The sequence below is a fragment of the Aeromonas aquatica genome (assembly GCF_000764655.1).
Classification (GTDB): Bacteria; Pseudomonadota; Gammaproteobacteria; order Enterobacterales; family Aeromonadaceae; genus Aeromonas; species Aeromonas aquatica.
The window spans coordinates 1-57671 of the sequence record NZ_JRGL01000130.1 but is presented as its reverse complement, the minus strand read 5'-3'; the positions used below and the strand labels follow the sequence as shown (position 1 = coordinate 57671).

Sequence of the window (57671 nt, the reverse complement as noted above, 5' to 3'; positions counted from 1 at the left end):
CTTGATCTTCTCGCCGAGCTGCAGCTTCTTGATGGTGATGTCGTTGTCCCCCTCCAGCCGCTTGCCCTGCAACCTGTAGTTGAGCTTCATGGAGAGCTGGCCCTTGTCGATGGCGTAGCCTGCGTAGGTGCTGGAGTAGGGGGTGAAGGTGGTGAGCTCCAGGTTGGTGAAGGCCACGGCGACATCGAGCACGGGATCGTCGATCAGCAGGTTGGCGCCGCCCCGGATGGTGACGGGGGCATATCTGTCCACCTTGCCGCTGAAGCTGAGCTCCGAGTGCTGGCCGGGGTTGTTGCTGATGTGGCGGTTCTGGCCATTGAGGGAGGCGATGTCGACCACGAACTCCGGGCTCAGGCTGCGATCGGCGAAGCGCAGGTTGCCCTGCTCGGTGCGCACCTGATCGATGAAGATGCGCGGGGCGGGATCGTGGCTGGCCTTGTTGCCCGGCCGGGGCAGCAGCAACTGCTGGACGTTGGTGATCCCCTCCTCACTGATCTCGATACGGGCGTAGGGTTTGCGCAGCAGGATGTCGTCGATCTTCAGCTGCTGGCGTATGCCGTCATAGTGCAGCCCACTCAGCTCCAGCCGTTCAATCTGCAGCAGGCGCTGGTTGTCGGCGCGGTCCAGCACGTGCAACTTGTCGACATCGAAGCTGCCCGTCACCTCCAGCTGGCTCAGCGCCCCGGTCGCGTCGGTGGCGATGGCCAGCTTGGTGCGGCTGCTGAGCAGGCCGTCCTGCACCTTGACCCGCAGCAAATCCTGCAGATAGGGCTGGGCCCAGCCGAGCGGCAGCCCCTGCTGCCTGATCTCGCCGCGCAGGGCGAAGGGGGTGGGGATGATGGTGCCATCAAAGTTGAGCTGGCTCTGGCCGTCCAGTGTGCCACGCAAGCTCAGCGGGCTGGCCTGAGCGGTGGCGTTGCTCAAGGCGCCCAGGGTGAGCTCCAGTCCTGAGAGCGTCCGTGGCAGCGCCTTGCCGCTGCTGGACTCGGTCAGCTTGAACTCACCCCCGCTGATGCGGGTCTGCTTGAGCTGCCAGCGCCAGGGTTTGGCGGCCGTCTGCCTGGCCTTTTTCGGCGGCTTGCCCGCCGGCTCGGCGGAGGTCTGCGGGACCAGCAGATCGCTCAGATCCAGCTGCTGTTTGTCATCGAGGGTGGCCGTGATGGCCGGGGCCTTGAGCACGATGGTATCGACGCTGAGGGACTGCTTGCTGCCATCAAGCATGATGCCGGTCAGGGCGAGCCGGTTGAAGCGGGCAAACTCGGCGCCCTTGAGGCGCTTGAGCTGCCCGTTATTCAAGACCAGTTTGCCCTTTGACAGCTGCCAGTCGAGCCCCTGTTTGCCCAGCGAAAGCCTATAGGCCAGCTCGGCGCTGGCCTCTCCCCTGGTCAGATTGACCCTCAAATAGGGTGCCCAGAGTGGGGCCAGGGGGGCGAGTGCCAATTTGCCCAGGCTGACTTGCCCCTTGCCGGTTCCGGTCATGACGTCGAGTTCCCCCTCGGCCTTGAGGGGGCTCTGCTGATTGAGGGTGGCACTCAGCCGATAGGGGCTGCTATGGGCCTTTGCGGTGGAAAAGCCCGGCAATTGCAGGGCGAGATCCCCGAGGGTGAGGGGCGCAACCCAGCCCGGGCTGCCCCGCTTACGGCTGTCCAGGTACTGGAGTCGGCCCTGCTCCACCGCCAGCTTGTCTATCTGCACCAGCAGCGGCGCTGTCAGGGGCTGCGCGGGATCTGGCGCCGGCACGCTTGCCAGCAGGGGGGCCAGCGCCTCGGTCAGGTTGAAACGCACCTCGCCCTTGTGCGCCTTGTCTTTGCTCTCCTCGAGACGGGTCAGGTTCAGCACCGGTTTTATCAGGGTAGCCTCCTCGAACAGGAGGGCCCTCTGGTGCCAGCTCTCTTTAACCCTGGGGATGAGCCTCAACCCCTCGAACGCCACCATGGGCTGCTGCTGGTCGTCGAGCAGGGCGCTGGGGCCGAGGGTGAGGGCAGGGGAGCGCAGATTGACCGCTATCTCCCCCAGGGTCAGGTGCAGACCATAGTGCTTGGCCAGCCAGCCGGGCAGATGCCGCTGGATGAGGCCGGGGGCTTGCCACAGCAGGATAGTGAGAGAGACGAGCAGGGCGGCGCAGAGATACAGGACGTAGCGCAACAGGCGAACGGACAGAGGCTTGGGCATGACGGTCTCCATTTGATGCGCCCATGGTAGCAATTAATCGAAGAGTAATCATGAGGTGACGGCAGGGATTGCGCCGGACTCTGACCGGGATAGGTCAGGGAGCCGGCGGAAGATGGACATAGACGCACGCGATAGTTGCCCGACATGGCGACTGCCCTCTCGGACGCGGGGAGGCCGGATCCTTGACGCCGACCGCCGTGCACCATGAGTGCCTGCCATCAATACCGCCTCACCCTCACCAGAGTCCTGTCTGATGGGGCGCCCTATTGCCAGCGTCGGTCACTCCGCGCCGGTTTTCAACAGGTTGAGGGAGTTGACGCAGCGCTGTTCGGCTACCTCCAGTTCGGCCATCACCATCTGGATATCTTCCAGCTGCTGGCGCAGGGAGTGGCGCCTCGCCTCGATGATCTGGATCATGGAGTGCAGCTGGGTCCGGCTGGTCTTGTCGGTGTCATAGAGGTCAAACAGCTCGCGGATCTCCGCCAGGCTGAAGCCGAGCCGCTTGCCACGCAGGGTCAACTTCAGGCGGATCTTGTCCTTGTGGCTGTAGATCCGGGTCTGCCCCTCCCGGGTCGGGGTGATCAGCCCCTCATCCTCGTAGTAGCGAATGGTGCGCGGGGTGACGTCAAACTCCTGGGCCAGCTCGGAGATGCTGTAGGTCACCTCCTTGCCACAGAAGGGGGCGGCTTTCATGGTGTGCTCCTGTGGGGGACAAAGGCCTGGACCGGCACCGAATGACTGTCGATGATCGCCTTGCCGGCGACGCTGTCAGGGACCATGGCTCTCTCCTTGTGCTATCTCAGCTGTCGTTGTCCGCAAGTGCAGGGCCCTGGCATGCAGTGCCTGACCGACCCGGGAGCCGTTGGCGCGCCCCAGCTGCTCGCTCACCCACTGGCCGGTGGCGGCCAGCTTGTCCAGATCCACCCCAGTGCTCATGCCAAGGCCATGCAGCAGGTAGACCACCTCCTCGGAGGCGACGTTGCCGGAGGCCCCTGGCGCATAGGGGCAGCCGCCGAGCCCGGCCACCGAGCAGTCGATGGTACGGATGCCGCGCTCCAGCGCCGGCAGCAGGTTGGCGAGCCCCTGGCCATAGGTATCGTGAAAGTGCACCGCGAGCCGCCCTGCCGGCACCTCGTGCAAGACGGCATCCAGCATGGGGGCGACGGTGCCCGGGGTGCCGACCCCTATGGTGTCGCCGAGAGAGATCTCGTGGCAGCCGAGATCCAGCAGTCGCTCGGCCAGGGCGGCGACCCTTTTCGGCCGGGTGGGGCCGTCATAGGGGCAGGCGATGACGGTGGAGAGGTAGCCGCGGACCTTGATGCCGAGCCGGCGCGCCTCCGCCACCAATGGGGCGAAGCGCACCAGGGACTCTTCCACGCTGATGCCGATGTTGGCGCGGGTGAAGCCGTCCGAACAGGCGGTGAAGAGCCCAATCTCGTCGACCCGGGCGGCAATGGCGGCCTGCAAGCCTTGGCTGTTGGGCACCAGGGCGCCGTAGCGAGTGGGCCCCTTGCGAGGCAGCAGCTCAAACAGGGCGCCGGAGTCCGCCATCTGCGGCACCCGCTTCGGCGAGACGAAGGCGCCCACCTCGATCCGCTGCAGGCCGCTGTCCGCGAGGCGGGATATCAGTGCGAGCCGTTGCTCCAGGGTCAGAATACGGGTCTCGTTTTGCAAGCCGTCCCGCGGCCCCATCTCCACCAGGCTTACCCGATCGACGGGCCTCGTTGCTTCTCTGCTCATGATGCGTTCGCCTCCTTGTGCTCGCCGGTGCCGGAGGTCGGGTCGGCGAAGTGCACCAGCACGCTGCCCTGGCTCACCTGCTCTCCCACTTTGCAGCAGAGGCGTTCGACTATGCCGTCCCGCTCGGCCTTGAGGCTGTGCTCCATCTTCATCGCCTCCAGCACCAGCAGGGGCTGACCCTTGCGGACACGCTGGCCGACCTCGACCAGCAGCGCCACTACGATGCCATGCATAGGCGCAAGGGCGCCCTGCAGGGAGGCCATAGCGCCACCGCTATGGTCGTGATCATGGGGGGAGTGATGTGGCTGATCGTCTGCGCCGAAGCGCACGAGCCGGTCGTCCACGCGCAGGATGAAAGCGCCGGTCCCGCCATTTTGTACGGGATAGCGCTGCCAGCGCCCCTCTTGCAGCAGGCGGATATGATCCGCGTCCAGCTCATAGGGAATGAATTCCCCTTGCCAGCCAATCCTGCCCTCGTGCTCCAGGAGGCTCAGGGTGCGGGACTCTTCCGCGATGCGCACCGCCGCCGTCCAGCGCCTGGTATGTCCCAGACGAAAGCCCGGGGCTTGCTGCCAGGGAGAGGGCCCTGTACCACGACTGGCGAGCCAGAGGGTCGCCAGTGGCCAGGCGAGGGCCGGCGTGGTCAGCGGCTCGGTGGGGATGGGCCACTGGGTGTGATGGCCCATGGCCAGCACCTCGGGCTCCTGACACAGGCGCAGCAACAGCGGGCCGTTGTGAACGAGAGGGCCAATCTCCAACGCAGCCAGCCCATCGGCGAGGCGGGAGAAGGCCTCGGCGCGGCTCTGACCGTGGGCGATGAGTTTGGCGATCATGGGGTCGTAATAGGGACTGACGTCATCGCCGGCGGTGACGCCGGTGTCGATACGCAACCCCGCAGGCCAGTGCAGCCAGTCGATGGGGCCGCTGGCGGGCAGGAATCCTGCCCCTACGTCCTCGGCGTAGAGGCGCGCCTCCACCGCGTGGCCGCTCTGTACCACCTCTTCTTGCGTCAGGGGCAGGGGCTTGCCTTGCGCGACGGCGAGCTGCCAGGCCACCAGATCCTGGCCGGTGACGCACTCGGTGACCGGGTGCTCCACCTGCAGCCGGGTGTTCATCTCCATGAAGAAGAAGGCTCCCTCGCACAGCAGAAACTCTATGGTGCCGGCCCCCACATAGCCGACGGCCCTGGCGGCGGCCACGGCCGCTTCGCCCATGGCGCGGCGCAGGGGGGCTGGGATATCGGGGGCGGGGGCCTCTTCGATCACCTTCTGGTGGCGGCGCTGCAATGAGCAGTCGCGGTCGCCGAGATAGATGGCGTTGCCCAGGCTGTCGGCGAAGATCTGCACCTCCACGTGGCGGGCCCTGGTCAGATAGCGTTCCAGCAGCACACTGTCGTCGTTGAAGGCGGCCAGCGCCTCCCGTTTCACCGCCGCCAGCGCCTCATCGAAATCCTCCAGACGGTCGACCCGGCGCATGCCCTTGCCACCGCCACCGCAGGTGGCCTTGATCAGCAGCGGGAAGCCGGCCTGACTGGCCTGCTCATTGAGCACGGCATGATGCTGATCCGTGCCATGGTAGCCGGGCAGCACGGGCACCCCGGCCGCCAGCATCAACGCCTTGGCACCGGACTTGTCCCCCATGGCGAGAATGGCGGCACCGCTCGGGCCGATGAAGCGCACCCCATGCTGCTCGCAGGCGATGGCAAAATCGCCGTTCTCCGACAGGAAGCCGTAGCCGGGGTGGATGGCATCGGCGCGGGACTCCTGGGCGATGCGCAGCACCTTGCCGGCATCGAGGTAGCTCTCCCGCGCGGGGGACGGCCCGAGATGCCAGGCCTCGTCGGCTTCGCGCACATGCATGGCGCAGGCGTCGGCATCGGAGTAGAGGGCGATGGTGTGGATGCCGAGGCGGCGCGCCGTCTTGATGATCCGTACGGCGATTTCGCCTCTATTGGCAATCAGCAGACGCTTGATGGGAGCCTGATGCGTCATTTTTGCTCCTCATTGATACAGGTACACGAGAGCGGAGCGCATTGATCCGGACTCTGGTCATACTCGCCACGGTTGGCGATCAGCAAGCGTTTGATGGGCGTGTGAATAGTCATGCTTCATCCTTGAAACGGGGGCGCCAGCCGGGGGGGCGTTTGTCGAAGAAGGCCTGCATGCCCTCCTGGGCCTCGAGGCCGACCCGCACCCGGGCTATGGTCTCGACGGTTTTCTCTTCACATTGGTGGACGGGCTGGCCCTCGATGGCGGCCAGCAACCTTTTGGTCTCTTTCATCGCGGCGGGGCCGTTGCGACACAGGCGCAGGGCCAGCAGGCGCCCCTCGGTCAGCAGCTGGGCCGCCGGCATCAGCTGGTGTGCCACATTGAGCCGACAGGCGGTGATGGCATCGAAGGGCTCGGCGCTCAGCATGTAGCGGCGCGCCTGGCGCATGCCCATGGTGCGCAGCACATAGGGGCTGATCACCGCGGGCACCAACCCCAGGCTCACCTCGGAGAGGCAGAAACGGGCGTTGTCGGCGGCGAGCACTATGTCGCAGGCGCAGATTAGGCCGAGCGCCCCGCCGTAGGCGGCCCCCTGCACCAGTGCCAGGGTGGGGAAGGGCAGCTCATCCAGGGTCTGCATCAGCTTGGCCAGCACCCGGGCGTCTTCCCGGTTTTTCTCAAAAGAGCTGGGATCAAAATCCGCGTGGGCCTGGCTGCGCATCCAGTTGAGATCGGCGCCGGCGCAAAAGTGCTTGCCCTCCGCCCGCAGCAGCAGGGCATGGGGACGACCGGCGCCTGTCTGGCCCTGAACCAGCTCATCCAGGCCATCGAGCAGCCCCTGCATGAGGTCGGCATCCAGCGCGTTGTGGCGCTCCGGGCGCGCCAGGATGAGTTCCGCCAGGGGGCCGTGGCGCTCCAGCCGAAAACCGGCCTGGGGCGCGTTGTCAAAGAGGGGATCGGACATGCTGAACTCCTTACATCCGGAAGATGCCGTATTGTTCTGGGCCAAGTTCGGCGCCCCGGCAGGCCGCCAGCGCCAGGGCCAGCACGGTACGGCTCTGGGCGGGATCGATGACGCCGTCGTCCCACAGCCTGGCACTGGCGTAGTAGGGGTGACCCTGCTGTTCATACTGGGCGATCACCGGTGCGCGGATGGCCTCGGCCTCCTGCTCGCTCACGCTTTTGCCCTCGGCCGCCAGCTTGTCCCGGCGCACCTGCACCAGCACCCCGGCCGCCTGTTCGCCTCCCATCACCGAGATGCGGCTGTTGGGCCAGCTGAACAGGAAGTCGGGCTCATAGGCGCGACCGCACATGCCGTAGTTGCCGGCGCCGAAGCTGCCACCGACGAGCAACGTGATCTTGGGCACCCTACTGCAGGCGACGGCGGTGACCAGCTTGGCGCCGTGCTTGGCGATGCCCTCTTTCTCTGCCGCACTGCCCACCATGAAGCCGGTGATGTTCTGCAGGAACAGCAGGGGAATGGCACGCTTGTTACAGAGTTGGATGAAGTGGGCTCCCTTCTGGGCGCTGTCGCTGTGCAGTACCCCGTTGTTGGCGAGGATCCCCACGGGCATGCCCGCGATCCGGGCAAAGCCGGTGACCAGCGTGGTACCGAACAGCACCTTGAATTCGTCAAACTCGGAGCCATCCACCAGGCGGGCGATGAGCTCCCTGGCGTCATAGGGGCGCTTGAGGCTGGTGCCCACCAGGCCATACAGCTCCGTTATGGGGTAGAGTGGCTCGTCATAGGTTTGGGAGAGGGGAGAGGAACCCAACGCCGGAATATTTTTTTCACCCAGATGGCTGTCCCCTAAGTTGCTGACCAGGGTGCGGGCGATGGCCAGTGCATGGGCATCGTCCAGCGCCATATGATCCGCCACCCCGGAGTGGGCGCAGTGCACCTCGGCGCCACCGAGGGCCTCGGCACTGATGGTCTCCCCGGTAGCGGCTTTGACCAGGGGCGGGCCCGCCAGGAAGATGGTGGCTTGGCTCTTGACCATGATGGATTCGTCGGCCATGGCGGGCACATAGGCGCCGCCGGCGGTGCAGAGCCCCATCACCACGGCGAGCTGGGGGATGTTTTGGGCGGACATGCGCGCCTGGTTGTAGAAGATGCGGCCGAAGTGCTCGCGGTCGGGAAACACCTCGTCCTGCATGGGCAGGAAGGCGCCGCCGGAATCCACCAGATAGAGGCAGGGCAGCCGCAGCCGCTCGGCGATGGCCTGGGCCCGCAGGTGCTTCTTCACCGTGAGGGGGTAATAGGTGCCCCCCTTGACGGTGGCATCGTTCACCACCAGCAGGCAGAGGCGGCCTGCGATCTGGCCCAGCCCGGTGATGATGCCGGCCGCGGGTACCGGGTCGTCATAGACCTGCCAGGCCGCCAGGGTCGAGAGTTCGAGGAAGGGGGAGCCTGGGTCCAGCAACCTGTCGATGCGCTCGCGGGGCAACAGCTTGCCACGGGCCTGATGGCGGGCGTTGTTGGCCGCGCCGCCACCCTGGGCAATCTCGTCGAGGCGGGCATTGAGATCGCTGACCAATGCCTGCATGGCGGCCTTGTTGGCCACAAACTCCGGGCTGGCGGTGTCGAGGTGAGATTGAATACGAGCGTGTATTTGACTCATACGCTAACCCTCGCCGGTTCCTTGTTGTCGACATCAGGGGATCTCGGGAGGCGGCTCATGCATCTTCCCCCATCAACTCGCGACCGATGAGCCAGCGGCGGATCTCCGAGGTGCCAGCCCCTATCTCGTAGAGCTTGGCGTCCCGCAACAGACGGCCGGTGGGGTAGTCGTTGATATAGCCATTTCCCCCCAGCAGCTGGATGGCATCCAGCGCCATCTGGGTGGCGTTCTCGGCGGCAAACAGGATGGCGGCGGCGCAATCCTTGCGGCTGGTGTGGCCCTTGTCACAGGCGCTCGCCACCGAATAGACCAGGGCGCGACTGCTGGCGAGGCGGGTGTACATGTCCGCGAGCTTGCCCTGCACCAGCTGAAACTCGCCGATGGCCTGGCCGAACTGCTTGCGCTCGCGCACATAGGGCAGCACCACGTCCATGCAGGCCTGCATGATGCCGAGCGGCCCCGCCGCCAGCACCACTCGCTCGTAGTCCAGCCCGCTCATCAACACCTTGACCCCGCCGTGCAGGGGGCCGAGGAGGTTCTCTTTGGGCACCTTGCAATCGTCGAACACCAGCTCGCAGGTGCTGGAGCCTCGCATGCCGAGCTTGTCCAGCTTCTGAGCCGTGGTGAACCCCGGGGTGCCCGCCTCGACGACAAAGGCGGAGATGCCCTTTGCTCCCGCCTTGGCATCGGTCTTGGCATAGATGACGAAGGTGTCCGCATCCGGGCCGTTGGTGATCCACATCTTGTTGCCATTGAGCAGGAAGTGATCGCCTCTGTCTTCCGCCGTCAGCCGCATGGCGACCACGTCGGAGCCGGCCCCTGGCTCGCTCATGGCCAGCGCCCCCACGTGCTTGCCGCTGACGAGATCAGGCAGATAGCACGCTTTCTGATCAGGGGTGCCGTGGCGGTGGATCTGATTGATGCAGAGGTTGGAGTGGGCGCCGTAGGAGAGGCCGACCGAGGCGCTGGCGCGGCTCACCTGCTCCATCACCAGCACATGGGCGAGGTAACCGAGGCCGACCCCGTCATACTCCTCCGCCACCGTGATGCCGTGCAAGCCGAGCTCACCCATCAAGGGCCAGAGGTCGCGGGGGAAGGCGTTGCTCCTGTCTATCTCCTCGGCGCGCGGCGCTATCACTTGTCGGCAGAAGGCTTCGACCTGTTCGGTCAGGGCCTGGAGGGTTTCGTCCATCAGGGTATGCATCCTTGCTCTCCTTTTATAGGGTTGTGCTCAGAGGGCCGACTGTCCCGCGCAAGGGAGAAGGGGTCAGTCCACTCACGAATCAAGTTTACGTTAGCGTAAACGTAAATGAATTGTTAGTCTAAGGTAAATGCGTTGAGGGGTGACTGCAAGGGGCATCTCGGCGTGGTCGAACTCAGGGCGCGGGCAAGATGATCAGCAACGGCAACCGCTATGGCGGCCCGCAGCCAGGGCTCAGGGACGACGCCGACGTTACCGGGATGGGCACAGAGACAAGAGCAAAGGGGAGAACAGCATGAGTCAGCACCACACCCAGTACGGGGATCTGCCGCTCCATATCGGCGGCGAGGCGTATCCGTCTGCGAGCGAGCAGTGGATCGAGGTGACCAACCCGGCGGATCAGAGCCTGCTGGCGCGGGTGCCAAAGGCTACCCAGACCGAGATCGAACTCGCAGTACGCACGGCCCACGATGCCTATCTGCTGTGGCGGGAGGTGCCGGCCCCGGAGCGGGCCAGGGTGATGTTCAACTACCAGCACCTGCTGAAGGTGCATCACGACGAGCTGGCGACCCTGCTGGCCCAGGAGACCGGCAAGAACCTGGCGGATGCCAAGGGGGATGTGTGGCGCGGCATCGAGGTGGTGGAGCAGGCCTGCGCCATCGCGAGCCAGACCCTGGGGGAGACCATGGGCAACGTGGCGCGCCGGGTCGATGGCCACTCCTGGGTGCAGCCGCTGGGAGTCTGCGTCGGCATCACGCCGTTCAACTTCCCGGCCATGATCCCGCTCTGGATGTTCCCGCTGGCGGTGGCCTGCGGCAACGGCTTCGTGCTCAAGCCTTCAGAGCAGGATCCCCTCACCCCCATGCGGCTGGCGGAGCTGTTCACCGAGGCGGGGGCGCCCAAGGGCATCCTCTCGGTGGTGCACGGCGGCGCCGAGCAGGTGGATACGCTGCTCACCCATCCTGAGGTCAAAGCGGTCAGCTTCGTGGGCTCGGCCCGGGTCGGTGCCCACGTCTATCGCACCGCCACCGATCACCTCAAGCGGGCCCAGTGTTTCGTCGGCGCCAAGAACCACATGGTGATCATGCCGGACGCCAACAAGAGCCAGGTGCTGAGCAACCTGGTGGGGGCCGGCGTCGGCGCCGCCGGTCAGCGCTGCATGGCCATCAGCGTGGCGGTATTTGTGGGCAGCGCCCGCGACTGGATCCCGGCGCTCGCCACCGAGTTTGCCAGGGTGACACCGGGTGTCTGGCACGATCCGCAAGCCGCCTATGGCCCCCTCATCAGCCCGGAAGCCAAGGTACGAGTCGAGGGGCTGATCGAGGCGGGCATAAAAGAAGGGGCCGAGTGTCTGCTGGACGGCCGCTTCTGCGACGTCCCCGGCTACCCGGTGGGCAACTGGGTGGGGCCCACCCTGTTTCGCGGCGTGACGCCCGAGATGCGCATCTATCGGGAGGAAATCTTCGGCCCTGTGCTCGCCTGTCTCGAGGTGGAGAACCTGGATGAGGCGCTGACCCTCATCAACAACAACCCCTATGGCAACGGCACCTCCATCTTTACCGGCTGTGGCGCCGCGGCCCGCAAGTTCCGCCACGAGGTGGCGGTGGGCCAGGTGGGGATCAATGTGCCCATCCCGGTACCGCTGCCGTTCTTCTCCTTCACCGGCTGGCGCGGCTCCTTCTACGGGGACTTGCACGCCTACGGCAAGCAGGCGGTGCGCTTCTACACCGAGACCAAGACGGTGACCGAACGCTGGTTCGACGAGGACATCCCGACCGGCCCCAATATGACCATACACCTGCGTTGACTGAGGGGCCTGGGTCATTCCCTCTGGCGTTAACCATGATCATCAGCAGCGATAAGCAATCGAGATAACGAGGAAGCGAACAAGATGGATTTTACTTTGACCTTGGATCAACTGGCCTATGTCGAGGCCGCCAGCGCCTTCGCCGACGAGGCACTCAAACCCCATGCCGCCCGCTGGGACAGGGAGCACGAGTTCCCCATCCCCACCATCAAGCAGGCGGCGGCGCTCGGCTTCTGCGGTCTCTATACCCCTGAGCAGTACGGTGGTCTGGCCCTGCCGAGGCTCGATGCCAGCCTGATCTTCGAGCGCCTGTCCATGGGCTGCACCTCCACTACGGCTTATCTGACTATCCACAACATGGTGAGCTGGATGCTGGGCGCCTGGTTGCCCAGCAACGTGGCCGAGGAGTGGGTGCCACGGCTCGCCAGCGGCGAGCTGCTGGGCTCTTATTGCCTCACCGAGCCGGGGGCCGGGTCGGACGCGGCGGCCCTCAAGACCCGTGCCGTACGGGAGGGTGAGACTTACCTCATCGACGGTAGCAAGGTGTTTATCTCGGGGGCGGGCAGCACCCAGGTGCTGGTGGTGATGGCCCGCACCGGCGGCGAGGGAGCCAAGGGGATATCTGCCTTCATGGTGCCCGCCGAGACGCCGGGAGTGAGTTATGGCAAGGCCGAGGAGAAGATGGGCTGGAACAGTCAGCCGACCCGGGAGGTGAACTTCAGCGGGGTGCGCATCCCCGCCCGCTACCGGCTGGGGGAGGAGGGAGAGGGCTTCAAATTTGCCATGCAGGCCCTGGATGGCGGGCGCATCAACATCGCCAGCTGCTCGGTGGGCACGGCTCAGCAGGCGCTGAACGATGCCCTGGCTCACGTGCAGCAGCGCCAGCAATTTGGTCGCCCGATCAGCGAATTCCAGAGCGTGCAGTTCAAGCTGGCGGATATGGCTACCGAGCTTGCCGCCGCCCGGCTGCTGGTGCGCCAGGCCGCTGACAAGCTGGACAGGGGCAGCCCGGACAAGAGCGCCTGGTGCGCCATGGCCAAGCGGCTCGCCACCGACGTGGGGTATCGCGTCTGCGATGAGGCCCTGCAACTCTTTGGTGGCTATGGTTATATCCGCGAGTACCCGCTCGAGCGCTACCTGCGCGACACTCGGGTACACCGCATCCTGGAAGGCACCAACGAAGTGATGCGGCTGATCATCGCCCGCCGCCTGCTGGCGGAGCCCGGCCTTTCGTTGGAGTAACTCGAACCCGGATCAGGCTTTGTGAGCCAGCCGAAAGTCGGCTCCATTCAACCCTGTCATCATGGGGCAGGTTTATTCACAAGGACGATGCAATGACAAGGATCAGGCTCGAATACCACGGCCACGTGGCCTACATCACCCTCGACCACCCGCCAGCCAACACCTGGACCCTCGCCAGCCTGCAAGCCTTCTTGCAGATGATGGTGGAGCTCGATGGCCGCCCGGACGTGGTGGCCCTGGTGATCCGCGGGGCGGGGGACAAGTTCTTCTGCGCCGGCGCCGATCTCAAGATGTTTGCCGATGGCGATTTGGATCACGCCCGCGCGGTGGCCGAGGCTTTCGGCTGCGCCTTCGAGGCGCTTGCGCGCTTCCACGGCGTCAGCATCGCCGCCATCAATGGCTATGCCATGGGGGGCGGGCTGGAGGTGGCGCTGGCCTGCGACATCCGCATCGCCGAGCAGCAGGCCAAGCTGGGGCTGCCTGAAGCGTCGGTGGGCTTGTTGCCCTGCGCCGGTGGTACCCAGCGCCTCACCGAGCTGGTGGGGCCGGGTTGGGCCAAGCGCATGATCCTGTGCGGCGAGAAGGTGAGTGCCACCCTGGCCTACGAGATGGGGCTGGTGGAGGAGGTGGTCACCGAAGGCCACGCCTGGGCGGCGGCGCAGCAGATGGCGCAGCTGGTGGAGCGCCAGAGCCCGAGCGCCTTGCGTGCCTGCAAGCAGTTGATTAACCAGGGCCGCAGCGGCCATCGAGATGACGCCCTGCCGCAGGAGCGCAGCCTCTTTCTCGGCCTGTTTGCGGACGCCAACCAGCGCGAGGGGGTTGCCGCCTTCCTGGAGAAGCGGCCGCCGCGCTGGCACTACGGCGCGTCGCCCAAGCAAGATGGAGGGGCCCATGAGTGAAAGGCTACGGGCATCTTCACTATCCCACGATGATGAACATCGGAATACAAGGTGGTGCAGATCATGAGTGAAGCTGTACGGATGGCCCTCTATCCCACGGGGGATGGCCATCGGATCGGCGTGCTGACCCTCGACAGTCCCGCCTCCCTCAACGCCCTGAGCCTTGAGATGATCCAGCGCCTGCAGGAGGTGCTCACGGCCTGGGAGCGGGATCCCGTCGTGGTCTGCGTCTTGCTGCAAGGGGCCGGTGAGAAGGCGTTCTGCGCCGGCGGCGACATCCGCTCCTTCTATTACCAGAAGGAGGCCAGCGAGCATGAGCAGTTCGTCTTTGCCCGCGACTTCTTCGAGCAGGAATACAGGCTCGATCACCATATCCACCGCTATGCCAAGCCGCTCATCTGCGTGGCGGACGGTATCTGCATGGGGGGGGGTATCGGCCTCTTCGCCGGTGCCGATTTCAGGATAGTGACCGAGAAGAGCCTGTTCGCCATGCCGGAGGTGACCATAGGCCTCTATCCGGACGTGGGGGCCAGCTGGTTCCTGAGCCGGATGCCGGGTCGGCTCGGGCTCTGGCTCGGTCTCACCGGGGCGCGCTTCAACGGTGCCGATGCCATCGGCCTCGGCCTTGCGGATCACGCCATGGCCAGTTCGGAGCGCGCCGAGCTGCTGCCCCGCCTGGCCGCCCTCGACTGGTCGGGAAACGAGCCTCGCGAGCAGCTGGATCGACTGCTCAGGGGCCTGAAGACAGAGGTTATTGCTGATTTCCCGGCACCCATACTCTTGCCTCATCAGGTCAGGATCGATGGGCTGATGGCCGGCCGTACCCTGCAAGGGGTGCTCGACCGGCTGTTTGAGGCCGGCTTCGACGATACCGAGGAGCGCCTGGCCCAGGCCCGGGAGACTTGCCTCAGCGGCAGCCCCATCAGCCGCGCCATCCTCTGGCGCCAGTATTGGCAGGCCCGCCGCCAGTCCCTGGCGGAAGTGTTCGCCGACGAGTTGGCGCTGTCGGTCAACTGCGTGCTCAGGGGGGACTTCGTGGAGGGGGTGAGGGCGCTGCTCATCGACAAGGACAAGTCGCCCCGCTGGCTGGCGCCGCAGCCCGGCACTGACTGGCTGGATGAGTATTATGTGTGGCCCCAAGGGATCAACCCCCTGCAGGCTGGCACCCGGTAGCGCAACGCAAGCACAGCGAACAAGAGAGCAAGGAGCAAACAATGACAAGGATTGGATTCATCGGGCTCGGCAACATGGGGGGCCCCATGGCCGCCAACCTGGCCAAGGCGGGACATGCGGTACAGGTGTTTGATCTGGTGCCCGACAGCCTGACCCGGGCGATCGCGGCCGGTTGCGTCGCCGCCGGCGATGCCCGCGAGGCTGTGAGCGGCTGTGAGCTGGTCATCAGCATGCTGCCGGCAGGCGAGCACGTGCGCGGGCTCTGGCTTGGCGAGAGTGCGGGAGAGAGAGGCGGGCAGGATCTGCTGGGAGCCTTGCCGGCGGGGGCCCTGGTCATCGACAGCTCCACCATAGACGTGGCCTCGGCCCGCCAGGTGGGGGAGGCGGCGCGAGCCCGAGGTATCCGCTTCCTCGACGCTCCCGTCTCGGGAGGAGTGGCGGGCGCGGCGGCGGGGACGCTGACCTTTATCGTCGGCGGCGAGCAAGCGGATTTTGAGGCGGCCAGACCCATCTTGGCCCTGATGGGGCAGAACCTGTTCCACGCCGGGGCCCTGGGGGCGGGCCAGATCGCCAAGATGTGCAACAACATGCTGCTCGCCATTCACATGGCGGGCACCGCCGAGGCGCTGGCGCTCGGGGTGAAGGAGGGGCTGGATCCGAGCGTCCTCTCCACCATCATGGGCAAGAGCTCGGGCAACAACTGGAGCCTGGAGCGTTACAACCCCTGGCCCGGGGTGATGGAGAACGTGCCCGCCTCGCGCGGCTATCAGGGGGGCTTCATGACCCGGTTGATGGTGAAAGACTTGGGGTTGGCCATGGCGCTGGCCGAGCACGCCCACAGCGCCGTACCGCTCGGAGCGCTTGCCCGTAACCTGTTTAACCTGCATGCGAGCCAGGGGCAGGGATCCAAGGATTTCTCCAGCATTCTCGAGCTCTATCTGGACAAATCACAGCCGGGTTAGGTGGTGGCGAGCCGCCCATCATCCCATTTATCGAACGTCTTGACCGTACTGAGGCCAGCGGCCAGCCCAATAACCAGGAGCATTCATGGACATTCATAACAGAGTCATTGCCATCACAGGGGCGGGACGGGGGCTTGGCCGCGCCATCGCCCTCAGTCTGGCCAGTCAGGGGGCCGTGCTGGCCCTTATCGACGTCAATCGCGCCGATCTGGAGGTGACCGAGGCGGAGCTGCGCAGCCGTGACGGGCGCTGCACCCTGTTCGTCTGCAACGTGGCCGACGAGGCCGAGGTGGAGGCGACCTTCGCCGCCATCAAGGAGCAATGTGGCGCTTTGCACGGCCTGATCAACTGCGCCGGGATCCTGCGGGACGGCATGCTGATCAAGGTGAAGGAGGGGGAGCTGGTGGAGAAGATGAGCCTGGCCCAGTGGCAGGCCGTCATCGACGTCAACCTCACCGGCACCTTCCTGTGCGGTCGCGAGGGGGCGGCGCTGATGGCAAAGGAAGGGCAGGGCGGTGTCATCATTAATATTTCGTCGATTGCCCGCGCCGGCAACATAGGTCAGAGCAACTACGCCGCCAGCAAGGCGGGGGTGGCCTCCCTGGTGGTGACCTGGGCACGGGAGCTGGCGCGCCATAAGATTCGGGTGATGGGCATAGCGCCCGGGGTCTTTGCCACCGACATGACGGCGGCGATGAAGCCCGAGGCCATGGCGCGCATGCAGCAGGCCATCCCGGTCGGCACCCTGGGGCAGGGGGCGCAACTGGCCCAGACGGTGCAGTTCATCCTCGCCAACGACTACCTGTCCGGGCGGATCATCGATCTCGATGGCGGGTTGCGGCTCTGACCCCGCCTGCGATGCCACGACGCCCCTTGCCACCAGGGGCGTTTTTATTGGTGGGCGGGCTGGCAGGCCGAAACGGGTGGGGTGTTGCCAAGATGAATACCCATGCAGGTCTTGTTTAAAAAGGGGCGCCAGGTCATTGAAAAATGTGAAATATCAACGGGTCTCTCTTAATTTGAACCAGCTCACAGGCCATCAGAGTCAGTGCTGTAGAATTGCGCGCGGTCAAGACGGTGCATGATCGGCGCTATGAGGGATTGCGGTCGGAATAGTCATGCAATATAGTTGCCGCCTTTTTCACGGGGCACGGATTTTTCGCCCCTCCCATGTCGCGCGCAGCATGAATACGGATGCTCTGTAGCCGCCTAATAAAACAGGATTGAGATGGACAAGAAACTAGGGCTAGGCGCCCTCATTTCGCTGGTGATCGGCTCCATGGTCGGTGCCGGGGTCTTCAGTCTGCCACAGAACATCGCGGCTCATGCCAGCGCCGGGGCCGTCGCGCTGGGATGGGCCATCACCGGGATCGGCATGATCTGCCTCGCCCTGGTGTACCAGAACCTCTCCATGCGCCGCCCGGATCTCGATGGCGGTATCTTCAGTTACGCCAAGGCCGGTTTCGGTGATTTCGTCGGCTTCAACGCGGCCTGGGGCTACTGGCTTTGCCAGCTGCTGGCCAACGTCTCCTACGCCATCGTCGTGTTCAGCGCCCTGAGCTACTTCTTCGACACGCCGGACAACGTCATCTTCGGCGATGGCAACACCCCGGTCGCCATCACGCTCGCCTCTGTGCTCATCTGGTCGGTGCATGCCCTGGTGCTGCGCGGGATCCAGGTCGCCGCCCTGGTGAACATAGTCACCACCATCGCCAAAATGGTGCCGCTCATCGTGTTCTGCGTCGCCGTCCTGCTCGCCTTCAATATGGACACCTTCACCCTGGATATCTGGGGACAGGGCAACATGGAGCTGGGATCCGTGATGGATCAGGTCAAGTCCACCATGAAGGTGACCCTCTGGGTCTTCATCGGCATCGAGGGGGCCGTGGTGGTCTCCGCCCGTGCCCGTCATCGCAAGGACGTGGGCCGTGCCACCGTGCTGGCGCTGCTCGGCGCCCTGGCGCTCTATGTGATGGTGACCCTGTTCTCCCTTGGCGTGATGAGCCAGCCGCAACTGGCGGCCCTCAAGAATCCGTCCACCGCCATGATCCTGGAGGCCGTGGTCGGCCCCTGGGGCGCCTGGCTCATCAACATCGGCCTGGTGATCTCGGTGATCGGCGCCCTGCTAAGCTGGACTGTGCTGGCGGCGGAAGTGCCCTACATCGCTGGCAAGACCGGGGTCTTCCCGGCCTGGTTTGCCAAGGAGAACAAGAACGGCTCGCCCAAGGTGTCGCTCTGGTGCTCCACCTGTCTGGTGCAGGTCTTCCTCATCATCATCTACTTCCAGAACAGTACCTACCTAGCGCTGGTCAACATCGCCACCTCGGCGGCCCTGGTGCCCTATGTCTTCTCCGGCGCCTATGGCCTCAAGCTGGCGATGCAGGGAACGACCTACGAGAACCAACCCCACCAGCGCAAGCGTGACCTGCTGCTGGCACTGGTGGCCACCGTCTATGGCTGCTGGCTGGTCTATGCCGCCGGGGTGGAATACCTGCTGCTGGTGGCGCTGCTCTACAGCCCGGGCATCTTCATCTACTGGAAGGCGCGTCAGCACCACGGCCTGCGCAGCCTCAACCGGCTGGAGCAGGGGATGACGGCGGCCCTGCTCGGTTGCGCCGTGCTGGCGTTCTACAAGGTGATGGACGGTACCATTCCCCTGCATTAATCGGCACAATAAAGAGATGGCCTGGTGCCATCTCTTTTTTTATGCGCGGATCTGGTCAATATGACCACCACATTGCTAGGGAAGGAATTTTTATGCTGTTTTTGGGGTATCTGGTGTTGGGGGCCTTCGCGGGTCTGTTGGCCGGGCTGTTCGGCATAGGGGGAGGGCTCATCATAGTGCCGGTGCTGGTCTTGAGCTTCCACGCTCAGGGAGTCTCCCCCGAGATCATCACCCACCTCGCCCTCGGCACCTCGCTGCCCACCATGATCTTCACCGGCTTCAGTTCGCTGCGGGCACACCAGGAGGCCGGCGCGGTCGACTGGGTGATGATCCGCCGGCTGGGGGTGGGCATGCTGATCGGCGCCTGGCTCGGCGGCATGACCGCCAGCCAGCTCAGCGCCAGCACCCTCAACATCATCATCGGTTGCTTCGCCTGGACCATGGCGGTGCAGATGGGGCTGAGCCTCAAACCCAAGGCGGAGCGCCGTCTGCCAGGCCCCATCGGCACCGGCATCGCGGGCACCTTCATCGGCTGGCTCTCGGCGCTGTTTGGCATAGGGGGCGGCTCCATGACGGTGCCATACCTGAGCTGGAACTCGGTGCCGATGCGCAACGCCGTGGCGGCCTCTGCCGCCTGCAGCATCCCCATCGCGGTGGCGGGCAGCCTGAGCTACCTCTACGCCGGCTGGGGCCGCACCGACTTGCCCGAGTGGAGCGTTGGCTTCATCTATCTGCCGGCGCTGCTCGGCATCATCCTCACCAGCACCCAGTTTGCCCGCATCGGCGCGCGGCTGGCACACCGCCTCTCTCCCCAGCGGCTCAAGCAGGCCTTCGCCCTGCTGATGCTGGTTGTGGGGGCAAAATTCATGTTATTTAGCTGATTTATTGGCAGATTGCCGAAAAAGCAGGCGAACGGTTCGGCTCGGGGCAGAAAGCCGTTGCATTGACCGGCCAGTTTGCCTATTCTCCTCGCCGGTGGTCCTATTGGTCCTCTCGCATTGATAACCCGTCGACCTGGTCAGGACCGGAAGGTAGCAGCCAAGGTGGGGGACTCGAGTGCCGGGATGTGGCTGGTAGGGCCACCACTTGTTTCTGCAGATCAATAAGTTACAACCTCTAATCCCCTTCAGACCTCTTGGTAATTCACTTTGTGTGGATGACTGATCGCATCTGCAATGCGTTTCTGGCTCAGTTCCCGATACATCAGTCCCTAAGACATTTGCTACCTTCGGAAGATCGGCACGCCTGCTGTCGTTGCCGACGGACATCCATAAATTGCTCAGCATGCGGGATAGGCTGGCAGTCCATAGCAAGCTCGCCCTGTTGCTTGTCTGCGCTTGTTCTCGCGTACAACCCAGCCGTCATCTCTGCCATGGTTCCAGTCTCCGTACCCTATCTATGATGTGAGCGTACTGATTGCTGTGAGCAATCGGCCGATCCTCTCTGGTATCTGCCGGTTCGGTGACATGTGTATCCCAGCCCAAGCGACTATGCAGGAGTAACAAGGGCGAACGAGCGTTTTTGAGCACCAGTGGTCAGTTCAGCAACAGCAGAAAGCAGGCTTGCTCAGATGACAGCCCGCCGCGCGTACTCGATGAATGCCTTCAACTTGGACGGTTGATCATGCCGGCTGGGGTAGTACAGAGAGAAGCCTGGAAAGGTCGGCGAGAACGGTGCAAGGACTCGCGTCAGGCGCTTTGCCTTGATGTGTGGCAGGGCCAACTGCTCAAAGGTGTAGGCGATCCCGACGCCTTCCAGTGCCGCCTCCGTACTGAACAGGGTGTCCGTAATGGTCAGGTTGCCCTTGACCTCGTACTCGACGATTTCCTCATTCACCTTGAACTCCCATTTGTGGATCGCGCCTGTTCCGGCGAAGCGGAAGCGGATGCAGTTGTGCTGCACGAGGTCGTCCGGATGGCTGGGCGCGGGGAAGCGCGCGAGATAATCAGGAGAGGCGACGATGGCGACTGTGATGGGGCCGCCAAGGGGAAGGGCGACCATGTCCTTGTGCAGATCTTCTCCCATGCGAATGCCCGCATCGAAACCCCGCTCGACGATGTCGACGAAGCCTTCGTCATTGGTCAGTTCAAGTTTCACGTTCGGATGCTCACGAAGGAAACCTGCCAACAGCGGTTGCAACACCATTGAGGTCGAAATGCGTGCGGCATTGATGCGTAATGTGCCGGTGGGCCCACCTTGCAGGACGTTCAGCTCTTCACCCGCCACAATGACCTGACCGAGTGCCGGACCGATGCGGGCAAGATAGTCCTCCCCAGCCTCCGTCAGGCTCACGCTGCGTGTCGTGCGATTGAGCAGGCGTACGCCGAGACGCGCTTCCAGCTGCCTGATCGCCTGGCTCAACGCCGAAGGCGATACCTCCAGTTCGGCAGACGCGGCAGTGAAGCCGCGATGCTCCGCGACTTTCCAAAAGGCCATCAGGCCGTCGAGTTGATTGAGTTTCATATCTTGAAGCATAACTTCATATGGTGTGCAGGATTAAGCTATTTTTCTGCGCTAATGCGGCGCCTATAGTTGCCTTCACCGTGAAGGAGGCACCCATGAAAACCAATCCGCAAGATTGCCATGCCCTTGTGCCTCTTTCCCTCAGGTGTCGTGACGCCCTTGTCAGGGTGATGAGACGCGCGATGCCGAAACCAACAGGCAAGTGAGAAGGCTCATCAGACCATTGATTATTGAGGAAAAGAAGACGATGAAAAACGTATTGATCATCAACGCACATCAGTTTTTTGAAGGCATCTCCGGCGGCAAGCTGAACAGCACCCTGGCAGGCGTCATCAAGCAAGAGATGGCAGCGCGCGGCTATGCGGTGAAGGAGACATACATAGAGCAGGGCTACGACGTTCAGGGCGAGGTCGACAAGCATCTGTGGGCAGACATCATCATCCTGCAATCGCCGGTCTTCTGGTTCGGCATGCCGTGGATCTACAAGAAGTATGTCGATGAGGTATTTACCGCGGGCATGTTCCAGCAGCGTTTTCTGTCGGGTGATGGCAGGACGCGCGAGGATCCGCGCAAGCAATATGGCTCGGGCGGCAAGATGCATGGCAAGCAGTACATGCTGTCGCTGACCTGGAATGCACCGAGGGCGGCATTTGGCGATGCTGGGCAGATGTTGTTCGAGGGCAAAACGGTGGATGACGTCTTCGTCAGCAACACGGCCAACTACAGGTTCTGTGGCGTAGAGGTGTTGCCCTCCTTCTCGTGCTTCGATGTGATGAAGCAGCCGGATGTTGCAGGCGCTATTGAAGAATTGCGTGGCCATCTGGATGCCATCTTTGATCCCGTGGGCAGCCCCCTGCCTCAGGTGGAGATCAAGATGGACGAGGCGCTTACACCCCTTTAACGACGATCACATGCTGGTCGACAATGAGGTGAGGGTGTCCACAACGGCACCTCCGACCTGGCCATGCACTGCGGGGCCGAGCCGCTCGAGCAGATCAACCGTCTGGCCACGTAGCAGAATATAGCGTTGACCACGCCCCTGATAGTGGAACATCTGGACTTGCTGGCGCCCCATGGGGGCAGTGCCTGATGGTGGGTCAACCGGCCAGCGCCAGTCACTGGATCGACGCCGGCTACCAGATGACCATCTTCTCCGCTGCGGAGGAAGCCGCGTTTGAAGGCTCGCTCAAGGGGGGAAACTCCGCTATTACCCGGTCAAGGCGATGGCTCAAGCCGGTGGTCAGATGCGCTTCGCCGCCGAATGGACATCTAAGGTCGTCATCGTCCGTGAGTTGATCACCGGCCAAAACCCCTTCTCCGCCCCCGCACTGGCGAGCGTCTTCGTCTCGGCCCTGGATAAGCGCGCCGAGGCGAACTGAACGCTATTTGCGCAGCCCGGACCGCCATGGAAGGGACTGCCATACCCCTGCGGCGTCGACCGCCCCGGGGGAATGAGGTGCCGCCAGGCGAGAGAAGGCGATCCCGGTTGGTCGGGGCCTAAAATGGGATTCGTTCAGAGTTGAAATTACGCCGCACGCCCCCTACACTGCCCGCCCCAAACAGCCTGGTAGTAGAGGAGGATAGAAGATGAGAAGAGTGATTCTCACACCCTTGCTGGCCCTTGTCATGAACGGATGTGGTGGTGGAGAGGGCGGGAAAGACGATGCCATTCCCCCCACGACAACAGACCATTTCGAGGCATCCACCCGGAGCACCCAGGGTGGGCAGTTGAGCCCGGCCAGCCTGCGCCTGAGCGCGGGCGAGCGGGGCAGTTTCACCGTAGCGCCCGACGCGGGCTATGTGTTGGCGCAGATTGCGGGCTGTGAGGGGACGCTGGATGGCCTCACCTATACCACGGGCCCCATGCGCGGCGATTGCCAGGTCTCGGCGAGCTTCACTCAGGAGACGGCCCCCGTCTATTTCGAGGCCACCACCCAGAGCAGCCAGGGTGGGCGGCTGACCCCGGCCAGCCTGCGCCTGAGCGCCGGTGAGCGGGGGCGTTTCACCCTAGCGCCCGACGCCGGCTTCGTGCTGGAGCGCATAGAGGGCTGTGACGGCACCCTGCAGGGGCACGACTACATCACAGGCCCCATGGGCGCCGATTGTCAGGTGTCGGCTCGCTTCATCAAGCATGCCACCCATGCCATTGCCCGTGAGGATCACGCCCTCGCCAGCGACGTGGAGCTGATCGCCCATGCCCGTGGCGCCATCGCCGACAGCGAGGCGCGTCGCACCGAGCTGGTCCGCACCCTCTATCAGGGTCTGGGGGCCATCAGCTGGAACCCGAGCCACGACTCCATCACCTTCTCCAGCTTCCAGCCCGAAAACACAGTGACCCTGCTCCCCTCCAACATCAATGGCAAGGGGGAGAGCGAGATCCGCGGCCTGGTGATGGTCTCCGAGCAAGATGACTATCGCCGGGCAGCCATGGGGGCGAATCTGTTTGCGGTGGATCGCACGCCCCAGAGCGAGGCACTGCTCAAGGGGCTGATCGGCTGGCTGACCCGGGGGAGGGATAGTGATGACGATGGTCTTCGCATCCTGACCGCCCAGGTGCCGAGTCGCGCCGACAGCTGGTATTTCCCCCATAACGAGGGGATCCGGGACTGGCTCAAGGCCATGTATCCGGACGCGCACAGCATCAACCAGGCCGATGAGTGCGATTATCAGGCCCTCGGCGCCTGCATCGACCGCATGGCGCCGGATCTCATCGTGATAAGCGACCTCGATCGCCAGGGGCTGGGATACCAGGGCATAGCCCAGGCCATCGCCAAGGCGAAGGCCGCCGGGATCCCGCTGCTGCTCTCCAACTACCGGCGAGAGGCGAGCCCCCTGCTGGCGCCCCTCTATCTGGAGATGGGGCTGGTGACCTGGGGCAACTACTGGTCGAAGCTCAAGGTCAGCAATCTGGCGGCGAGCACCATCATGGCGCCAGATCCCCAGCTGATGGCGGTCGATACGCTGCTGAGCAACCTTAAGGAGGGGGAATTCAGCACCCAATGGCTGGATGCCTGCAGCGGCAACTTCCTCAATTGCGGCGGTGTCGATGAGTTCAATCTGCAGTTCAAGAATGGCGCCGACTGGCTCAGGAATGCCGCCATCACCCTGGACAAGGCGGGGATCAGCCCCTTCGCCCGCGACGGCTTGGCACTGTTGCCGGCCAGCCTGCTGCTGGCCGACAAATACCGCGTCGCCATCGATTACCCCATCGCCTGGGACGAGCATCAGGCCTGGCAGCGGGCGATGTTTGCCGACTGGCTGGTGAGCTATGCCCGTGCTCGCAACCCGGCCCAGCCCGATCTGGGGGAGTACGTCGTCGATCGCAGCCAGGTGTTCAAGGGAGATCAGGCCCATTACGCCTATCCCGCCGTCATCAGCGACAGCCGCCGCATCTCGGTGCCCTATTCCGGGCAGTGGACCTCGACGGGCTGGTATGCCCTGCCGGGGCAGCGTATCACCCTGAGTCGCACGGATACTGCGGATGTTTCCGCTACCATTCGGCTCAATTACCACAGACCCAATACCAACAGGGCCTATGAGCAGAAGGTCTATCGGGCGCCGCTGGAGTTGGCCAGCGGGCGGCTTCCTCTGAACAAGGGCGGCAGCGTCAGCTTCACCTCGCCCTATGGGGGCCCTGTCTATCTCTATCTGGAGGGGGGAGACGGGGCGCTGCAAGTGGAGGTGACCGCCACCGGCGTGACCCGCCATCCAGCCATCCTGGACTTCAGTGATGAGCAGCAGGTCCGGGACTTCAACGAGCGGCTGGATCAGACCGAGCTGCCCCATGTCGATCTCAGGGCCGATGGCGCCGAGCAGCATCTGCGGCGGGATCGCTTCACCGGGGCCATCGGGGGGACCATTGCCGACACCGATGCCCTGCTGGAGAGCATCTCCCGGGATCACATCAACAGCGTCTATACCCTGGCGGGCTTCAAGATCCAGGGCAAGCGCCTGGAGGAGTCGCTGCCTGACGAGGTCCGGCGCGCCTGTGTCGTGCTGCTGGGGGATCAGTGTATCGACGAATCACTGCATACCCGCACTATTATCCAGCACGCCAACTACGACCAGAATGCCCATTGCGGGGTCGGCTGCAGCGGCAACCCCTGGGACTCTTCCGGCAGCATCAGCCCGACCGGTTGGCTGGACAATCACGAGCTGGGGCACAACCTGCAAACCCAGCGCCTGAATGTGCATTATGCCGCCGCCAGCGATGCCGACAACTGGCGCGGCTATGGCAGCCGGGCCGGGGAGAACTCCAACAACATCTTCCCCTATGTGGTGAAGTGGCAGGCCCACTATCTGCGCGACGGCAATACGGCGCCCATCAAAGATGGTCACATGAATCACAAGGATCTGTTCTACGCCTTCATGTCCGACGCGGCCGGGCTGAAGGATAAGAGCGGCAACCGGGTGGTGCTGGGGGCCAACTGCAAGGTGCTGGATGCGGGGGAGAGTCGCTACGAGGCGCCCTGGCAGAGCAATGCCTATGCGGTCCACAACGGCTATCGCATGGCATTTTATATCCAGATGGCGCTGCGCGCCCACGGCATGAGGCTGGCGGACGGCACCCGTCTGAGCAACGGCTTCAATATCTTCACCCTGCTCTACCAGCATTCACGGATCTTCGGCGCCGTTGCCGACAACGAGAGCGACTGGAATGCCAACAGGGACAGGCTCGGCTTTGGCCTCTTCCCCTTCCAGGGGCATGGGGTCTATGGCGGCAAGCAGGTGCGAGACATACCTGGCAACGACTTCATGCTGGTTGCCCTCGGCAGGCTCACCGGCCTGGACTGGCGCAGCCACTTCGATCTGCTGGGTCTGCGCTACTCGACGCTTGCCGCCGCTCAGGTGGAGGCGAACCAGCCCTCGGGCGTCCTGCCCATGGGGATGTACGTGCTGGAGGACGATCTCCCGCCCGCCAACATGAGCGAGGGGCTGACATTCCTGCCCCTCTCTGAGGCAGATGGCAGCACCCTCTGGTCTCGCGACCAGGGATCGCCGGCCAGCTGTCCTATTCCCTAATAAAGAAAAAACGCCCTCAGGGGCGTTTTTTTATTGGCCAGCACAGGCTTGTCGGCCGCAGAAGGCGGGCTTAACTCGCGTTGAGCCTCGTAGCCCTGCGGGGTGACTCACTCCTGCAGCAGGCCGAGAAAGGCCTTCATGGCGGGGGTGACGCTGTGCTTGCGGGTGATGAAGGCGATGGTGCCGGCGCTCGCATCGCTCAAGGGGTGGCAGGGCAGCTTGAAGAGTTGATGGGCGGTGGCGGCGATGCCGGCACTGACCACGGCGCAGCCGAGCCCGTGGCTCACCCCGTTGGCCAGATGGAACAGGGAGTCTGTCTCCAGCACCACCCGCAGGCTGAGCTGCTGGCGGGCGGCGGCCTCGTCGAAATAGCGACGAAACTGCATGGTGGCGCTCGGCAGTATCAGGGGGAGATCCTGCAAGTCCGCCAGCCTCAGGGGCTGGCTCGGGGAGAGGTGCGGGGGCAGGGGCCCCAGCAGCGCCATGGGATTGGGGTGGCGCAACTGGACGTCGAGGGCGCGGCGCTGATGCTCGGTGAGCAGCTCGTCAAAGCCGAGGCCGATGTCGGTCTGGTGCAGATCCAGCTGCTCGAGCAGGGTGCCGTGGGTCATCACCGACAGGCGCAGGCTGACCTTGGGGAAGGCGTCGTTGAAGCGCTTGAGCAGCGGCATGATGTCGATGCTCGACTGGGGCACCATGCCGATGCGCAGGACCCCCGAGAGCGCGCCGCCAAACAGGCTCAACTCCTGGCGCATGGCGTCCTGCTCCAGCAGCATGCGCTCGGCGTGGCGCAGCACCACTTCCCCCGCCTGGGTCAGCGCCACGAACTGGCTGTTGCGCACCACCAGCTCGGTGCCGAGGGATTTTTCCAGCGCCGTGATGCTGGCGGACAGGGTCGGCTGGGTGATGAAGCAGGCCTTGGCCGCCTTGGCGAAGTGGCGGTGCTGGGCCAGCTCGTAGAAATAGTGCAACTGCTTGATGTTCATCGAAGAGGAAGCGCCTGGCGTGGAGGATGGCTGACAAAGTTAATCAATCGACATCGCCATGGCAATAGAGGTTTTCTATCGGTGAATAGATTTGTTTCATTGGTTTTGGGGGACTGACTTATCTAAACTTGAGGCCCGAATACACGTTATAAGCGTCTCGCATGATCCCATTCAATTCACGGTTGCCCAGGCTGGATGAGCTGGTGGAAGAGGTGGCCGTGTCCGTCAACATCAATGGCATCAACCACGCCGTCATGATGGCCACCCCGGATGATCTCGACGACTTCGCCATCGGCTTCCTGTTTGGCGAGGGCATCATAGGGGGCAATCACGATGTGCACGACATCCAGATCACCCCCTCGGAGCACGGCGTCGTGCTTGACATCACCATAGCCAACCGCTGCCTGGCAGCGCTTGGCCAGCGCAAGCGTCGCCTGGCCGGGGCGAGCGGCTGCGGCATCTGCGGGGTGGAGGCCATAGAGCATGCGCTTCCCGAGTTGACCCCGCTGACCCCGGGCGCCCCCTTGGATACCGAGTGTCTGCGGGATCTGCGGGATCGCATCGCCCTTTGGCAGAGCAAGGCTCGCCAGAGCGGCGCCCTCCATGCCGCCCTGGCGCTGGATGATCGCGGCGAGATCCTGGCCTGCCGGGAAGACATAGGCCGCCACAACGCGCTGGACAAGCTCATCGGCATGCAACTGCGCCAGCCCGCGCAGGCCCACACCCTGGTCATCACCAGCCGCTGCGGCAGCGAACTCATTCACAAGGCGGTGCAATTTGGCGCCGCCCACCTCATCAGCCTTGCTTCTCCCAGCCAGCTCGCGGTGCGACTGGCCCTGAAATACAACCTGACCCTCATTCATGTGCCCAGATCCGATGCCCCGGTCTGCTATGCCAGCCCAGGGGCCCAGGATCAGTTCGGAGACTCCCATGTCCAGTCATATTGAGAAACCGGCAAAGGCCGGCGGCTTTTCCTCCCTGCAATCCACTTTCAAGCAGGTGCTGCGCAGCCAGAAGACCCGGCAGAACATCAAGAACCTGCTGCGGGTCAACCAGACCGACGGCTTCGACTGCCCGGGCTGCGCCTGGGGTGACAACAAGCAGGGGGCCTTCCAGTTCTGCGAGAACGGCGCCAAGGCGGTGGCCTGGGAGTCCACCGGCAAGACGGTGGGGGCGGCCTTCTTCGCCGAGCATTCGGTGCGCCGCCTGCAGGCCCAGAGCGACTACTGGCTCGAATACCAGGGCCGTCTGACCGAACCCCTGCGCTACAACCCGGCCACGGATCATTACGAGCCGGTAAGCTGGGAGCAGGCCTTTGCCCTCATCGCCGACAAGCTCAAGAGCCTGGCGAGCCCCGACGAGGTGGAGTTCTACACCTCGGGCCGCGCCAGCAACGAGGCCTCCTACCTCTATCAGCTGTTCGGCCGCCTCTATGGCACCAACAACTTCCCGGACTGCTCCAACATGTGCCACGAGGCGAGCGGGGTGGGGCTCATCCAGTCCGTCGGGGTGGGCAAGGGCACTGTGGTGCTCGATGACTTCGACGCCGCCAAGGCCATCTTCGTCTTCGGCCAGAACCCGGGCACCAACCACCCGCGCATGATGAACGCCCTGCGCAAGGCGGCGCGCCAGGGCTGCCAGATAGTCACCTTCAACAACTTGAAAGAGGTGGCCCTCGAGCGCTTCGCCAGCCCCCAGAGCCCGGCGGAGCTGCTGACCCCGGCGGCCACCCGCATCAGCCACCAGTACCTCACGCCAAAGCTTGGCGGCGACATGGCGGCGATTCGCGGCATGGCAAAATACATCCTGGAAGAGGAGGGGGGCCGCATCGATCTCGCCTTCATCGAGCAGCACACCGCGCACTTTGACGACTACCTGGCGCAGGTGAAGGCCACGGAGTGGGCGCAGATCGAGGCGCAATCCGGGCTCAGCCGGGAGGCGATCACTCAGGCGGCGCAGATCTTCGCCCAGAGCGAGAGCGTGATCAGCTGCTGGGCCATGGGGATCACCCAGCACAAGCACTCGGTCGACACCATTCGCGAAATCGTCAACCTGCACCTGATGTGCGGCCAGATTGGCAAGCCGGGGGCGGGGCTCTGCCCGGTGCGCGGCCACAGCAACGTGCAGGGCAACCGCACCATGGGGATCAACGAGAAACCCAACGCCGCCTTTATCGACCGCCTGGAGCGCCGCTTCCCGGTGGGCCTCAAGCGCACGCCGGGGCACAACGTCTACGAGGCGCTCAAGGCCCTGCACGGCGGCAAGAGCAAGGTGCTCGTCTGCCTTGGGGGCAACCTGGCGGCCGCCGCGCCGGACACCGACTTCACCTATGAGGCGATGCGCAAGAGCGAGCTCAACGTGCAGATCAGCACCAAGCTCAACCGCAGCCACCTCATGGTCTCCAAGGATGCCCTGATCCTGCCCTGCCTCGGCCGCACCGAGCTCGATCTGCAGCGCAGCGGCATCCAGAAGATCACCGTGGAAGATACCTTCAGCATGGTGCACGCCTCCACCGGCATGAACGAGCCGGTCTCGCCGCTGTGTCTCTCGGAGATCGACATAGTCGCGCGCATGGCCGAGGCGACGCTCGGCAGCGAGCGGGTGGACTGGCTGGCCCTGCGGGACGACTACGCCCTGCTGCGCAACCTCATCGCCGAGACCATAGCCGGCTTTGACGACTTCAACCGCCGCATCGAGCAGCCCAGCGGCTTCCACCTGGAGAACGGCGCCGCCCTGCTGCGCTGGAATACCGCGAGCGGGCGCGCCGAATTTCGGGCGAGCCGCTTGCCGGACTCCATCCTGCCCGAGTGCACCAGCCACGCGGAGCAGATGGTGGGCGAGCCCGTGCTGCTGCTCCAGAGCCTGCGCTCCCACGATCAGTACAACACCACCATCTATGGCATGGACGATCGCTACCGCGGCATCAAGGGGCGGCGCAACGTGGTCTTCATGAACGAGGAGGATGCCCGTCGCCTGGGGCTGGCCGAGGAGCAGCAGGTGGACATGACCGCCATCTGCAACGACGGGCGCGAGCGGGTGGTGCGCGGCTTTAGCGTCATCTTCTACGAGATCCCGCGGGGCAACATCGCCGCCTACTACCCGGAGACCAACCCCCTGGTCGCCATCGACAGCATAGGGGAGGGATCCTTCACCCCGACCTCCAAGTCGGTGCCCGTGCTGGTGACGCCGACCCGGGCGCCGGTGACCAGCCTCGCCGTCAATCTGTAAGCTGTAAGCCTTCCGTCCCTCCAGACCCCTGCCTCGGCAGGGGTTTTTCTTTGGGAAATCCTCATCTGAGCCAATCTGCCAGCGAAGCTGTAGGGTGGCTGTATGGCTAACCAGCTTTAGGTAGAAGGGGTCGGCGTATGCCGATATCCTTGGCGCCCTTTTCCGGCCCCTGGCCGATAACCTGAAATGGATCGCGCCTGCAGCGCCGGGCGGCCTTGCGCCGTCGGTGCGTTGCACAGGATCCTGTGTGGACCCCATAGCCAGATGCTCAACTCAACCTTACCCCTCCTGACCGGCCTGGCACTGACACTGGCCGCATTCCCTCTGTATGCCTCCGCCCCCGCTGGTGGCGAGGAGACGACAGAGACCAGCCAGGATGGCAAGGAGAGCAATCCGAAGGAGAAGAAGGCCGAACGCTCGCCCTGGCTGTTCGTGCCCCTGCTCAGCTCCAGCCCCAAGCTGGACACGGCGGCAGGCATGATGGTGGGCTATCTGCACCAGTTCGATGAGAAGTCGCGGCCCTCGCTGTTCACCGTCTCGGCCAAGTACACCACCTCGGAATCCCTGATCGCCAGCGTGTTTGCCAAGACCTCCTTCGGGGCGGATCACCACCGCATCGTCGGCGGCGTGATCTCGGGCGACATCAACAACGACTACGAGAATTACCTGGGCTCTGGCCACGCCCTCGAAACCAATGACAACTTCAACTCGGCCTTCTTCCGCTATCTCTATCGGGTGGAGGGGGACTGGTTTGTCGGCGGCATGGCGGCCTACTCCAACTACGAAATAAAGGGCCAGGATGCCCAGTCCGAGCTTATCCTGGACGAGCTGGGGCTGGCGGGCTTTACCTCGGGAGGCCTGGGGCTGGTGGTGCAACATGATTCCCGTGACAGCGACTTCAGCGCGACCAAGGGCTGGTACCTCAACGTCAACAATCTGGCCTATCGGGAAGAACTGGGCGGAGAGCAGGACTTCGACATCTATAGGGTGGATTATCGCGGCTACTGGAGCCACGGCGATGGGCATGTGCTGGCTTGGCGCAACCGCAACCAGTTCTCCAACGACGCGCCGAGCGGCTCCTATTCACCCATCTATCTGCGTGGCTACACCCCGGGGGAATACCTGGCACAGCACATGTCGGCGGTGGAAGTGGAGGAGCGCTACAAGCTGGCCGAACGCTGGACCCTGACGGCTTTCGCCGGGGTGGCCTGCCTCTACGGCGATGCGGTGAACGGGGAGTCCCTGGACTGCGGTGACAGCGACAACGTCTACCCGGCCTGGGGCGCGGGCGTGCAGTACCTGCTCAAGCCCGAGGAGGGCATCGTCGCCAACCTCGAGTACGCCATGGGCAAGGACAACAACTCCGGCATCTACCTGAAGATGGGTTACAGCTTCTGATATAACGCGGCCCCTCATGGGGCCGCATTTCAATCCGCGTCTGCCACCACCACACGGTTTCGGCCCTGGCGCTTGGCCTCATAGAGCGACTCATCCGCCCGCTTGAGCACGGCCGCGAGCCCGCTCTCCTCATGGCCTGGCCAGTGGGCAACACCGAGGGAGATGGTGATCCGTCCCGCCGTCGCCATCTCATGGCTCGCCACTTTCAGTCGCAACCGCTCGGCGATGATCCGGGCCTGCTCCAGGGTGACATCGGGCAACAACAGCAGGAACTCTTCGCCACCACTGCGACACAGGGCGCCATCCGGCCTGACATCCTGTTGCATCAGCTGTGCCAGGGAGACGATCACCTCATCTCCGACGTCGTGGCCGAAGTTGTCGTTGATCTGCTTGAAGTGATCGATGTCGAGGGCGATGACGCTAAGGGGCTTTGGTCGCAGCAGGTATCCATCGAGCAGATGCTGCATCGCCCGCCGGTTGAGCAGGCCCGTCATGGGGTCGGTGTGGCTGTCGTTGTGCAGTTTGTCGATCTTGGTGTTGAGCAGACCCAGCCCCTTGAGGATGGCCTGTTTCAACTGGGCGGCCTCGAAGTACCAGGCGCGGATGCCGGAGATGTTGGAGGCGGCCTCCTGCTGATCCATCAGCCTGGCCTTGTTGGCCAGTTGCCGCAGCGGTCTGGAAATGACGGTGGCAGAGAACCAGATGATGAAGAGGATCAGCAGGGTGATGGGGATCATCCGCATCAGGGCACCGCGCATCTGCTCATCGAGCCCCGTCAGGGTCGCGTTCAGGGGGCGCTGGGCCACTATGCCCCAACCCGTGCTGGCCACCGGGGCAAACCCGGCAAGCATCTCGATGCCATCGACATTGGTCACGGTCTGTGAGCCTTCGCGACCCTGCAACACCTCGTTGACCACGGGATTCTCATAAAAATGGCGACCTATCTTCTTCTTGTCCGGGTGATAGATGAGGGTGTTGTTCCTGTCCATCACATAGAGGTAGGAGCCGTCCTGGTAGTAGTGTTCGCCGAGCACGGTGGAGAGGATGCTGGCGGATTGCAGGTAGATGGTCCCTGCCACGTAGCCGAGATAGTGCTGTGCCTTGTTGAAGATCGGGTAGGAGACGGTGATGAGGTAGTTGCCGGAGAGCGAGACGAAGGGATCCGAGATCAGCGGCTTCTGAGCGGCGATGGCCTGCCGGGAGATGGAGGAGCTGAGTTTTGCCCCCTTGACCTGCAGCGTCTCGGGGGAGACGGCGACGACGACGGCATCGGTATTGACGATGACCACGGAGTTGAAGGTGTGGGTCTGCAGGCGCAGGCGGCTGACCTCCCCATCCAGGGCCCGCCCATTGCCGGCCTGCAACAGCGGCGCCAGCAGGGAGGCGCTGTAAGCCAGCTGGTTCTGGGCCGACAACAGCATGGTCTCTGTGGTGGTGGCCAGCTTGGCGGCATAGACCCGGTTGGCCTCCAGGGTGCTGGAGATCAGCAGTTGGCGCTGGGTCTGGTAGATGGTGTAGAAGCTGTTGCCAAAGGTGGCCAGTACACCGAGGACGGCCAGGGCCAGGATGAGGCGATGCAAATCAAACTTCGGCAGCCAACGAGGTTGCATGGGAGACGGGGATCCTTGTCAGTCGGCGAGAGGCGCCGGGGCAGTGGGCCGATTCTACTCAGGTTACAGGTTTAAAAGCTACCGCAAATCGGACCCGGAACCGGCCAGACCAGCTCGGCAACCTTCCCGCAGCGGCAGCCTTTGAGTGGTTGACACAGACGCCGCATTAGCGCCGTGGATCCGGCCAGAATGCCATTCCCAGCGCGGGATCCTTGAGCTCGGCTACCGTCTGCCAGAAGGCCAGGGTGAGGGGGTTGTCATCGCCGGGTGGACGGATGAGGCCGATGGTCCAGCTCGCCTCGGCCTCGGTGAGGGGCAGGGAGATCACGTCAGGGTGCTCTATGGTGGTGGAGGAGGGTACCAGGGTCCAGGCGATGTCCGCGGCGGCGGTGGCGATGCCGGCGGCGAAGTCGTTCACATACTGAATGTCACGAAAACGCAGCCCGCTCTGGGCCAGGTAGTGCACGAACTGATCGTGAAAGGAGGGGGCCTTGTCCCGGCGCAGTATGGCCAGCGGCCTGTCCACCAGATCCGCGAGTCCCTTCACACCGGTGTAGCTGGCGGGCAGCACGGCGATGAAATGGGCGCGCACCACCGGCAGGCAGTGCCAGCCCTTGGGGGCGGGCAGGCGGCAGAACCCCAGATCCAGCCTGCCCTCGGCGAGCGCCAGCAACTGGTGATGGGTGGAGAGATCGTTGAGCTCGATGCGCACCCCGGGGCGCGCCGCCCGCAGGCGGGCGATGGCCGCGGGCACCAGCAGCTTGGTGGCGACCCCGAAACCGATGCGCAGGGTGCCGCCGTTGCCCGCCAGCACGTCCCGGGCGCTGCGCCCGAGCTGCTCGCTCTGGGCCACCAGGGCGCTGGCGTCCGCATAGAGCGCGCGCCCGAGCTGGGTGAGCCGGGTGCTGCTGGCGTTTCGCTCGAACAGCTCGCCGCCAAACTCCGCCTCCAGCCGCCTGATCTGCTTGCTCAGGGCCGACTGGGTGATGTGCTGGCGCGCCGCCGCCTGACCGAAGTGCAGCACCTCGCCCAGAGTGACGAAGGCCTTCAAGTCTCTGAGTTCCATCCCGTCTCCTTTCCACTGCGCTGTGTTTCATCATTCCTGTTGGGAATGTTGAATGGCCAAAATTGTCATTGGACGGAATTTTAGAACTGTTCGATGCTTATGCCAATTCATTCGGGGTGCCTATCTGATCGGCACCCGTTCATTCGAGGTGGCCAGCGCCATCGCAAGCAGAAGGAGACACACCAGATGCATCATCCCAAGATCAATGACTTCCCCAAGGACTTCCTGTGGGGGGCCGCCTCCGCCGCCTATCAGGTGGAAGGGGCCTGGAAGGACGATGGCAAGGGCCCCTCGGTGTGGGACGTCTTCACCAAGCTGCCGGGCAAGACCTTCCAGGGCAGCAACGGCGACGTGGCGGTGGATCACTATCATCGCGTGGAGGAAGACGTGGCGCTGATGGCCGAGATGGGGCTCAAGGCCTATCGCTTCTCGGTGAGCTGGCCGCGCATCTTCCCCACCGGTCGCGGTGAGGTGAATGAGGCGGGGCTCGCCTTCTACGAGCGGCTCATCGACAGCCTGCTGGCCCACGGTATCGAGCCGGTGCTGACCCTCTACCACTGGGACCTGCCCCAGGCGCTGCAAGAGGAGTACGGCGGCTGGGAAGACAGACGCATCATCGACGACTTCGAGCACTACTGCGTGACCCTGTATCAGCGCTTCGCCGGCAAGGTAAAATACTGGGTGTCGCTCAATGAGCAGAACTATAACCTGACCAACGCCTATCAACTGGGGACTCATCCGCCCGCAGTGCAGGATCGCAAGCGTTTCTTCGCCGCCAACCACATCGCATTCCTGGCCAACGCCCGGGTCATCAAGGCGTTCCGCCAGCATGTACCCGGGGGGCTCATCGGCCCGAGCTTCGCCTATTCCCCCGCTTATCCGGCATCCTGCTCGCCCAGCGACATGCTGGCCTATGAGAATGCCGAGGAGTTCACCAACCTCTGGTGGCTGGATGCCTACTGCTTCGGTCGCTATCCCCAGGCGGCGCTCGCCTACCTGAGGGAGACCGGCGAGGCCCCCGAGATCCTGCCGGGGGATCTGGCGCTCTTGCGAGAGGGGACGCCGGATTACATCGGGGTCAATTACTACTACACCCTGACCTTCACCGACAACCCGATCGGCGGCCAGACCATGCAGCGCATCAACACCACAGGCCAGAAGGGCACCACGCCGTCGAGCGGTGTGCCGGGTCTCTACAAGACCACCCCGAACCCGCACCTCGAGACCAGCAACTGGGACTGGGCCATCGATCCCACCGGGATGCGCATCGCCCTGCGCCGTCTCTCGTCCCGCTACGGTTTGCCGCTGATGATCACCGAAAACGGCCTCGGCGAGTTCGACAAGCTGACCGCGGATGGCCGGGTGCACGATGACTACCGTATCGCCTACCTGCAGAGCCACCTGAAAGCCTGCCAGGAGGCGCTGCAGGACGGGGTCGAGCTGCTCGGCTACTGCGCCTGGTCCTTCACCGACATCCTGAGCTGGCTCAACGGCTACCAGAAGCGCTACGGCTTCGTCTATGTGGAGCGGGACGAGCAGGGGGGATCCTTGCGCCGCATCAAGAAGGAGAGCTTCCACTGGTATAAGAGCGTCATCGCTTCCGGCGGCAAGACGCTGTAAGGCGCGTGCGAGCGGGGAGATCTCCCCCTTGACGCATGTCAAAGGCCCCCTCGGGGGCCTTTTGTGTTTGCCCTTGGCTGGTGGAATCAAGGGACTGTGGCGGAAGAGGCCTAGATAAACATGCCGCCTGAGGCCTCGATGCGCTGGGCGTTGATCCAGCGGCTGTCCGGGGAGAGCAGGGCGGCGATGACGCCGCCGATGTCGTCGGGCTGGCCGACCCGGCCGAGCGCCGTCTGGTTCGCCACGAAGTCGTTGAGGGCCGGATTGTCACGCACGGCGCCGCCGCCAAAGTCGGTCTCGATGGCCCCCGGTGCCACCACGTTGACGGCGATGCCGCGGGGGCCCAATTCTTTGGCCAGATAGTGGCTCAGCACCTCGATCCCCCCCTTCATGGCGGCGTAGGCGGCATAACCCGGCAGGGCGAAGCGGGTGAGACCGGTGGAGAGGTTGAGGATGCGCCCGCCATCGGCGATCAGGGGCAAGAGCTTCTGGGTCAGGAAGAAGGTCCCCTTGAGGTGGATGTTGAGCAGGGTGTCGAACTGCTCCTCCGTGGTCTGCTCGAAGCTGGCGTGGATGCCGATGCCGGCGTTGTTGACCAGGAAGTTGAACTGGGTGCGTTGCCACTCCCGGGCGAGCAGCTGGCGTACTTCCTGTGCGAAGGCCGGGAAGCCGGCGCTCTCGCCCACTTCCAGCGCCAGGGCGTGGGCCTGCACCCCGAGGGCTCGCGCCTGGGCCACCACGGCGGCGGCCTCGTCGGCCTGGCTGCGGTAGGTGATGATGAGATCGACCCCCTTGGCGGCGAGGGCCAGCGCCGCGTGTTTGCCGAGGCCGCGGCTGGCGCCGGTGATGAGGGCGATGGATCTGGTCATGGTGTGACTCCTGTCTGGGGATGAAGGGCTCGTGTTGAACCGGCGGGATCACTGTATTAGGGCTTTCGTGCGGGATAAAGAGGGTGATAATGAATGCACTGTTCCGTTTGAAAGGACAATCACCCATGGATCAACTGGATGAGATGAGGCTCTTCATGCGGGTCGCCGAGCTCGAGAGCTTCAGTCGCAGCGCCGAGCAGCTGGGGATCCCCAAGGCGACCCTCTCCGCCGCCATCCGCCGGCTGGAGGAGCGAATGGGCACGCGCCTGCTGCAGCGCACCACGAGGCGAGTGCAGCTGACCACGGATGGTCAGCTCTGTTACGCCCGCTGCCGGGATCTGCTGGCGGACATGGAGGAGTTCGGCGGCCTGTTTCGCCAGGAGGGGCAGATCTCGGGGCAACTGCGGGTAGACATGCCGAGCCGGATGGCACGCCACCTGGTGATCCCGGCGCTGCCCACCCTGCTGGCGGCCCATCCCGCCTTGCAACTGATGCTGAGCAGTACCGATCGACGGGTGGATCTGGTGCGCGAGGGCTTTGACTGCGTGGTGCGGGTCGGGGCGCTGGAGTCCTCCAGCCTGGTGGCGCGCCCCCTGGGTCACTATCGCCAGATCAACTGCGCGAGCGCCGGCTATCTAGCCGCTCACGGGGTGCCCCAAAGCCTGGCGGATCTGGGCCGTCACCGGTTGGTGCACTATGGCACCGGGCTGGGGCGCAGCGAGCCCGGTTTCGAGTTCCTGAGCGAGGATGGCAGCCGCGCCCTGTTGCCCATGGCGGGTGCGCTCACGGTCAACGACAGCGAATCCTACCTCGCGGCGGCGCGGGCGGGGCTCGGCATCATCCAGATGCCGCGGGTCGGGGTGGAGCCGCTGCTGGGCAGCGGCGAGCTGGTGGCCATCTTGCCCCGCTGGCAGGCGCCTCCGCTGCCCATTCACGCCCTCTATGCCCATCGTCGCCAGCTGGCCCCCAGGGTGCAGCTGTTCATCCGCTGGTTGGCGGAATTGCTCGAGACGGCCCTGGCCACCGAATCAGGCGCGGCTGCGCCTTGAGCGGTATTCGCTGGGGGAGAGTGCGAAGGCCCCCTTGAAGAAGCGGGTGAAGCTGCTCTGGCTGGCGAAACCGAGCCGACCGCCCACCTCCTGCAACTGCAGGCTGGAGTCTTGCAACAGGCGGCAGGCCTCTTCCCTTCTCACCTGCTCCAGCAGGGCCGAGAAGTGGCAACCCTCCTCGCGCAGGTGGCGATTGAGGGTCCAGCGGGTCAGCCCGAGGGAGTCGCAGATCCCGGCCAGCAGGGTGCGCGGATCGGCGCTCCCCTGCCACAGTTGGTGCCGGATCAGCCCAATCACCCTGTCCCGGTAATGGAGGCGGGGACGCAGCAGGCTCATCTGACTGTCGAGCTCCCCCAACAGCAGTGGCTGCAGGGGGCCGTTGTACCCCTCGTAGGCCTGGTCGAGCAGGGCGGCGGGGAAGCGCAGCTGATAGCCATCGCCGAGTAGCAGCCGCCCTCCCAGCCAGGCGGCCAGCTCGCGCCACAACCTGGGGCGCACCGGGGTGGGCAGCACCAGCAGCCCTTGGCCCGGGTGGTAGAACTGGAGCAGGGCATAGAGATGGCAGAGGTTGGCCAGGCTGCTCAGGGCGACCACATCCGGGTGATCGGATTCCGAGTAATAGCTGAGCCGGGCCCAGCCATCCTCCTCTTGCAGGGCGATCCGGTCGCACTCGCCGATGAGCGGGCGAAAGGAGAGGAAGTAGTGCAGCGCCTGGCGCCAGCTGGCGGCGTTGCAGCACAGGCTCGCCAGTGGCAGGAAGTCCGCAAACAGGCCGGTGAGGGAGGGGGGTGACCAGCTGTGGCTCATGTCCGCATGGGGGGCGACCTGGGCCAGCAGCCGGAAGTGGCGCTGGGCATCGATCCGCCCCTGAGGCAGTTGCAGCTCCTCCCGGGCGATGCCGGCGGCGAGCAGCAGCTGGTTTGGATCCCGTCCCTGCTGCTGCCAGTGGGTGATGCAGTGCAGGGCTATCCGGTTTGAGACAGTTTTCACGGCGAAATCCTTGTCGACGAGGGTCCACCATCATCTGCCTGTCGGTAGAAATTGCCGTGAGCCAGGCACGGATAATTGTTTCATTTATGTAACCAAGGGTAACCCTGCAAGCCTTTTCACAGTTTTGAACACTGCTCCCAACCGGCAATTTCCTGCACCCGGCGGACAAGTTGGGGCGGTCGATTTTGCATAGAGTGGCCTGACCTACACACACAAGGAAGGCCACAATAATGAAAGTTCACCATCTCGCCATGACCCCTCTCGCCCTGACCATAGGCGCCCTGCTGCTGGCGGGTTGCAATGACAATGACTCCGCCCCCAAACCGACTCAGCCCAGCCTGGGTCACCGCACCGTCAGCCTGCTCGAGCAGGACGGCCTGCAGTTCAAGGATCTGGACGGCAGCGGTACCCTGACCCCCTATGAAGACTGGCGCCTTGGCGCCACCGAGCGGGCGCAGGATCTGGTAGGCAGGCTCTCCCTGGCCCAGAAGGCGGGCCTGATGATGCACGGTACCCTGGTGCTGGACGCAGACGGGCGGGTCAACCTCACCGCCATGGACAAGATGCTGCGCGAGGATGGCGTCAATACCTTCATCACCCGCATGGCGGGGGATCCGGCGGCCATCGCCGAGGACAACAACCGGTTGCAGGCGCTGCTGGAAGGGGTGGGGCTCGGCATTCCCATGACCGTCAGCACGGATCCCCGCAACCACTTCACCCATGATCCCAACGCCACCAGCATAGGTGCTGGCGCCTTCTCCCAATGGCCCGAGACCCTGGGGCTGGCCGCCATCGGCGACGCCGCCCTGGTGCAGCGCTTCGGCGACATCGCCCGCCAGGAGTACCGCGCCGTTGGCATCCACGAGGCGCTATCGCCCCAAGCGGATCTCGCGACCGAGCCGCGCTGGGGTCGCATCAACGGCACCTTCGGCGAGAACAACCAGCTCGCCAAGTCCCTGGTCAAGGCCTACATCGAGGGCTTCCAGCAGGGGAACAAGGGCATAGGCAAGGAGAGCGTCGTCACCGTCGTCAAGCACTTCGCCGGGGCCGGTCCCCAGAAGGACGGGCTGGATGCCCACAACCCCTGGGGCAAGGAGCAGGTCTATCCGGGGGGTCAGTTCGCCTATCATCTGGTGCCGTTCGAGGGCGCCTTCGAGGCCAAGGTGGGGGCCGTCATGCCTTACTACGCCCTGCCGGAGGGATTGACTTATGAGGGTCAGGCCATCGAGGAGGTGGGCTTTGGTTTCAACCGCCAGATCATCACCGATCTGCTGCGGGGCCACTTCAAGTTCGACGGCGTGGTGCTGAGCGACTGGGGCATCATCAATGACTGCAACGCCCGCTGCGAGGAGGGGCTGAGCCAGGCGCAGGTGGATGCCGGCGTCAGCCCCTGGACGGTGCCCTTTGGCATGTCATGGGGAGTGGAGAAGCTGACCAAGGCCGAACGTTACGCCAAGGCTATCGCGGCCGGGGTGGATCAGTTTGGCGGGGTGGAAGATCCGGGGCCCCTGCTGGCGGCGGTGCAGAGCGGCCTGGTGACGGAAGCGGCTATCTCGGCCTCGGCTAAGCGGATCCTCGAGCAGAAGTTCGAGCTGGGACTGTTTGAGAACCCCTATGTGGACACCCAGGCGGCGGTCGCCCTGGTGGGCAAGGCCGAGTTCCAGCAGGAGGCCCAGGCGGCCCAGGCGGCGTCCCACGTCTTGCTCAAGAATGAGGGCGCCTTGCTGCCACTCAAGGCCGAGGGCAAACGGGTCTATCTCCATAACGTCAATGCCGAGGTGGCGACGGCCAATGGCTATACGGTGGTGACGGATCTGGCCCAGGCCGATCTCGCCATCGCTAGGGTCAATGCCCCCGGCGAGCAGGATCCCCGCTTCCCGTTCGGCAGCATCCACTTCGGTCAGCTCGGCTTTGCCAGCAGCGATCAGCTGGTGCAGGAGACGGCCCACGAGGGGATCTACCATGGCGGCGACGACTTGGCGGCCATCCAGGCCATAGAGCAGGCGGGGGTGCCCCTGGTGCTGTCGGTCTATCTGGACAGACCGGCCATCCTGACCGAGGTGGCCCCGGCCGCCAAGGTGCTGCTTGCCAACTTCGGGGCCCTGGATCAGGCGCTGTTCGATGTCATCAGCGGCAAGGCCAAGGCCCGTGGCAAGCTGCCCTTCGAGCTGCCCTCCAACTGGCAGGCGGTGCTGAACCAGGCCTCGGACGTGGCGAGCGACTCGGTCAACCCCCTCTATGCCTATGGCGCCGGGTTGGCGTATTGAGTCTCCCAAGATCACGAGATGATGAACAAGGCGCCTGCGGGCGCCTTTTCTATGGGGACCATCGAGGATACCGGTTTGGCGCGAGAGGTAGGCTTGGGCATAATGGCGACCCACAGAGGAGATCCTATGAAATTTATCGGTGCCCACGTCAGTGCGGCCGGCGGGGTAGAGAACTGCATCGCTCGCGCCCAGGCCATCGGGGCCAACGCCTTCGCCCTGTTCACCAAGAACCAGCGCCAGTGGCAGGCGGCGCCCCTGTCGGACGCCAGCATCCGCGCCTTCAAGCTGGCCTGCGACAAGGCAGGCTTTCGCCCCGAGCAGATCCTGCCCCACGACAGCTACCTCATCAACCTGGGTCATCCCGACCCGGATGCCCTGGCCAAGTCCCGGGATGCGTTCCTGGACGAGATCAAGCGCTGCGAGCAGCTCGGTCTCTGCTACCTGAACTTCCACCCCGGCAGCCACCTCAAACAGATCCCGGAGGCCGCCAGCCTCAAGCTCGTGAGCGAGTCCATCAACTGGGCGCTGGAGCGCAGTGAAGGGGTCAGTGCCATCATAGAGAACACCGCCGGTCAGGGCACCAACCTCGGCTGGTCGTTCGAGCACCTGGCGACCCTCATCGAGGGGGTGGAGGACAAGGGCCGGGTCGGCATCTGCTTCGACACCTGCCACGCCTTCGCCGCCGGCTACGATCTGCGCACCCCCGAGAGCTGCGCCGCCGTGTTTGCCGAGTTCGATCGGATCGTGGGTTTCGAGTACCTCAAGGGGATGCATATCAACGGCGCCAAGTGCAGCTTCGGTAGCCGGGTCGATCGCCACCACAGCCTGCGCGAGGGCAACCTGGGGGAGGCGGTGTTCCACCACATCATGAACGACGCGCGCTTCGACGGCATCCCGCTGATCCTCGAGACCATAGACGAGTCCATCTGGGGCGACGAGATAAGCTGGCTGCGCAGCCTGGCCAAGGCATAAGAGTCAGGGCCATCAATAAAGTGGTATCAGGAGACAAGATGCAACCACAAAAGATGCCGGCAACCCTGCGCTGGGGGATCGCCGGAGCGGGGGCGATAGCGCGCCGTTTCTGCCAGGATGTGAACCTGCACGCCGGCGCGGGACGGGTGCTGGCGATCGCCGCCCGTGATCAGGGGCGGGCGCAGATCTTTGCCGACGAGCAAGGCCTGCCGCTGGCCTATGGCAGCTACCAGGCGCTGGCTCAGAGCTCGGAGGTGGACGCCGTCTACGTGGCGGTGATCCACCCCGAGCATGCCGAGCTGATCAAGCAGATGCTGCTCGCGGGCAAACACGTGCTGGTGGAAAAACCGGCGGTGACTAGGTTGGCGGATTGGGATGCGCTGGTGGCGCTCGCCCGCGAGCGCGGTCTGCTGCTGCAAGAAGCCATGAAGGTGATGTGCTTCCCCGCCATGCGCGAATTGCTGCAACGTTTGCCCGGGCTGCCCGCGCCGCACTCCCTGCGCGCCGCCTTCGGCTCGGCGCCGCCCCGGGAGGGCAAGCTGTTCGATCCGGCCCTGGACGGTGGCGCCGCCTGGGATGTGGGGGTCTATCCGCTCTGGCTCTACGCCGCCTTCTGTGAGCGGTTGGGGCTGGCAGCCGGGGAGCCCGGGGTCAGCCTGCAGCGGGCCCCCGGCGAGGTGGATCTGGTGGCTGACTTTGCCTTTGGCGGGCCGCTTTGTGCCGAGCTCGGCGCCTCCATCATCGAGGATCTCGACAAGGCCGCCTACCTGAGTGGCGGTGAGGGGAATGAGCGCTGGGAGCTGGTCATCGAGGGCAAGTGGTGGAATCCGCAAACGGTACGCTGGCTCGCGGGGGAACCCCTTGCCGCCTGGCCAGGCGACATAGTGCTGCCGGTGGAGGGGGGCGGCATGCAGCACGAGGCGGATCACTTCGCCCGCTGCGTTGCCGAAGGGCTGCTGGACTCCCCCTGGGTGCCCCAGGCCCTGACACGCCGGGTGCTGGGCTGGGTCGAAGCTGGGCTGGCGTCGGCGCACGATAGAGAGGCGTGATCACCTCGGTAGGTATCGGCTTGATCAACAGAGGGCGCTAAGGCGCCCTCTGTGTTATCCGGCAACTGCGCCAGGATGAGCGATGCGCTCAGGCGTCAGGCAGGCTCTGCTTGCGGCAGAAGGCCAGGAAATGGCGCAAGGCGGCGGAGTGGTACTTCTGCTTGTGCCAGACGAGGGAGAGCTGACGGGGGAAGCGGCGGTTGAGGGTGAGGGCGACCAGCCGACCGCTCGCGAGCCTGTCCGAGACCGCGAGGCGGGAAACGAAGGAGAGGCCGAGGCCGTGCTCCACCGCCAGCATCGCCGCCTCCAGGGTATTGAACTCGAGCCCCGCCCGCCAGCGCGGCAATTTGGGCTGGAGTTGCTGTTCGAACTGCTCGCGACTGCCGGATTGGGGCTCGCGCAGCACCCAGGTCTCGTCGGCCAGCTGGCTCAGGGGCAGCTCGAGCCGATCGGCCAGGGGGTGATGGGGCGGCGCTATGATCAGCATCTCGTCCTCGAGCCAGGGTTCGCTCAGCAGATCCGGGTGGTGGTTCTCCCCCTCGATCAGCGCCAGATCCAGCTCGAAGTGGGCGAGGGCGTGGCACAGCAGGTGGGTGTTGGCGATGGTCACCCGAGGCGGCAACCCGAGCTCATGAGCGCTGTCGGCCAGCAGGCTGGGCAACAGATAGTTGCCTATGGTCTGGCTGGCGCCGAGCCGCAGCTGGCCGCTCGGCTCGGCATCCGGGCTGAACAGCTGCTCTATCTCTTGCATCCGGGTCAGCAGCTCCTCGGCGGCCGGTTGCAGCAGGCGCCCCTCGTTGTTGAGCTGCAACCTGGGGTGCACTCGGTCGAACAGCGGGGTGGCGAGCTGGCGCTCCAGTTCCTGCAACGACTGGGAGACGGCCCCCTTGCTCAGGAAGAGTTCGTTGGCCGCACCGCCTAAATTACCGTGGCGGGCGATGGTGGCGAACACCTTGAGTTGCTGCAGGGTCAGCTTCATGTGTTTAGTTTTCCTTAACGCTTAATTCAATTCATTTAGATATCGTAAACGATAGTCCCCCCTTATCCTATGCCCATCGTCATCAAGAAGAGGGTATCAGACATGATCGCACGCACCCGCCGCTCCCTGGCCTCAGCCCCGACCCCCATGGCCGGGCTGGCTCTCGGGATCGCCAGCCTCGGCTGGTGTTGGGAAAACGCCGGTCAGTTCGATGGTCGTCTGCAACTGCTGGGCGCCGCCATCGCCGCCGCGCTGCTCCTGATCCTCACCGGCAAGTTCCTGTTGCACCCGCGCCTGCTGTGGCAGGATCTCGCTCATCCCGTGGTGGGCAGCGTGGTGCCCACCTATGCCATGGCCACCATGGTGGTCTCCAAGGCCGTCGGCATGCTGGTGCCGGCACTCGGCCAGGGGCTCTGGTTGTTCGCCGTGGTACTGCATCTGGTGTTCCTCGCCACCTTCATCTGGCACAGGGCGAAAGAGTTCGAGCTCCATCACATGGTGCCGAGCTGGTTCGTGCCGCCGGTCGGGATCATCGTGGCCGATGTAGCCTACCCGGGTGGCCCCTTCGCCGGGCTGGCCGAGGGTCTGCTCTGGTTCGGCATGATCTGCTACGGCCTGATGCTGCCGCTGATGCTCTATCGCCTCATCTTCAGCCACGAGGTGCCGGACGCGGCCAAGCCGACCATCGCCATCCTGGCGGCACCCGCCAGCCTGTCCCTCGCCGGCTACCTGACGGTGAGCGAGGAGCCCTCCTTGCTGCTGGTGGCCACCCTGCTCGGGATCGCCATCCTGATGACAGGCATCATCTACCTGGCCTTCATCAAGCTGCTGCGTCTGCCGTTCTCCCCGGGCTTTGCCGCCTTCACCTTCCCGCTGGTGATCGGCGCCACCGCCCTGTTCAAGGTCGGCCATCTGCTGGGGCAGTGGCCAGAGGCGGCTCACTATGCACAGCAGATCAATCTGCTGGCTCACCTCGAGCTCGGTGCGGCCACCCTGATCGTGGGCTATGTGGCGCTGCGTTACCTGATGTTCTTCCTGCCGCTGAGCCAGCGGGACGTGCTGAGCCAACCGCTGCATCGCTGACCCGCTTGCAAGCCCTGAACAAGACACCCCGCCTGGCGGGGTGTCTTGCATGAAAGCCCCGTAAACCGGGACCTGGCGGGAAAATATCCCCTCATGACAAGCGCTGACCGACGGTGCCCCTGTCAAGGTGAGAGTCGGCTCAAATACTCGCTCATTAAGGCGATATTAAGGTGGTTTTCACTGGTATTACCTGTCAGGATGGCCGTAATTGCCCACTGCCACCGTTCAATCGTATTCATGTCCTCTCAAGATCCCGTGTTTGACTCCTCTTTTCAGCCCCGTTTGTTGCACCCGCGCTACTGGTTGAGCTGGTTCGCTCTTGGCGCCCTCGGTGTGCTCGCCTTCGTGCCGCCGCGCTGGCGTGACAAGCTGGCCGATCTGCTGGCGCCCCTGGTGCTGAAGATCTCCAAGAAGCAGGTCTATATCGCCCGCACCAACCTCGCCATCTGTTTCAAGGAGCAGAGCGAGGCCGAGCGCGACGCCATCCTGATGACCTCCATCCGGGTCGGGCTCAAGAGTCTGCTCGGCTTTGGCGAGTTTACCTGGCGCAGCCCCGACTACCTGATGAAGCGTATTGCGGTCAGCGGGTGGGAACACATCGAAGCCGAGCAGGCCGCCGGCCGGCCGGTGATCCTGGTGGTGCCCCACAGCTGGCCCATCGATGCGGCCGGTTACTACTTCTCCCAGCAGGGGGTGCCCATGTGCACCATGATGAAGAGCGCCCGCAACCCCGTGTTCGACTGGCACATCAACCGTGAACGGGCCAAGAATGGCTGCCGCGTCTACGAGCGCAGTGCCGGCATCAAGCCGGTGATCAAGGCGGTCAAGTCGGGCTTGAGTTTCTTCTACCTGCCGGATCAGGATCATGGCCGCGAGGCGAGCATCTTTGCCCCCTTCTTCAATCATCCCAAGGCGACCCTGCCGGCCTTGCCCCGGCTGGTGAAGCTGACCCGCGCCAAGGCGGTGCCCGTGCTGGCCTGCTATGACGAGGCGGCGCACTGCTACCGGCTGGAGATAGAGGCGCCCTTCGCCGACTACCCGAGCGAGGATCTGCTGGCAGACACCTGCCGCATGAACGATTGCGTGCAGCAGCAACTGACGCGCCACCCGGGTCAGTACATGTGGTTCCTCAAGATCTTCGATACCCGCGAGGATCAGGAGGGGGAAGACGGCCTCTACGAAGAGGGGATCCGCCGCATCCGCAAGGGGCTCTCGCCCCATCCCTGAACCCCTGCTGAATCACTCAGTTGCAAATGGCCCCAAGTGGGCCATTCTTTATTTCTAACTAGTCTGATCAGTGACTTGGCGCGGCCCCTCGGGAGCCTCAGGGTAGAAAAAAATGTCAGGATCACTAAAATAACGGTTTGTTTTGACGATTCGATGGCGACCATGTCCGCACAAGATCCGGTGTTCGACACCTCATTTCATCCCGGTCTGCTCAACCCACGCTGGTGGGGTAGCTGGCTGGCCCTCGCACTGCTCTCCCTGCTGGCCTGGATCCCGGCCAGGTATCGCGACCGACTGGCCGATGGGTTGGCACCGCTGTTGTTGCGTTTCTCCAGGAAGCAGGCCTACATCGCCGAGACCAACCTCAAGATCTGCTTCCCCGCCCTGGATGCGGCCGGGCGCGAGGCTTTGCTGCTCAAGTCCATCCGCACCGGCCTCAAGACCTTCATGGGCTTTGGCGAGCTGACCTGGCGCAGCAAGGCGTTCCTCAAGGGGCGCATCAAGGTGCGCGGCTGGGAGCATATCGCCGCCGAGCTGGCGGCCGGGCGCCCGATGATCTTGGTGGTGCCCCACACCTGGGCGGTGGACACCATTGGCCGCTATCTGACCGATGAGGGGGTGCCCCTGTGCACCATGATGAAGAGCCCCAAGGATCCGGTGTTCGACTGGTACATCAACCGGGAACGCAGCAAGGGTGGGCGGGTGTACGAGCGCAGCGTGGGCATCAAGCCGGCCATCAAGGCCCTGCGCGGCGGTGACAGCTTCTTCTACCTGCCGGATCAGGATCATGGCCGGGAGGCGAGCATCTTCGTGCCCTTCTTCGGCCATCCCAAGGCGACCCTGCCGGCCCTGCCCAAGCTGGTGAAGCTGACCGGCGCCAGAGCCGTGCCCATCCTGGCCTGCTATGACGAGGATGAACACTGCTACCGGCTGGAGGTGGAGCCGCCCTTCGACCCTTATCCCACGGCGGATCTGGTGGCGGACGTCAATGCTATGAACCGCATGGTGGAGCGCCAACTCGGCCGCTTCCCGGAGCAGTACATGTGGTTTCTCAAGATCTTCGAGACCCAGGAACATCAGCAAGGGGAGGACGGCCTTTATGAGGAAGGGATAAGGCGCATCCGTCAGGGCTTGCCACCCGAGCCATGAACCGGCGGTCCGTCTGGCCCTGATGGCGACGGGCATGAGAAAGGTTCGTTTGTCCCCTGTTTTTGCGCCGTCCTGCCGAGTTGGGCAAGGGCTGGCAGGGGATCCTGGCGCGGCAGGGCGCAAAGAGTGTAAAACAGGCCGGTGGCGGACGCTCTCGTCCTACGCAAACAAGGTGCAAACAAGGTGCAAACAAGGTGCAAATAAGGTGCAAATAAGGTAAAAGGGCGGTCATGAAAATTCCAAATCGAATCCAACCTCTGGTTGATGACGGCCTGGTCGACGATGTCATCAGCCGGCTGATGAGCGGCAAAGAAGCCGACGTCTATGTGGTGCGCTGCGGCGACGAGATCCGCTGCGCCAAAGTCTATAAAGAGGCGGCCAAACGCAGCTTCAAACAGGCCGTGGTCTATCAGGAAGGGCGCAAGGTGCGCAACAGCCGCAGCGCCCGCGCCATGGAGAAAGGCTCCAAGTACGGCCGCAAGCAACACGAAGAGGTGTGGCAGAACACCGAGGTGGACGCCCTGTTCAAGCTGGCCGCCGCCGGTGTGCGGGTGCCGCAACCCTATGTCTGCCTCGATGGCGTGTTGTTGATGGAGCTTATCACCGACGAGGAGGGCAACGTGGCGCCGCGCCTCAACGACGTGGCGCTCAGCCCCGAGCAGGCCCTGGCCGATCACGCCAAGGTGATCCGTTACGTGGTGCGCATGCTCTGCGCCGGCCTCATCCACGGGGATCTCTCCGAGTTCAACGTGCTGGTGGACAACCAAGGCCCCGTCATCATCGACCTGCCCCAGGTGGTGGATGCCGCCGCCAACAATCAGGCCAAGGCGATGCTGGAGCGGGACGTCAACAACATGCGCAACTACTACGGCATGTATGCCCCCGAGCTGCTCAAGACTCGCTATGCCAAGGAGATGTGGGCGCTGTTCGAAGACGGCAAGCTCACCCCGGAATCCGAGCTGACCGGCCTGTTCGAGGAGAGCACCGAGGCCATCGACATCGATGCCGTGCTGCACGAGATCGAGAGCGCGGAAGAGGAGGCGATGGAGCGTCGGGCCCGCATGAAGGCCGAGCAGGAAGAAGAGTTCTGATGCGAACTTGAGGTGCTCCCTCTGCCTACACCCTCTGTGTTGGGGTGCCGGTCTTTAGCAAGCTGGTTGTGGAAGGGTACCGCAATAATGATGAGGGGCAATGTGCCCCTCTTCGTTTAAACGGCGGACCCAGCCGGGAGCCTGAGCCCACTGAACAAGTCGGGTCAGCAAGCCAGCCGATTGGCGCGGCGCGCAACCACAAACACCAGCGTACACAAGACGATCGGCACCAGAAAATCCAGAACACTCCCCAGTTCCCAGACTCTGGGATCGAATCCGCCCCACCAGGGCATGTTGGCCCTCCGCCCCTGGCCGAACAGCGCTATCCACCTGTATTCCGCCTGTGTCTGCTCCCGTGCCACAAACCATATGCACCCAATGAGGCCGCCATATCCCCAATGCCCCAAACGATATCCGATCAGAGCCTGTATCGAGACCGCTGCGCTGGCGTGATAGAAGGGAGATAAATCCATAAACAATCCTTGGTACTCACCGAGAGAGCCCGCCACCTGCTTTGTGTAAACGGCCTGTGCCAATGCGGGTAAGCGGGTCTGCGGGCAGCTTTTTGTAGATATATGCCGTTACGACATGCCTGCCTCGCCGGGATCAGAGCCCGGCCAGGGGCGGGGCGATGAGACGGGGGCCGGGGTACCCCGTCACCTCACCGAATCGCGGATGACCGCTCTCCCAATCCAGGGCGGCGGTACGAATGGCCTCCCTGTCAAAGCTCACGAAGTTCCACCAGATCTGCAGCGGCTGTGACAAGGGCTCACCACCGATCAGCAGCACGCGGGCGCCTGCGGCCAGCTCGACCTCCAGGCTCTGCTCTCCCGGCGGCAGATAGAGGAGCTGCTCGGGGGCCAGAGGCTCCCCGGCGATGCTCACTTGACCCTGCAGGGCGAAGAGCCCGTGCTCGAAGGCCGGGTCGAGGGACAGCCGTACCCGCTGCGCCTTACCGGCGTGCAGATCCAGCCCCAGGATGGGGGAGAAGCGCAGGGTCGGCGCGCTGCGGCCCTGATAGTCACCGATCAGCAGCGTGAAGGTGGCCTCCGCCTCCTGCCAGCGGGGCAGTGCGGGATAGTGATCGAAGCGGGGTTGGGTCTCCTGCTCGCCCTCTGGCAGCGCTATCCAGAGCTGGGCGGCGTGCAAGTCGGGGTGGCCTGCCAGCGACTCCTCGGTGTGGGCTATGCCGCGCCCGGCGGTCATCAGATTGACCTGGCCGGGGCGGATCACCTGCTCATGTCCCAGGCTGTCGCGGTGCAATATCTCCCCTGCCAGCATCCAGGTGAAGGTCTGCAGGCCGATGTGGGGATGAGGCCCCACGTCCAGGCCTGCCGCGCCGGGCGCAAAGCGGGTCGGCCCTATGTGATCGAGAAAACACCAGGGGCCTATGGTGCGCCGCTCCTTGACCGGAATGGCGCGGGCCACAGGGATGCCGCCCACGTCGGTGAGGCGGGAGGCAATGCGTTGCCACTGTTGTTCCATCTTGTGCTCCTTGCTGGGCGGTGATCCTGCTGCATCAGGATAGTGTATCCCTCGCGCTTGCCGAGAGGGATGGGTCAGGGCTAGCGGCGGCGGCCTCCGCCTCCGAAGCTGCGCATGGGGGTGAAACTCGGCCTTATCGTCGGTCTGACGGTGGGTGTGCGCACCGGGGTGACCATGGAGCGGGGGAGGTGCGGTCTGGCATCCACCCTGGGCTGGGTCCCGGGGGTCAAGATGCCGTTATTTGTCTTGGGCAGAGTAGAGGGGGTCAGTGCGCCGGTATTGTTGCTGGGCAGGGTGGAGGGTACCAGCAGACCGCCGTCGACCCTGGGCTGTGCCCCGGGTGTCAGCAAGCCGTTATCGACCCTTGGCTGTGCTCCGGGTGCCAGCAGGCCGTTATCGATCTTGGGCTGTGCTCCGGGTGTCAGCAAGCCGTTGTCGACCTTGGGCCGCGGCGTTGGCGCCAGCATGCCGTTATCGGCCCTGGGGAGAGTGCCGCCCTTGTAGTCCAGTGGTGAGCGCGGGCCCTTGTCCGGGTTGCTGACGCTGGGTCTGTTTTGCCGGTTGTCACGCAGCGCCTGTTGCTGCTCCGGCGTCATGGCATTCCAGCGGCCCGCCAGCTCGCCCCGCAGGGCGGCCACATCAGGCTGGCCATTGTTCTCCTGCCAATCCTGATACTTGTCCTTGATCTCCTGTTGGCGCTCAGGATCGAGCCCGCTCCACCACTTCTTGATCAGCTCGTCGAAATCCCCCTCGTTATCACAGCACCAGGGGTAGTAGTCATCCCAATAGCCGTAATAGTCGTCATACCACCAGTAAGAGGCGCCATAGTGACTGCCGTAATAGCCACCAGAGCCGACCCCCACGCTGCCGCCTGAGGAGGAGGAGGTGTTGCTGCAGCCTGCGAGGCCGAGGGCCAGCAGGGGGACAAAGAGGGCGATACGCATGGGGACTCCGCAACCTTGAAATGACGCAATGAACTGATGATAAAGTAAATATGCACTAATCCCGGCCCCGATGGCAGGCCTTTGCCGGATAAAACGGCCGCTTCCCACCTCCGCCACCTCGCGATAATTGCGGCCTGGCACTGTATGAACGTACAATAGTGCCATTCCAGAACCAATCCCTAGCCTGCATGACTGCGACTCAGACCCTATCCCCCCTCAGCCCACCCGTAGATGGCTTCATCCTGACCCGCCATGGGCGGGATGTGCGCGGTCGCACCGAAATCGTGATGTGGCTCTGGAGCGAACAGGGGCCGGTGCGGCTGGTAGTGCCGGGGCAGGAGCCGGTGTTCTTCCTGCCACAGAGCCACATGGAGGAGGCGGCCGAGCTGTTCAAGGGGGCCGGGGTGAGCGGGCGGTTTCGGCGCCTGCCCATGCACACCTTCGATGGGCGCGCCGTGGTGGGCTGTTATTTCGCCACCCTGAGCGCCTTTCACCGCGCCATCGAGCTGCTGTTGATCCGCGGCCTCGAGCACTTCGAGGCGGACATCCGGCTGCCGGAGCGCTACCTGATGGAGCGTTTCATCACCGCCGGGGTGCGCTTTGGCGGCAAGGCGTCCCACAAGGGCGGCAAACAGGGCCATTGGGAGGTGAACGAGGCGCGCTGTGCCCCCCAGGCGGTGACGCCGAGCCTCTCCTGGGTGTCGCTGGACGTGGAGTGCGCCATGGACGGGGCCCTGTTCTCGGTGGGGCTCTACAGCGAGCCGGATGCGCGGGTCATCATGATAGGTGCCCCCGAAGCGGGCGCCGAGGCGTGGGAGACGACCATCGAATGGGTGGCGGACGAGAGCGCCCTGCTCGGTGCGCTGGAGGCCTGGTTTGGCCGCCACGATCCCGATCTCGTGATCGGCTGGAACGTGGTCAACTTCGATTTTCGCCTGCTGCTGCGCCGGGCCGAGCTCAACAAGCGGCGGCTGCGGTTGGGACGGGGGCGCGAGCTCTGCTTCTGGCGCTCGTCTCGCAACGATCCCCAGACCGGCAACGTCATCATCCCGGGGCGCATGGTGCTGGACGGCATCGATACCCTCAAGAGTGCCACCTGGCAGTTTGCCAGCTACAGCCTGGATTCGGTGGCGAGCGAGCTGCTCGGCCGCGGCAAGGATATCGAGGACGTGGCGAACCGGGGGGAGAAGATCACCGAGCTGTTCCACTCCGACAAGGAGGCGCTGGCCCGCTACAACCTGGAGGACTGCAAGCTGGTGTGGGAGATCTTCGATCATTGCCACCTCATCGCCTTTGCCATCGAGCGTGCCTCCCTCACCGGCCTGGAGCTGGACCGGATCGGTGGCTCGGTGGCGGCCTTCACCAACCTCTATCTGCCACGGCTGCATCGCGGCGGCTATGTGGCCCCCAATCTGCCCGCCGATGGCGGCCTGGCGAGCCCGGGCGGCTATGTCATGGACTCCAAACCTGGGCTTTATCATCACGTGCTGGTGCTGGATTTCAAGAGCCTGTACCCCAGCATCATCCGCACCTTCTGCATCGACCCCATGGGGCTGGTGGAAGGCTTGCAACAGCCCAATACGGCTATTCCTGGCTTTCGCGGTGCCATGTTCTCCCGTACCAGGCACTTTTTGCCTGATCTCATCGCCACCCTGTGGGCGGCGCGAGACAGGGCCAAGGCGGCCAGCAACAAGGCGCTCTCCCAGGCCATCAAGATCATCATGAACTCCTTCTACGGGGTGCTGGGCTCCGGCGGCTGCCGCTTCTACGATCCGCGCCTTGCCTCCTCCATCACATTGCGCGGTCACGGCATCATGCAGCAGACCCGGGAGTGGATCGAAGGGCAGGGCTATCAGGTGATCTACGGCGACACCGACTCCACCTTCGTCCACCTCAACCGGGCGGTCAGCCCGCAAGAGGCGGACGAGATCGGCCGCAAGCTGGCTGCCATGATCAACGAGAACTGGATAAACCTGATCAGGCGCGAGTTCGACCTGCCCTGTTACCTCGAGATCGAATACGAGACCCACTACCGCCGCTTCCTGATGCCCACCATCCGCGGCCTCGAGAAAGGCAGCAAGAAGCGCTACGCCGGTCTGGTGGGAGAGGGCGAGGGGGAGCACCTGGTATTCAAGGGGCTGGAGACGGTGCGCACCGACTGGACAACCCTCGCCAAGCAGTTCCAGACCCGGCTCTATGAACTGGTGTTTCACGACGCCGATCCCAGCGGCTATGTGCGCACCATGGTGGATGAGACCCGGGCCGGTCAGCACGACGAACTGCTGGTCTACCGCAAGCGGCTGCGGCAAAAGCTTGAGGAGTATCAGAAGAATGTGCCGCCCCACGTGCGGGCCGCGCGTCTGGCGGACGAGGAGAACCTGCGCCGGGGCCGGCCCCAGCGCTACCAGCACAGGGGCACCATCGCCTACCTGATGACGGTAGTGGGGCCCGAGCCGCTCGAATACAGGCGCAGCGCCATCGACTACGAGCACTACATCGACAAGCAGCTGCGGCCCATCGCCGACGCCATCCTGCCCTTCATCGGTGAGTCGTTCGACCGGATCTGCGGCCAGCAGCTGGATCTCTTCTAGTCCGAAGGCGTGCAAGGCGTGGAGGGAAAAGAAGCGGGAGGGCGAGCTCAGACGGGGGCAGGCCTGGCCTCTGCTCCCGATTGGCAAGGTGCTGAAATGTAAAAAGCCCGCTCAATGAGCGGGCTTCTTTAATCTGGTGCGTCCTAGTGGATTCGAACCACCGACCCCCACCATGTCAAGGTGATGCTCTAACCAGCTGAGCTAAGGACGCAGGGTGCGCAAGGCGACTTTGTGTTTGCAGGGGAGTGGTGGGTTTAATTGGATTCGAACCAACGACCCCTACCATGTCAAGGTAGTGCTCTAACCAACTGAGCTATAAACCCACATCTGCAATCTATTCAAACTGTTATGGTGCGTCCTAGTGGATTCGAACCACCGACCCCCACCATGTCAAGGTGATGCTCTAACCAGCTGAGCTAAGGACGCATAACAGTGTTTTTCGTGATGGTGCGTCCTAGTGGATTCGAACCACCGACCCCCACCATGTCAAGGTGGTGCTCTAACCAGCTGAGCTAAGGACGCATCACGAAAAGTGGTGGGTTTAATTGGATTCGAACCAACGACCCCTACCATGTCAAGGTAGTGCTCTAACCAACTGAGCTATAAACCCACTTTTCATCACGCAAGCGAACACGACGTCGCTGGCGTGGTCGGCATACTACCCATGCCCCCCAAGGCTGTCAACAAGGGACATGCACAAAGGAGATTGTTTGCCCAGTTCTTGCGCAGCCTGTTGATTTTGCAGGCGAGCCGCCCTCATGAGCGGCTCGGCAAGCGCCCTTTTATTGGGCCCGGGAGAGGCTGGTGCAGGCCTCCGGACTCGAGAAGCGGCCATAGATGAGGCGCAGTCGGGCGCCCAGCATCAGGGCGGCGCCGGTCAGGCCGACGATGAAGCCCACCCAGAAGCCCTGCGGGCCCATGCGTGGCACCAGCCAGTCGGTCAGCCCCAGGATCATGCCGGTGGGCAGCCCCAGCCCCCAATAAGCGACGATGGTGACGTAGAAGATCGCCTTGGTGTCCTTGTAGCCACGCAGTGCCGCGGCCGCGACCACCTGTACCGAATCGGAGATCTGGTAGATGGCGGCGAAGAACAGCAAGGTGGCCGCCAGCGTGATCACCTGCATGTCCTCGGTGTAGATCCCCGCAATATGCTCGCGCAGCAGCACGGTGAGGGCGGCGGTGCCGGCGGCGACCGCCATGCCCAGCATCAGGCCGGTGCGGGCGGCGACGCGGGCGCTCGCCGGTTGACCTTCCCCTATGCTGTGGCCGACCCGGATGGTGACGCCCACGCCGATGGAGAGGGGTAGCATAAACACCAGGCTGGAGAAGTTCAGCGCTATCTGGTGGCTCGCCACCGTCTCCGCGCCAAAGGGGGCCAGCATCAGCGCCACCACGGTAAACAGGGTCACCTCGCAGAAGATGGCCATGGCGATGGGGAAGCCGAGCCGGAACAGGCGTGAAATCCGGCTGAAGTCGGGACGAGCGAGCTGGGCGAACAGGTTGATGGCCTTGAAGTGAGGGGAGAGCTTCACGTAGACGATCATCGCCAGCAGCATGGCCCAGAGCACCAGGGCGGTGGCCACGCCGCAGCCGACCCCGCCGAGCTTGGGCATGCCGAAGTGACCGTGGATGAAGACGTAGTTCGCGGGAATATTGACCGCCAGACCCACGAAGCCGATCACCATGGTGGGCATGGTGTGGGAGAGTCCCTCACTGAAGTTGCGCAGCACCTGGAACAGCACGAAGGCGGGCAGACCCCACATGATGGCGTGCAGGAAGCCGGTGGTCTTGGCGGCCATGACCGGATCCACGTCCATCAGATGCAGCGCCAGCGGGCTGAAATAGAGCGCCAGCATGGCGAAGGGGATCACGATCAGCGCCAGCCAGAAGCCCTGGTGCACGGCGGGGCGCACCTCGTCCCGCTTGCGGGCCCCGTTGAGCTGGGAGACGATGGGGGTGAGCGCCATGATGATGCCCTGGGTCAGCAAGATGATCGGCAGCCAGAAGCTGGAGGCCACCGACACCGCCGCGAGATCCACGGCACTGACCTGGCCCGCCATCACGGTATCGACGAAGCTCATGGCGACCTGGGCGACCTGGGCCACCAGAATGGGGCTGGCTAGGCGAACGAGTTGCTTCGCCTCGGACCAATAACGTTGCACTGACACCTCCGAATGGATCAGATAAAAGAGAAAGAACGGATGATTGAGAGGGGCTTTTGTCTCCTCGTCCCGGAGGAGACAAAATGCGGGGGTGTCATTCTAGCCTGAAAAATGGCCAATACGAAAGGTGTGGTGGCGCATTTTGGCGCGGGATCAGGCGTCTTCGTGATCGCTGATCAGCAGATTGGCGGCGGCATAGGCGGCCTGCTCGCGCAGCTCGCTTGGCACTCGCTCGTCGCTGGCCACGGCGTTGAGCGCCCTGATGGTGGCGGCAATCGCCTGCGGCACATAGCCCTGCTCCCCTGAGCCAATCTGGCTATAAGCGATACGAATGGCCTCACAACACTGATATACCTGCATTATTTCATCCTCAGTCGGCAAAGTGCACTGGTCGCCACTATAGCGATCGGGCCCGCGCTTGTCAGCCGGCGTGCTTGTCTTGGCCGGAGCCGGAGGTTAACCTGCCGGGGATTTTTGACACAGCAGGAGACGAGACATGTTCACCGGCATAGTACAGGGGACCGCCGAACTGGTGGCCTTCACCGAGCGCCCCCACTTTCGCACCCATGTGATCCGCATGCCCGATCCGGCCTGGGGTGAGGGGCTGGCGATCGGCGCCTCCGTGGCTCACAACGGCTGCTGCCTGACGGTTACCCGGATTGAGGGGGAGCTGGTCAGCTTCGATCTGATGCAGGAGACCCTGCGCCTCACCAACCTCGGCCAGCTGAAGGTGGGTGACAAGGTGAACCTGGAGCGGGCGGCCCGCTTTGGCGACGAGATAGGCGGTCACGCCATGTCAGGCCACATCATGGGCATGGCGGAAGTCAGCGTCGTCATCGACACCCCCGACAACCGTCAGGTCTGGTATCGCCTCGCCCCCGCGCTCATGAAGTACGTGCTGACCAAGGGCTATATCGGCATCGACGGCATCAGCCTGACCGTCGGCGAGGTGCGCGGCAACGAGTTCTGCGTCAACCTCATCCCCGAGACCCTGGCCCGCACCAACCTCGGCTGGGTCAAGGCCGGCTGGAGGACCAACATCGAGATCGATCCCCAGACCCAGGCCATTGTCGACACCGTAGAGCGGGTGCTGGCGGCGCGGGCTTAAGCCGACATCTCTTTATCGATGACAAGAGGCCAGCAGATTGCTGGCCTTTTTTGCATTCTACAGTCTGTTCATCTCGTTAAATTAAAGATAGGCAGTTCAAAAAACTGCCTGGCGCGGGACAACAAGGGTGCCCGGCGCCGTTAGAACAGCTGCTCGTCATCCGCATCCACAAACAGCTGCAGGCAGTCGCGTACCTCGTCCCGGTGCAGCCGCAGGTGGATGGGGTTGCAACAGGCCATGCAGTCCTCGTAGAACTCCTGATCCCCCTGGCTCGCATCGAGCTCGATCCGGGTGTGGTGGCCGCAGTGGGGGCAGACGATGCGCTTGCTGGTGTACTCGATCATGGTGACCTCCTGGGGCCGACTGGCCGCCTCTTTCCCCTGATTCTAGTCGGCAAGGGGCGCGGCAACCGCGAGCGAGCGCACGTTTAGGGCAGGGGCTGCGATGGGGGGGGCTGGGGTCTATCCCCCCGTTGTACAGACGAGCCCGGCTCTGGTTGCGTCGAATCCCTGCGCCAGCAGGGTGCCGCAATCCCGGCTCATTGAGTGACGAGGAAAATAAACAGCCCCGCATGGGCGGGGCTGATAACCGGGATCTGCATTTTCAGGCGGCTCAGGCTATCCAGCTGTCCAGCATGGACGCCATCCAGCTCGGCCAGGGAACTGAGCTGATACCCGGCGATGGCGAGACGGGGGCAGGGCGCATGGGAACGGTCAGCGCCTTGTTCTCCCGGCGACTCAGGTTATCCAGCGATCCAGCATGGTATCGTCCAGCTCGGCCAGCGATCGCAGCT

47 protein-coding genes, 5 tRNA genes and 1 other RNA gene (1 of these 53 running past the window's edge) are annotated in these 57671 nt (G+C 64.0%); 26 read left to right on the top strand and 27 right to left on the bottom strand.

Going from position 1 to position 57671, the window contains the following annotated elements; all coding sequences use genetic code 11:
* From LG30_RS0117545 to LG30_RS0117515, 7 genes are all read right to left on the bottom strand, one after another.
* A protein-coding gene (locus LG30_RS0117545; RefSeq protein WP_420796356.1) for a DUF748 domain-containing protein crosses the window boundary here: on the bottom strand, positions 1-2184 show its 5' portion. It extends 753 nt beyond the left edge of the window; the window shows 2184 of its 2937 coding nt (coding positions 1-2184); the start codon lies at positions 2182-2184; its stop codon lies off the left edge, out of view.
* A 267-nt stretch (positions 2185-2451) separates the two neighbouring features.
* Positions 2452-2865 (bottom strand): MerR family transcriptional regulator, encoded by a 414-nt coding sequence (locus LG30_RS0117540; protein WP_033131984.1) that lies wholly within the window; start codon positions 2863-2865, stop codon positions 2452-2454.
* A gap of 75 nt (positions 2866-2940) precedes the next feature.
* Positions 2941-3912 carry a hydroxymethylglutaryl-CoA lyase gene (locus tag LG30_RS0117535; protein ID WP_033131983.1) on the bottom strand — a complete coding sequence of 324 codons (972 nt, stop codon included), beginning with the start codon at positions 3910-3912 and terminating at the stop codon, positions 2941-2943.
* Positions 3909-5903 carry an acetyl/propionyl/methylcrotonyl-CoA carboxylase subunit alpha gene (locus LG30_RS0117530; RefSeq protein ID WP_033131982.1) on the bottom strand — a complete coding sequence of 665 codons (1995 nt, stop codon included), beginning with the start codon at positions 5901-5903 and terminating at the stop codon, positions 3909-3911. Before LG30_RS0117530 ends, LG30_RS0117535 begins: the two co-directional genes overlap by 4 nt.
* Before the next feature lie 109 nt (positions 5904-6012).
* Positions 6013-6864 (bottom strand): enoyl-CoA hydratase-related protein, encoded by an 852-nt coding sequence (locus tag LG30_RS0117525; RefSeq protein ID WP_033131981.1) that lies wholly within the window; start codon positions 6862-6864, stop codon positions 6013-6015.
* Positions 6865-6874: 10 nt separating this feature from the next.
* Complete coding sequence (locus LG30_RS0117520; RefSeq protein ID WP_033131980.1) at positions 6875-8521, bottom strand: carboxyl transferase domain-containing protein; 1647 nt, start codon at positions 8519-8521, stop codon at positions 6875-6877.
* A 55-nt stretch (positions 8522-8576) separates the two neighbouring features.
* Complete coding sequence (locus LG30_RS0117515) at positions 8577-9725, bottom strand: isovaleryl-CoA dehydrogenase (protein WP_033131979.1); 1149 nt, start codon at positions 9723-9725, stop codon at positions 8577-8579.
* 292 nt (positions 9726-10017) lie between these two features.
* Here LG30_RS0117515 and LG30_RS0117510 point away from each other — a divergent pair, with 292 nt between their 5' ends.
* The 9 genes from LG30_RS0117510 to ffs all read left to right on the top strand — a co-directional run bounded on the left by LG30_RS0117510 (position 10018) and on the right by ffs (position 19549).
* Complete coding sequence (locus LG30_RS0117510) at positions 10018-11529, top strand: CoA-acylating methylmalonate-semialdehyde dehydrogenase (protein WP_033131978.1); 1512 nt, start codon at positions 10018-10020, stop codon at positions 11527-11529.
* Between the two features lie 84 nt (positions 11530-11613).
* Entirely contained in the window at positions 11614-12771 is a 1158-nt protein-coding gene (locus tag LG30_RS0117505; RefSeq protein ID WP_033131977.1) for an acyl-CoA dehydrogenase family protein, read from the top strand.
* A 92-nt stretch (positions 12772-12863) separates the two neighbouring features.
* Positions 12864-13670: an enoyl-CoA hydratase gene (locus LG30_RS0117500; protein WP_033131976.1), complete on the top strand. Its 807-nt coding sequence runs from the start codon at positions 12864-12866 to the stop codon at positions 13668-13670.
* Positions 13671-13733: 63 nt separating this feature from the next.
* Positions 13734-14843 (top strand): enoyl-CoA hydratase/isomerase family protein, encoded by a 1110-nt coding sequence (locus LG30_RS0117495; protein ID WP_033131975.1) that lies wholly within the window; start codon positions 13734-13736, stop codon positions 14841-14843.
* A 41-nt stretch (positions 14844-14884) separates the two neighbouring features.
* On the top strand, positions 14885-15805 hold the full coding sequence (gene mmsB, locus LG30_RS0117490) for a 3-hydroxyisobutyrate dehydrogenase (protein WP_033131974.1): 921 nt from the start codon (positions 14885-14887) through the stop codon (positions 15803-15805).
* Positions 15806-15890: 85 nt separating this feature from the next.
* The gene (locus LG30_RS0117485; RefSeq protein WP_033131973.1) at positions 15891-16652 is read left to right on the top strand and encodes an SDR family oxidoreductase; all 762 of its coding nucleotides are present in this window, start codon (positions 15891-15893) and stop codon (positions 16650-16652) included.
* A gap of 381 nt (positions 16653-17033) precedes the next feature.
* Positions 17034-18470 (top strand): arginine-ornithine antiporter, encoded by a 1437-nt coding sequence (arcD, locus tag LG30_RS0117480; protein WP_033131972.1) that lies wholly within the window; start codon positions 17034-17036, stop codon positions 18468-18470.
* Positions 18471-18562: 92 nt separating this feature from the next.
* The gene (locus tag LG30_RS0117475) at positions 18563-19351 is read left to right on the top strand and encodes a sulfite exporter TauE/SafE family protein (protein WP_033131971.1); all 789 of its coding nucleotides are present in this window, start codon (positions 18563-18565) and stop codon (positions 19349-19351) included.
* A 101-nt stretch (positions 19352-19452) separates the two neighbouring features.
* An RNA gene (gene ffs, locus LG30_RS21680) (signal recognition particle sRNA small type) lies at positions 19453-19549 on the top strand.
* Positions 19550-20036: 487 nt separating this feature from the next.
* On the opposite strand, the gene LG30_RS0117470 is transcribed toward ffs, so the two are convergent.
* A complete protein-coding gene (locus tag LG30_RS0117470) occupies positions 20037-20933 on the bottom strand; it encodes a LysR family transcriptional regulator (RefSeq protein ID WP_033131994.1) in 897 nt (298 codons plus the stop codon).
* Positions 20934-21180: 247 nt separating this feature from the next.
* On the opposite strand from LG30_RS0117470, the gene LG30_RS0117465 reads away from it, so the two are divergent.
* Entirely contained in the window at positions 21181-21834 is a 654-nt protein-coding gene (locus tag LG30_RS0117465) for an NAD(P)H-dependent oxidoreductase (protein ID WP_081966237.1), read from the top strand.
* A gap of 6 nt (positions 21835-21840) precedes the next feature.
* On the opposite strand, the gene LG30_RS22425 is transcribed toward LG30_RS0117465, so the two are convergent.
* Complete coding sequence (locus LG30_RS22425) at positions 21841-22008, bottom strand: hypothetical protein (protein ID WP_161785841.1); 168 nt, start codon at positions 22006-22008, stop codon at positions 21841-21843.
* Positions 22009-22156: 148 nt separating this feature from the next.
* Between LG30_RS22425 and LG30_RS22420 the strand changes: the two genes are divergently transcribed.
* Complete coding sequence (locus LG30_RS22420; protein WP_161785840.1) at positions 22157-22312, top strand: hypothetical protein; 156 nt, start codon at positions 22157-22159, stop codon at positions 22310-22312.
* Between the two features lie 208 nt (positions 22313-22520).
* Entirely contained in the window at positions 22521-25955 is a 3435-nt protein-coding gene (locus tag LG30_RS0117455; protein WP_033131970.1) for an ImpA family metalloprotease, read from the top strand.
* 107 nt (positions 25956-26062) lie between these two features.
* Here the strand turns inward: LG30_RS0117455 and LG30_RS0117450 are convergent, their stop codons facing one another.
* A complete protein-coding gene (locus tag LG30_RS0117450) occupies positions 26063-26941 on the bottom strand; it encodes a LysR family transcriptional regulator (protein WP_033131969.1) in 879 nt (292 codons plus the stop codon).
* Between the two features lie 161 nt (positions 26942-27102).
* Between LG30_RS0117450 and fdhD the strand changes: the two genes are divergently transcribed.
* From fdhD to LG30_RS0117435, 3 genes are all read left to right on the top strand, one after another.
* On the top strand, positions 27103-27888 hold the full coding sequence (gene fdhD / locus LG30_RS0117445; RefSeq protein WP_033131968.1) for a formate dehydrogenase accessory sulfurtransferase FdhD: 786 nt from the start codon (positions 27103-27105) through the stop codon (positions 27886-27888).
* A complete protein-coding gene (locus LG30_RS0117440; protein ID WP_033131967.1) occupies positions 27872-30169 on the top strand; it encodes an FdhF/YdeP family oxidoreductase in 2298 nt (765 codons plus the stop codon). Before fdhD ends, LG30_RS0117440 begins: the two co-directional genes overlap by 17 nt.
* Before the next feature lie 264 nt (positions 30170-30433).
* On the top strand, positions 30434-31567 hold the full coding sequence (locus tag LG30_RS0117435) for a BamA/TamA family outer membrane protein (protein WP_238566449.1): 1134 nt from the start codon (positions 30434-30436) through the stop codon (positions 31565-31567).
* 29 nt (positions 31568-31596) lie between these two features.
* Here the strand turns inward: LG30_RS0117435 and LG30_RS0117430 are convergent, their stop codons facing one another.
* Positions 31597-33177, bottom strand: a complete 1581-nt coding sequence (locus LG30_RS0117430) for a sensor domain-containing diguanylate cyclase (protein WP_033131966.1) — start codon at positions 33175-33177, stop codon at positions 31597-31599.
* 166 nt (positions 33178-33343) lie between these two features.
* Positions 33344-34243 carry a LysR family transcriptional regulator gene (locus LG30_RS0117425; RefSeq protein WP_033131965.1) on the bottom strand — a complete coding sequence of 300 codons (900 nt, stop codon included), beginning with the start codon at positions 34241-34243 and terminating at the stop codon, positions 33344-33346.
* Positions 34244-34429: 186 nt separating this feature from the next.
* Between LG30_RS0117425 and LG30_RS0117420 the strand changes: the two genes are divergently transcribed.
* On the top strand, positions 34430-35863 hold the full coding sequence (locus tag LG30_RS0117420) for a glycoside hydrolase family 1 protein (RefSeq protein ID WP_033131964.1): 1434 nt from the start codon (positions 34430-34432) through the stop codon (positions 35861-35863).
* Positions 35864-35973: 110 nt separating this feature from the next.
* On the opposite strand, the gene LG30_RS0117415 is transcribed toward LG30_RS0117420, so the two are convergent.
* On the bottom strand, positions 35974-36732 hold the full coding sequence (locus LG30_RS0117415) for an SDR family NAD(P)-dependent oxidoreductase (RefSeq protein ID WP_033131963.1): 759 nt from the start codon (positions 36730-36732) through the stop codon (positions 35974-35976).
* Between the two features lie 125 nt (positions 36733-36857).
* On the opposite strand from LG30_RS0117415, the gene LG30_RS0117410 reads away from it, so the two are divergent.
* Complete coding sequence (locus tag LG30_RS0117410) at positions 36858-37781, top strand: LysR family transcriptional regulator (protein WP_033131962.1); 924 nt, start codon at positions 36858-36860, stop codon at positions 37779-37781.
* Here LG30_RS0117410 and LG30_RS0117405 read toward each other — a convergent pair.
* Positions 37761-38771 (bottom strand): helix-turn-helix transcriptional regulator, encoded by a 1011-nt coding sequence (locus tag LG30_RS0117405; RefSeq protein WP_033131961.1) that lies wholly within the window; start codon positions 38769-38771, stop codon positions 37761-37763. The two genes, LG30_RS0117410 and LG30_RS0117405, sit on opposite strands and share 21 nt — an antisense overlap.
* Before the next feature lie 230 nt (positions 38772-39001).
* Between LG30_RS0117405 and LG30_RS0117400 the strand changes: the two genes are divergently transcribed.
* From LG30_RS0117400 to LG30_RS0117390, 3 genes are all read left to right on the top strand, one after another.
* On the top strand, positions 39002-41038 hold the full coding sequence (locus LG30_RS0117400) for a glycoside hydrolase family 3 protein (RefSeq protein WP_033131960.1): 2037 nt from the start codon (positions 39002-39004) through the stop codon (positions 41036-41038).
* 126 nt (positions 41039-41164) lie between these two features.
* Complete coding sequence (gene nfo / locus LG30_RS0117395; RefSeq protein WP_033131959.1) at positions 41165-42010, top strand: deoxyribonuclease IV; 846 nt, start codon at positions 41165-41167, stop codon at positions 42008-42010.
* 38 nt (positions 42011-42048) lie between these two features.
* Positions 42049-43059, top strand: a complete 1011-nt coding sequence (locus tag LG30_RS0117390) for a Gfo/Idh/MocA family protein (protein ID WP_033131958.1) — start codon at positions 42049-42051, stop codon at positions 43057-43059.
* A gap of 88 nt (positions 43060-43147) precedes the next feature.
* Here the strand turns inward: LG30_RS0117390 and LG30_RS0117385 are convergent, their stop codons facing one another.
* Positions 43148-44038 carry a LysR substrate-binding domain-containing protein gene (locus LG30_RS0117385; protein ID WP_033131957.1) on the bottom strand — a complete coding sequence of 297 codons (891 nt, stop codon included), beginning with the start codon at positions 44036-44038 and terminating at the stop codon, positions 43148-43150.
* Positions 44039-44140: 102 nt separating this feature from the next.
* On the opposite strand from LG30_RS0117385, the gene LG30_RS0117380 reads away from it, so the two are divergent.
* The 4 genes from LG30_RS0117380 (at position 44141) to LG30_RS0117365 (ending at position 48588) form a co-directional block, all read left to right on the top strand.
* On the top strand, positions 44141-45121 hold the full coding sequence (locus LG30_RS0117380; protein WP_033131991.1) for a TDT family transporter: 981 nt from the start codon (positions 44141-44143) through the stop codon (positions 45119-45121).
* A 237-nt stretch (positions 45122-45358) separates the two neighbouring features.
* Complete coding sequence (lpxM, locus tag LG30_RS0117375) at positions 45359-46348, top strand: lauroyl-Kdo(2)-lipid IV(A) myristoyltransferase (RefSeq protein WP_033131956.1); 990 nt, start codon at positions 45359-45361, stop codon at positions 46346-46348.
* 153 nt (positions 46349-46501) lie between these two features.
* Positions 46502-47497, top strand: a complete 996-nt coding sequence (locus LG30_RS0117370) for an LpxL/LpxP family acyltransferase (RefSeq protein ID WP_033131955.1) — start codon at positions 46502-46504, stop codon at positions 47495-47497.
* Between the two features lie 230 nt (positions 47498-47727).
* Positions 47728-48588: a PA4780 family RIO1-like protein kinase gene (locus LG30_RS0117365; RefSeq protein ID WP_033131954.1), complete on the top strand. Its 861-nt coding sequence runs from the start codon at positions 47728-47730 to the stop codon at positions 48586-48588.
* 164 nt (positions 48589-48752) lie between these two features.
* Here LG30_RS0117365 and LG30_RS0117360 read toward each other — a convergent pair whose 3' ends face one another.
* From LG30_RS0117360 to LG30_RS21180, 3 genes are all read right to left on the bottom strand, one after another.
* Positions 48753-49061, bottom strand: coding sequence for a hypothetical protein (locus LG30_RS0117360; RefSeq protein WP_033131953.1), 309 nt, complete (start codon positions 49059-49061; stop codon positions 48753-48755).
* 133 nt (positions 49062-49194) lie between these two features.
* The gene (locus tag LG30_RS0117355; protein ID WP_033131952.1) at positions 49195-50073 is read right to left on the bottom strand and encodes a pirin family protein; all 879 of its coding nucleotides are present in this window, start codon (positions 50071-50073) and stop codon (positions 49195-49197) included.
* Between the two features lie 80 nt (positions 50074-50153).
* Entirely contained in the window at positions 50154-51017 is an 864-nt protein-coding gene (locus LG30_RS21180) for a hypothetical protein (RefSeq protein ID WP_052101163.1), read from the bottom strand.
* A gap of 188 nt (positions 51018-51205) precedes the next feature.
* Here LG30_RS21180 and LG30_RS0117345 point away from each other — a divergent pair, with 188 nt between their 5' ends.
* Entirely contained in the window at positions 51206-53608 is a 2403-nt protein-coding gene (locus LG30_RS0117345) for a DNA polymerase II (RefSeq protein WP_033131951.1), read from the top strand.
* Positions 53609-53742: 134 nt separating this feature from the next.
* Here the strand turns inward: LG30_RS0117345 and LG30_RS0117340 are convergent.
* From LG30_RS0117340 to LG30_RS0117310, 7 genes are all read right to left on the bottom strand, one after another.
* Positions 53743-53819: transfer RNA gene (locus LG30_RS0117340), tRNA-Val, on the bottom strand.
* 35 nt (positions 53820-53854) lie between these two features.
* Positions 53855-53931, bottom strand: a tRNA-Val gene (locus tag LG30_RS0117335).
* Positions 53932-53957: 26 nt separating this feature from the next.
* Positions 53958-54034: transfer RNA gene (locus tag LG30_RS0117330), tRNA-Val, on the bottom strand.
* A 19-nt stretch (positions 54035-54053) separates the two neighbouring features.
* Positions 54054-54130, bottom strand: a tRNA-Val gene (locus LG30_RS0117325).
* Between the two features lie 11 nt (positions 54131-54141).
* Positions 54142-54218, bottom strand: a tRNA-Val gene (locus LG30_RS0117320).
* Positions 54219-54390: 172 nt separating this feature from the next.
* Positions 54391-55770 carry an MATE family efflux transporter gene (locus LG30_RS0117315; protein ID WP_033131950.1) on the bottom strand — a complete coding sequence of 460 codons (1380 nt, stop codon included), beginning with the start codon at positions 55768-55770 and terminating at the stop codon, positions 54391-54393.
* Between the two features lie 153 nt (positions 55771-55923).
* Positions 55924-56130: a YaeP family protein gene (locus LG30_RS0117310; RefSeq protein ID WP_033131949.1), complete on the bottom strand. Its 207-nt coding sequence runs from the start codon at positions 56128-56130 to the stop codon at positions 55924-55926.
* Between the two features lie 136 nt (positions 56131-56266).
* Between LG30_RS0117310 and LG30_RS0117305 the strand changes: the two genes are divergently transcribed.
* The gene (locus LG30_RS0117305; protein WP_033131948.1) at positions 56267-56878 is read left to right on the top strand and encodes a riboflavin synthase; all 612 of its coding nucleotides are present in this window, start codon (positions 56267-56269) and stop codon (positions 56876-56878) included.
* Between the two features lie 140 nt (positions 56879-57018).
* Here LG30_RS0117305 and LG30_RS0117300 read toward each other — a convergent pair whose 3' ends face one another.
* A complete protein-coding gene (locus LG30_RS0117300) occupies positions 57019-57222 on the bottom strand; it encodes a CPXCG motif-containing cysteine-rich protein (protein ID WP_033131947.1) in 204 nt (67 codons plus the stop codon).
* A 268-nt stretch (positions 57223-57490) separates the two neighbouring features.
* Positions 57491-57671 (bottom strand): hypothetical protein (locus LG30_RS22790; RefSeq protein WP_238566448.1); only part of this gene is annotated, 181 nt, incomplete at its 5' end.

Bases quoted from the DNA above. Each gene is read 5' to 3' on its own strand.
- LG30_RS0117540 (WP_033131984.1), bottom strand. From the start codon at position 2,865: ATGAAAGCCGCCCCCTTCTGTGGCAAGGAGGTGACCTACAGCATCTCC.
- LG30_RS0117535 (WP_033131983.1), bottom strand. From the start codon at position 3,912: ATGAGCAGAGAAGCAACGAGGCCCGTCGATCGGGTAAGCCTGGTGGAG.
- LG30_RS0117530 (WP_033131982.1), bottom strand. From the start codon at position 5,903: ATGACGCATCAGGCTCCCATCAAGCGTCTGCTGATTGCCAATAGAGGC.
- LG30_RS0117525 (WP_033131981.1), bottom strand. From the start codon at position 6,864: ATGTCCGATCCCCTCTTTGACAACGCGCCCCAGGCCGGTTTTCGGCTG.
- LG30_RS0117520 (WP_033131980.1), bottom strand. From the start codon at position 8,521: ATGAGTCAAATACACGCTCGTATTCAATCTCACCTCGACACCGCCAGC.
- LG30_RS0117515 (WP_033131979.1), bottom strand. From the start codon at position 9,725: ATGCATACCCTGATGGACGAAACCCTCCAGGCCCTGACCGAACAGGTC.
- LG30_RS0117510 (WP_033131978.1), top strand. From the start codon at position 10,018: ATGAGTCAGCACCACACCCAGTACGGGGATCTGCCGCTCCATATCGGC.
- LG30_RS0117505 (WP_033131977.1), top strand. From the start codon at position 11,614: ATGGATTTTACTTTGACCTTGGATCAACTGGCCTATGTCGAGGCCGCC.
- LG30_RS0117500 (WP_033131976.1), top strand. From the start codon at position 12,864: ATGACAAGGATCAGGCTCGAATACCACGGCCACGTGGCCTACATCACC.
- LG30_RS0117495 (WP_033131975.1), top strand. From the start codon at position 13,734: ATGAGTGAAGCTGTACGGATGGCCCTCTATCCCACGGGGGATGGCCAT.
- mmsB (WP_033131974.1), top strand. From the start codon at position 14,885: ATGACAAGGATTGGATTCATCGGGCTCGGCAACATGGGGGGCCCCATG.
- LG30_RS0117485 (WP_033131973.1), top strand. From the start codon at position 15,891: ATGGACATTCATAACAGAGTCATTGCCATCACAGGGGCGGGACGGGGG.
- arcD (WP_033131972.1), top strand. From the start codon at position 17,034: ATGGACAAGAAACTAGGGCTAGGCGCCCTCATTTCGCTGGTGATCGGC.
- LG30_RS0117475 (WP_033131971.1), top strand. From the start codon at position 18,563: ATGCTGTTTTTGGGGTATCTGGTGTTGGGGGCCTTCGCGGGTCTGTTG.
- LG30_RS0117470 (WP_033131994.1), bottom strand. From the start codon at position 20,933: ATGAAACTCAATCAACTCGACGGCCTGATGGCCTTTTGGAAAGTCGCG.
- LG30_RS0117465 (WP_081966237.1), top strand. From the start codon at position 21,181: ATGAAAAACGTATTGATCATCAACGCACATCAGTTTTTTGAAGGCATC.
- LG30_RS22425 (WP_161785841.1), bottom strand. From the start codon at position 22,008: ATGGGGCGCCAGCAAGTCCAGATGTTCCACTATCAGGGGCGTGGTCAA.
- LG30_RS22420 (WP_161785840.1), top strand. From the start codon at position 22,157: ATGGCTCAAGCCGGTGGTCAGATGCGCTTCGCCGCCGAATGGACATCT.
- LG30_RS0117455 (WP_033131970.1), top strand. From the start codon at position 22,521: ATGAGAAGAGTGATTCTCACACCCTTGCTGGCCCTTGTCATGAACGGA.
- LG30_RS0117450 (WP_033131969.1), bottom strand. From the start codon at position 26,941: ATGAACATCAAGCAGTTGCACTATTTCTACGAGCTGGCCCAGCACCGC.
- fdhD (WP_033131968.1), top strand. From the start codon at position 27,103: ATGATCCCATTCAATTCACGGTTGCCCAGGCTGGATGAGCTGGTGGAA.
- LG30_RS0117440 (WP_033131967.1), top strand. From the start codon at position 27,872: ATGTCCAGTCATATTGAGAAACCGGCAAAGGCCGGCGGCTTTTCCTCC.
- LG30_RS0117435 (WP_238566449.1), top strand. From the start codon at position 30,434: ATGCTCAACTCAACCTTACCCCTCCTGACCGGCCTGGCACTGACACTG.
- LG30_RS0117430 (WP_033131966.1), bottom strand. From the start codon at position 33,177: ATGCAACCTCGTTGGCTGCCGAAGTTTGATTTGCATCGCCTCATCCTG.
- LG30_RS0117425 (WP_033131965.1), bottom strand. From the start codon at position 34,243: ATGGAACTCAGAGACTTGAAGGCCTTCGTCACTCTGGGCGAGGTGCTG.
- LG30_RS0117420 (WP_033131964.1), top strand. From the start codon at position 34,430: ATGCATCATCCCAAGATCAATGACTTCCCCAAGGACTTCCTGTGGGGG.
- LG30_RS0117415 (WP_033131963.1), bottom strand. From the start codon at position 36,732: ATGACCAGATCCATCGCCCTCATCACCGGCGCCAGCCGCGGCCTCGGC.
- LG30_RS0117410 (WP_033131962.1), top strand. From the start codon at position 36,858: ATGGATCAACTGGATGAGATGAGGCTCTTCATGCGGGTCGCCGAGCTC.
- LG30_RS0117400 (WP_033131960.1), top strand. From the start codon at position 39,002: ATGAAAGTTCACCATCTCGCCATGACCCCTCTCGCCCTGACCATAGGC.
- nfo (WP_033131959.1), top strand. From the start codon at position 41,165: ATGAAATTTATCGGTGCCCACGTCAGTGCGGCCGGCGGGGTAGAGAAC.
- LG30_RS0117390 (WP_033131958.1), top strand. From the start codon at position 42,049: ATGCAACCACAAAAGATGCCGGCAACCCTGCGCTGGGGGATCGCCGGA.
- LG30_RS0117385 (WP_033131957.1), bottom strand. From the start codon at position 44,038: ATGAAGCTGACCCTGCAGCAACTCAAGGTGTTCGCCACCATCGCCCGC.
- LG30_RS0117380 (WP_033131991.1), top strand. From the start codon at position 44,141: ATGATCGCACGCACCCGCCGCTCCCTGGCCTCAGCCCCGACCCCCATG.
- lpxM (WP_033131956.1), top strand. From the start codon at position 45,359: ATGTCCTCTCAAGATCCCGTGTTTGACTCCTCTTTTCAGCCCCGTTTG.
- LG30_RS0117370 (WP_033131955.1), top strand. From the start codon at position 46,502: ATGGCGACCATGTCCGCACAAGATCCGGTGTTCGACACCTCATTTCAT.
- LG30_RS0117365 (WP_033131954.1), top strand. From the start codon at position 47,728: ATGAAAATTCCAAATCGAATCCAACCTCTGGTTGATGACGGCCTGGTC.
- LG30_RS0117360 (WP_033131953.1), bottom strand. From the start codon at position 49,061: ATGGATTTATCTCCCTTCTATCACGCCAGCGCAGCGGTCTCGATACAG.
- LG30_RS0117355 (WP_033131952.1), bottom strand. From the start codon at position 50,073: ATGGAACAACAGTGGCAACGCATTGCCTCCCGCCTCACCGACGTGGGC.
- LG30_RS21180 (WP_052101163.1), bottom strand. From the start codon at position 51,017: ATGCGTATCGCCCTCTTTGTCCCCCTGCTGGCCCTCGGCCTCGCAGGC.
- LG30_RS0117345 (WP_033131951.1), top strand. From the start codon at position 51,206: ATGACTGCGACTCAGACCCTATCCCCCCTCAGCCCACCCGTAGATGGC.
- LG30_RS0117310 (WP_033131949.1), bottom strand. From the start codon at position 56,130: ATGCAGGTATATCAGTGTTGTGAGGCCATTCGTATCGCTTATAGCCAG.
- LG30_RS0117305 (WP_033131948.1), top strand. From the start codon at position 56,267: ATGTTCACCGGCATAGTACAGGGGACCGCCGAACTGGTGGCCTTCACC.
- LG30_RS0117300 (WP_033131947.1), bottom strand. From the start codon at position 57,222: ATGATCGAGTACACCAGCAAGCGCATCGTCTGCCCCCACTGCGGCCAC.